The following is a 54,865-nucleotide window of genomic DNA, read 5'->3' on the forward strand; positions in this document are numbered from 1 at the left end:
CTCTACTTCGGCGGCCTGCAGTTCTCGGCCTCCACCTGGAACGGGTTCGGCGGCACCGCCTACGCGGCCCGCGCCGACCTCGCCACCAAGAAGGAGCAGATCCTCATCGCCGAGAAGGTCCTCAAGGTCCAGGGCGAGGGAGCATGGCCGACCTGCGGGCCCGCCGCCGGCCTGGGCGCCGACCACGCGGACCCGTACCCCGACCCCGTACCGCCGGTCTCCCGGGTCGTCGGCCCGTCCTCGGGCACGGTGGCCACCGGCACGATCACCCTCACGGCCTCCGTGACCGACGCCGTCGGCACCCCGACCAAGGCGACCTTCTACGTCGACGGCGTCGCGGTCGGCACCGACACCGGCGCGGGCCCCGCCTACTCCGTCTCCCTCGACACGACGACCCTGGCCGACGGCTCGCACACGGTGACCGTACGCGCCGCCAACGACGCCGGGCAGACCGGCCCGCTGTCGGACGGGGTCGCCTTCCTCACCGCGAACCGCGCGACCACCACACAGAGCACCGGCGACTTCAACGGCGACGGCAAGGACGACATCGCCGTCTTCTACGACAACGGCCAGGCCACGGACGGTACGGGCTACCGCTCCGCCCTGTGGACCTTCACCTCCACCGGGTCCGGCTTCGGCGCCCCCGTCAAGAAGTGGGACAACGTCTCCACCGGCTCCGGCTCCTGGAACTGGGACCGCTCGAAGGTCACGACGGGCGACTACAACGGGGACGGCAAGGACGACGTCGCCGTCCTGTACGACCAGGGGATCTCGCAGACCGGCGGTCGCTGGACCGCGCTGTGGAGCTTCACCAGCACCGGCACCGACTTCGCCGACCCCGCCAAGAAGTGGGACAGCCTGGAGTCGGCCGACTCCTGGGACTGGTCCCGGTCGAAGGTCACCTCGGGCGACTTCGACGGCGACGGCAAGGACGACGTCGGCGTCCTCTACGACAACGGCCAGAACACGGGCGGCGAGTTCGTCTCGGCCCTGTGGTCCTTCCGCAGCACGGGCACGGACTTCGCGAAGCCGGTCAAGAAGTGGGACAACGTCTCCACCGGCTCCGGCTCCTGGAACGCGGACCGCGCGAAGCTGCTCGCCGGCGACTTCGGCGGCGACGGCAAGGACGACGTCGGCATCCTCTACAACAACGGGCAGCAGGCGGACGGCACCAACGTCACCGCGCTGTGGACGATGACCAGCACCGGCACCGACTTCACCAACCCCTCCAAGAAGTGGGACAACGTCTCGACGGGCTCCGGCTCCTGGAACTGGAACCGGTCGAAGGCGACGTCCGGCGACTTCAACGGCGACGGCAAGACCGACGTCGGCGTCCTCTACGACAACGGCGAGGCCTCGGACGGCCGCAACCAGGCGGCGCTGTGGACCCTCACCAGCACCGGCACCGACTTCACCAACCCCTCCAAGAAGTGGGACTCGGGCACGGGCAGCTGGAACGCCGCCGCGAGCAAGGTGACGGCCGGCGACTTCAACGGCGACGGCAAGACCGACGTCGGCGTCCTCTACAACTACGGCCGGCAGACGGACGGCACCAACCGCACCGGCCTGTGGAAGTTCACCAGCACGGGCACCGGCTTCGCCGACCCGGTGAAGCCGTGGGACAGCACGGGCTTCGGCAGCTGGAACTGGTTCGCCAGCGACCTCGTCTGAGCGTCGACCGCACGCGTGAGGCCCGCCACCCCGGGGTGGCGGGCCTCACAGCCGTGTACGGCTCCCCCCTGTAGATCAGAATGAGGTTAGGCTAACCTATCTTTGATTTGCCCGGGCCGACCCAGGCCCGCACGGAGGCGACGTCGCCGTGCCCCGAAACGCCCGAGCCACCCAGAAGGTGTCCTGACCCATGACGAACGCCGAGAAGGCCCCCTTCCAGTTCTTCGCCCTCCAAGTCGACCGGACGCGACGGCTCGGCCCGTCCCTGGTCCGCGTCACCTTCACCGGGGACGACCTGAAGGAATTCGCCGCCGGGGGCCGCGACCAGTCGCTCTCCCTCTTCCTGCCGCACCCCGGCCAGGAGGCGCCCGTCCTGCCGCCGCTGGACAACCCGGACATGTACGCGATCCTCGGCGCCTGGCGCGCGATGCCCGACGACGAGCGGGCCGTGATGCGCTCGTACACCGTCCGGGAGCAGCGCACCGAACCCCGCGAGATCGACATCGACTTCGCGATCCACGAGGACGGCGGGCCCGCCTGCCGCTGGGCCGGCCGCGCGAAGGCCGGCGACCAGGTGGTCGTCCTGGGTCCGGCGGTCGCCGACAACACGGGCGTCCGCTTCCGGCTGCCCGAGGACGCCGACTCGGTGCTGATCTGGGCGGACGAGACGGCCCTTCCCGCGGCCTCGGCGATCCTGGAGTGGCTGCCGGCCGAGACCCGCGCCCATGTCTTCCTGGAGGTGCCGTTCTCCGGCGACCGCACGGAGCTCGCGACCGAGGCGGACGCGACGGTCACCTGGCTCGTACGGGAGGAGGGCGCGCCGTCCGCCGTGGACGCGGTGCGCGGGGCGGAGCTGCCCGGCGCGTCCCCGTACGTCTGGATCGCGGGCGAGTCCGGGGCGGTCAAGGCGCTGCGCCGGCACTTCGTGCGGGAGCGCGAACTCGACCGCCGCCGGGTGACGTTCGTCGGCTACTGGCGCAAGGGGCTGTCCGAGGACGCGCTGCGCGAGGTCCCGGACGAGACGCAGGAAGAGGTCTGACCTCCCCTCCCCCGATGACCCTCCATCCCTTCGGGGCTGGGGGGTCATTGCGTTGCAAAATTAGGTTAGGCTAACCTAACTACTGCTGATCGCCCGGCGGTCCGGCATTCCCGGCGTTCCCTCCCGAAAGGGCCCTCCATGCGCTCCCACCTGCTCAACGACACCACGGCGGAGAGCTACCGACGCTCCGTCACCGAAGGAGTCGAGCGGGTGGCGAGCAAACTCGCCGCGACGCGAGGCCCCTTCACCGGTGTGACGCCCGCCGAGCTCGCGCCCGTCATCGACGCCGTCGACCTCGACCGGCCGCTCGGCGACTCCTCCGCCGCGCTCGACGAGCTGGAGAGCGTCTACCTGCGGGACGCCGTCTACTTCCACCACCCCCGCTACCTGGGCCACCTCAACTGCCCGGTCGTCATCCCCGCCGTCCTCGGCGAGGCGGTCCTCTCGGCCGTCAACTCCTCGCTCGACACCTGGGACCAGAGCGCCGGCGGCACCCTCATCGAGCGCAAGCTGATCGACTGGACCACCGGCCGGATCGGCCTCGGACCGGCCGCCGACGGCGTCTTCACCAGCGGCGGCACGCAGTCCAACCTCCAGGCCCTGCTCCTCGCCCGCGAGGAGGCCAAGACCGCGGACCTGGCCAAGCTCCGGATCTTCTCCTCCGAGTGCAGCCACTTCAGCGTCCAGAAGTCGGCCCAGCTGCTCGGCCTCGGCCGCGACGCCGTCGTCCCCGTCCCGGTCGACGGGAACAAGCGGATGCAGTCCGTCGTCCTCGCCGCCGAACTGGAGGCCTGCCGCGCCGAGGGCCTCGTCCCGATGGCGATCGTCGCCACCGCCGGCACCACCGACTTCGGCTCCATCGACCCGCTGCCCGAGATCGCCGCCCTGGCCGAGGAGTACGGCGCCTGGATGCACGTGGACGCGGCCTACGGCTGCGGCCTGCTCGCCTCCCGGACCCGCCGCCACCTCCTCGACGGCATCGAGCGGGCCGACTCGGTCACCGTCGACTACCACAAGTCCTTCTTCCAGCCGGTGAGTTCCTCCGCCGTCCTGGTCCGCGACGGCGCCACCCTGCGCCACGCGACCTACCACGCGGACTACCTGAACCCGCGCCTCCCCCAAGTCCTCGACTCCGCTCGAACAGGGGGGACCCCCATGGTCGCCGAGCAGATACCGAACCAGGTCGACAAGTCCCTCCAGACCACCCGCCGCTTCGACGCGCTCAAGCTGTGGATGACGCTGCGCGTGATGGGCGCCGACGGCGTCGGCGAGCTCTTCGACGAGGTGTGCGACCTGGCCCGGGAGGGCTTCGACCTGCTCACCGCCGACCCGCGCTACGACGTGGTGGTCGCACCGCAGCTCTCCACCCTCGTCTACCGGTACGTCCCGGAGGGAGACGTCCCGCCCGCCGAGGTCGACCGGGCCAACCTCCACGCCCGCAAGGCCCTCTTCGCCTCGGGCGAGGCCGTCGTCGCCGGAACCAAGGTCGACGGCCGCCAGTACCTGAAGTTCACCCTGCTCAACCCCGAGACCACCGCGGCCGACATCGCCGCCGTCCTCGATCTGATCGCCGGCCACGCCGAGCAGTACCTGGGAGAGAACCTTGTCCACGCCTGAGACGCCCGAGATCCACGACTTCATCGGCATCGGGCTCGGTCCGTTCAACCTCGGACTCGCCTGCCTGGCCGAGCCGATCGACGAGCTGAACGGCCTCTTCCTGGAGTCCAAGCCGGACTTCGAGTGGCACTCGGGGATGTTCCTCGAAGGCGCCCACCTCCAGACCCCGTTCATGTCGGACCTGGTCACGATGGCCGACCCGACCTCGCCGTACTCCTTCCTCAACTACCTGAAGGAGAAGGGCCGGCTGTACTCGTTCTACATCCGCGAGAACTTCTACCCGCTGCGGACCGAGTACAACGACTACTGCCGCTGGGCCGCCGGGAAGCTCTCCTCGATCCGCTTCTCGACCACCGTCGCGACGGTGTCCTTCGACGAGGCCGACCAGGTGTACGTGGTCGCCACCGAGGCCGGTGAAACGTTCCGCTCGCGCCGGATCGTCCTCGGCACCGGCACCCCCGCCTACGTCCCCGAGACCTGCCGGGACCTCGGCGGCGACCTGATCCACAACTCGCGCTACCTCCCGAACAAGGAGGAGCTCCAGAAGAAGAAGTCCATCACCCTGGTCGGCAGCGGCCAGAGCGCCGCCGAGATCTACTACGACCTCCTCTCGGAGATCGACGTCCACGGCTACCGCCTCAACTGGGTGACCCGCTCCCCGCGCTTCTTCCCGCTCGAATACACCAAGCTCACCCTGGAGATGACCTCCCCGGAGTACGTGGACTACTTCCACGCGCTGCCCGAGCGGACCCGCTACCGCCTGGAGACCGAGCAGAAGGGCCTCTTCAAGGGCATCGACGGCGAGCTGATCGACGCCATCTTCGACCTGCTCTACCAGAAGAACCTGAACGGCCCCGTCCCCACCCGGCTCCTCACCAACTCCGCGCTGCGCAACGCCGCGTACGACGAGGCGGCCGGCACGTACACGCTCGGCTTCCGCCAGGAGGAGCAGGAGAAGGACTTCGAGCTGGAGACCGAGGGCCTGATCCTCGCCACCGGCTACAAGTACGCCGTCCCCGCCTTCCTGGAGCCGGTCCGCGACCGCCTCAACTGGGACGGCCAGGGCCGCTTCGACGTGGCCCGCAACTACGCGATCGACACCACCGGCCGCGGGGTCTTCCTCCAGAACGCCGGCGTGCACACCCACTCGATCACCTCGCCCGACCTCGGCATGGGGGCCTACCGCAACGCGTACATCATCGGCGCGATGCTGGGCTACGAGCACTACCCCGTCGAGAAGACCATCGCCTTCCAGGAGTTCGCCGCATGACCGTCCAGATACGTCCCTTCGACCCGTCGAAGGACGCCCGGCTGATCCACCCCTGGGTCACCCACCCGAAAGCCGCCTTCTGGATGATGCAGGGCGCGACCCTCCAGGACGTCGAGCGCGAGTACGCGGCGTTCAGCGCCCACCCGCACCACCACGTCTTCATCGGCCTGGTCGACGGCGAGCCGGCCTTCCTGATGGAGCGGTACGACCCGGCGCACCTGGAGCTGGTCGGGCTGTACGACGCGCTCCCCGGCGACGTCGGCATGCACTTCCTCGTCGCACCCACCGACACCCCCGTGCACGGCTTCACCCGCCGGGTGATCACCGCCGTGATGGCCGAGCTGTTCGCCGACCCGGCGACCGAGCGGGTCGTCGTCGAGCCCGACGTCTCCAACAAGGCCGTCCACGCGCTCAACGCGGCCGTCGGCTTCGTGCCCGAGCGCGAGATCCAGAAGCCCGAGAAGAAGGCCCTGCTGAGCTTCTGCACCCGCGCGCAGTTCGAGGCCGCCGTGGCGGTGGCGGCATGACCCTCACCGACCCCGTCGCCCACCTCACCCCCGAGCGCTGGGCCGACGCCAACCGAGCCCTGATCCGCAAGGGCCTCGCCGAGTTCGCCCACGAGCGGCTGCTGCACCCGCAGGAGCTCGGCGAGAGCCGCTACCAGGTCCGCAGCGACGACGGCACGACCGAGTACCGCTTCACCGCCGACCGGTTCGCCCTCGACCACTGGCAGGTCTACCCCGATTCGATCAGCCGCCACCGCGGCGACGAGCAGCTCCCGCTCGACGCGCTCGTCTTCATCACCGACCTCCGCGGCTCCCTCGGCCTCAGCGACGAGATCCTCCCGGTCTACCTGGAGGAGATCTCCTCCACCCTCGCCGGCACGGCCTACAAGGCGACCAAGCCGCCCGTCACCGCCGCCGAGCTCGCCCACGCCGGCTTCCAGGCGATCGAGACCGGCATGACCGAGGGCCACCCCTGCTTCGTCGCCAACAACGGCCGGCTCGGCTTCGGCGTCGACGAGTTCCGCGCGTACGCCCCCGAGGCCGCGAGCCCCCTCCACCTGATCTGGCTGGCCGCCCGCCGCGACCGCGCCACCTTCACCGCCGGCGCGGACATCGAGTACGACGCCTTCGTCCGTGCCGAGCTCGGCGACGCGGCGGTGGACGGCTTCGCCGCGACCCTCACCGGCCGCGGGCTCGACCCGGCCGACTACCTCCTCATGCCCTGCCACCCGTGGCAGTGGTGGAACAAGCTGTCCGTCACCTTCGCCGCCGAGGTCGCCCAGCAGCGCCTGGTGTACCTGGGCGAGGGCGACGACAGCTACCTGGCCCAGCAGTCCATCCGTACCTTCTTCAACACCTCGGACCCGGCCAAGCACTACGTCAAGACGGCCCTGTCCGTCCTGAACATGGGCTTCATGCGCGGCCTCTCGGCCGCCTACATGGAGGCCACCCCGGCCATCAACGACTGGCTGCACCAGCTGATCGAGGCCGACTCCGTCTTCGCCGCGGCCCGCTTCTCGATCATCCGCGAGCGCGCCGCCGTCGGCTACCGGCACCTCGAGTACGAGGCCGCCACCGACCGCTACTCCCCGTACCGCAAGATGCTCGCCGCCCTCTGGCGCGAGTCGCCGGTCCCGTCCCTCGCCGAGGGCGAGCGCCTCGCCACGATGGCCTCGCTCCTCCACGTGGACCACGCGGGCGCGTCCTTCGCGGGCGCCCTGATCAAGGAGTCGGGCCTGGAGGCGGCCGTCTGGCTGCGCCGCTACCTGGACGCCTACCTCCTGCCGGTCCTGCACAGCTTCTACGCCTACGACCTGGCCTTCATGCCGCACGGCGAGAACGTCATCCTCGTCCTCGACGAGAACGGCACGGTCTCCCGCGCGATCTTCAAGGACATCGCCGAGGAGATCGTCGTCATGGACCCGGCGGCGGTGCTGCCGCCGGCCGTCGAGCGCGTCCGTGCCGAGATCCCCGAGGACATGAAGCTCCTCTCGGTCTTCACCGACGTCTTCGACTGCTTCTTCCGCTTCCTGGGCGCGACCCTGGCCGCGGAGGGCGTCCTCGACGAGGACTCGTTCTGGCGCACCGTCGCGGACTGCGTGCACGCCTACCAGGCCTCCGAGCCGGAGCTCTCGGACCGCTTCGCGCAGTACGACATGTTCGCGGAGACCTTCGCCCTCTCCGCGCTCAACCGCCTCCAGCTGCGCAACAACAAGCAGATGGTCGACCTGGCGGACCCGTCGGCGGCCCTCCAGCTCGTCGGCGACCTGGTGAACCCGATCGCCCGCTTCGCCTGACCTCCCCAGGCCCGAAGACCGATGCGAGCCCCGCCGGAGTACGGTCCTCCGCCGGGGCTCGCATCTGTTCCACGCCCGCCCGACGCGGGTGGGCGCGTTCCCGCTCGTACAACCTTCCGGCAGGTCGTTGGTCTCACCTGACGAAAGGGGAACACATGCGCACGATGATCAAGCGCGGTCTGGCGTCACTGCTGGGCCTCGCGACCCTGGGCGGCGTCGCCGTCGGCACCGCGGCGCCGGCCCAGGCCGCCGTGTCCGACTGCCCGGCGGGCTACTTCTGCGCCTGGACGCAGGAGGACGCGAAGGGGTCGATGCTCAAGACGAAGACGAACATGGCCACGATGGGTTCGTGGGGCACCCGGTTCGGCTCGTACATCAACCGGACGTCGCTGTACACCTGTCTGTACGAGTCCCCGGAGTACAGGTGGTACGACGGCTACTGGTCGGAGGATCCGGCGGTCAACGGCTCCTGGACCACGGGACCGATGACCACGATCGCCTCGCTGAAGTTCGTCCGGACGGAACGCGAGTGCTCCCGGCCCGCGTACCCCTCGTGGAACGCGGCGTCCTCCCCCACGACGGCCGGCTTCGGCGACCTGAACCGTGACCGCAGGGCCGATGTCCTCGCCCGGGACCTGGTGGGGCGGCTGTGGTTCCTGCCCGGCGACGGCTCGGGCCGACTGGTCGGCTCCGGCGGCTGGAACGCCATGAACGCCTTCGTGCGCCACGGTGACTTCACCGGCGACGGCCGCGAGGACGTCCTCGCCCGCGAGGGCTCGACCGGCAGGCTGTGGCTGTACGCCGGCGCGGGGACGGGCGGGCTCGGCACGCGCAAGCTCATCGGGTCGGGCGGCTGGAACGCCATGGGCCGGATCGCCGGCGTCGGGGACCTGTCCCGGGACGGCCGCCCCGACGTGCTGACCGTCGAGAAGTCCACGGGCAGGCTCTGGCTCTACCCCGGCACCGCCTCCGGTGGCCTCGGGGCCCGCAAGCTGCTCGGAACCGGCGGCTGGAACGCCATGGACGCCCTGGTCGGCCCCGGTGACACGAACGGCGACGGCCGCGTGGACGTGATCGCCCGGGAGAGGTCCACGGGCAGGCTCTGGTCCTACCCGGGGACCGCTTCGGGTGGCCTCGGGGCCCGCAAGCTGATCGGAACCGGCGGCTGGAACGCGATGGACACGTTCCTCGCGGTCGGTGACACCACCGGCGACGGCCGCCCCGATCTCTCGACCGTCACCAACAGCGACTACGTCCTCGGCGGTTCCCGGGGGAACCCGGGGTGGCTGGTCACCTACCGCGGCCTCGGCACCGGCGCCTTCGCGGCCGGTGAGACGACCGACGGCGAGTGGTGGGGCCTCAACGGCGCCTTCTGACCCACCGGCGGGGGACGGCCCCGTCCGACCGCCGCACCGAAGCGGAACGCCCGGCCGGGTCTCCCCCGGCCGGGCGTTCCGCTTCGGTGGGCGTGCTACTCCGCCGGCCAGGGCACCTGCGGTGACCTGTAGTAGGTGATGCCGAGGGCGTCGAAGCGGGGGGCCTGTTCGGCGAGGCGGAGCTTGTAGGTGTCCCAGTCGTGGGTGGAGGCCGGGGACCAGCCGAGTTCGGCGATGCCGGGGAGGCGGGGGAAGGCCATGACGTCGAGGTCGGCCGTGGTGGCGAGGGTCTCGGTCCAGAGGGGGGCCTCCACGCCGCGGACCGCGGTCCCGGGGACGCCGAGGTAGGCCGCCGGGTCCCAGTCGTACGACCGCCGGACCTCCACCGTCCCGGCCCAGGCGAGGCCGAGGGGGGTGTCCTTCGTGTACTTCATGTCGAGGTAGGAGCGGTCGGCCGGGGAGAGGATCAGCCCGGTCCCGTTCCGCGCGGCCTCGGCGACCCGGTCCTTCTCGGCGGCGGGGGTGCGGTCGGTGCCCCAGTACTGGACGAGGGCGCCGGGGGCGGGGGTGGCGCCGGTGAGCTGGTGCCAGCCGATGACGGTCTTGCCGTACTTGGCGACGACGGGCTGGACCCGGTCCATGAAGGCGACGTAGTCGTCGTGGCTGGTGGAGCGGGCCTCGTCGCCGCCGATGTGGACGTAGCGGCCGGGGGTGAGGGCGGCGATCTCGCGGATCACGTCGTCGACGAAGTCGTACGTGACGGGCTTGGGCGCGCAGAGGGAGCTGAAGCCGACCTTGGTGCCGGTGTAGAGGGGCGGGGCGACGCCGTCGCAGTTGAGTTCGGGGTAGGAGGCGAGGGCCGCGTTGGTGTGGCCCGGCATGTCGATCTCCGGGACGACCTCCTGGTAGCGGGAGGCGGCGTACCGGACGATCTCCCGGTACTGCGCCTTGGTGTAGAAACCGCCGGGGCCGCCGCCGACCTGGGTGGAGCCGCCGTGCGTGGTGAGGCGGGGCCAGGAGTCGACGGCGATGCGCCAGCCCTGGTCGTCGGAGAGGTGCAGGTGGAGGGTGTTGACCTTGTAGAGGGCGAGCTGGTCGATGTACCGCTTCACCTCGTCGACGGTGAAGAAGTGGCGGGAGACGTCGAGCATCGCGCCCCGGTAGGCGTAGCGCGGGGTGTCGGTGACGGTGCCGCCCGCGATCTTCCAGGGGCCGTTCTGGACGGTCTTGCGTTCGACGGCGGCGGGCAGCTGCTGGCGCAGGGTCTGGACGCCGCGGAAGAGGCCGGCGGGCTCGCGGGCGGTGAGGGTGAGGCCGTCGGGTCCCGAGACGAGCCGGTAGCCCTCGGCGCCGAGGGCGGTGGCTCCGGGGTCGACCCGGAGCCGGATGCCGCCCGGGGCGGCGGCCTCCTCGACGACGGGGAGCGGGAAGCCGGTGGCGGGGCGGAGGAGCCCGGCGAGGTAGTGGCCGAGGGCCCTGGACTCGCGGGAGGTGCCGTCCACGCCGATGCGGGTGTCGCCGGTGAGGGTGTACGGCTCGCCCTCGGGGGTGACGGAGGCGGGGGCGGGCACGATCCGGCCGAGCGGGCGGACCTCGGGTTCGGCGGCCGCGGCGGTCCCGGTGCCCGCGGCGGCCTCGCCGCAGGCGGCACCGGCGGCCGCGACCAGGAGCAGCGAACCGATCAGGCGTGGAATCCTTCGGCGCGGTGTCACGGGCGGCTCCCCTTCGGTCGTTGGACGCGTCTGACGTGTTCTATATCCGTACGGTCACCTTGCGTACCGCCCTGACTCCGATCGGTTGAGGTCTGGACCAATTTCGCCGATCGGAGGCTGGACCGGGACCCTCCTGCCCGATTTCGGGCAGGATTCTTGCGAAAATGGGCCCGGCGCCTCACTATTCATGGGTGCTCGAACGCCGCCCGTCGCACGACGACCTCATCGACCATCTGGTCCGCAGCACCGCGCTCCAGCGCGGTGAGGCCGCCCGGGTGGTGCTCGACGTGCTGGCGTACTTCGACGAGACGACCGAGGAGTTCGTCCGCCGCCGCCACCGCGAGCTGCAGTCCGGCGGGGCCGTGAACGCCGAGATCTTCGAACGGATCTCGGGCGAACTGCCGCACCGGGCCGTGGCGCCGCAGGAGCTCTCGCTCCGGCAGCTGCGCCGCATCGTCTACGGCTGAGTCGGCCGGGCACACTCACCGATCTGGAGGGGTAACACCTTTATGTGCGGAATTGTCGGTTACATCGGTAAGCGTGACGTCGCCCCGCTGCTGCTGGAGGGCCTGGCCCGGCTGGAGTACCGGGGTTACGACTCCGCCGGCATGGTCATCACCAGCCCGAAGGCCGCCGGCCTGAAGATGGTGAAGGCCAAGGGCCGCGTGCGCGACCTGGAGGCCAAGGTCCCCAAGCGCTTCACCGGCACCACCGGCATCGCCCACACCCGCTGGGCCACCCACGGCGCGCCGAGCGACATCAACTCGCACCCGCACCTGGACCCCGAGAACAAGGTCGCCGTCGTCCACAACGGCATCGTCGACAACGCCCAGGAGCTCCGCGCCAAGCTGGAGGCCGACGGCGTCGTCTTCGCCTCCGAGACGGACACCGAGGTCATCACCCACCTCATCGCCCGCTCCCAGGCCGACACCCTCGAGGAGAAGGTCCGCGAGGCGCTCAAGGTCATCGAGGGCACCTACGGCATCGCCGTGATGCACGCCGACTTCAACGACCGCATCGTGGTGGCCCGCAACGGCTCCCCGGTCATCCTCGGCATCGGCGAGAAGGAGATGCTCGTCGCCTCCGACGTCGCCGCCCTGATCGCCCACACCCGCCAGGTCGTCACCCTCGACGACGGCGAGATGGCCACCCTCAAGGCCGACGACTTCCGCACCTACACGACCTCGGGCGCGTCCACCACCGCGACCCCCGAGACCGTCGAGTGGGAGGCCGCCTCCTACGACATGGGCGGCCACGACACGTTCATGCACAAGGAGATCTCCGAGCAGCCCGACGCGGTCGACCGCGTGCTGCGCGGCCGGATCGACGACCGCTTCTCCACCGTGCACCTCGGCGGCCTGAACCTGGACGCCCGCGAGGCCCGCACCATCCGCCGCATCAAGATCCTCGGCTGCGGCACCTCGTACCACGCCGGCCTCATCGGCGCCGGGCTCATCGAGTCCCTGGCCCGCATCCCCGCCGACGCCGAGCCGGCCTCGGAGTTCCGCTACCGCAACCCGGTCGTGGACCCCGACACCCTCTACATCGCCGTCTCCCAGTCCGGTGAGACCTACGACGTGCTCGCCGCCGTCCAGGAGCTCAAGCGGAAGGGCGCCCGCGTCCTCGGCGTCGTGAACGTCGTCGGCTCGGCCATCGCCCGCGAGGCCGACGGCGGCGTGTACGTCCACGCCGGCCCCGAGGTCTGCGTCGTCTCCACCAAGTGCTTCACCAACACGGTGACCGCCTTCGCCCTGCTCGCCCTGCACCTGGGCCGCATCCGCGACCTGTCCGTCACCGACGGCAAGCGGATCATCGAGGGCCTGCGCAAGCTCCCCGCGCAGATCGAGGAGATCCTCAAGACCGAGGACGAGATCAAGGAGATCGCCGCGGAGTACGCGGGCGCCCAGTCGATGATGTTCATCGGCCGTGTGCGGGGCTACCCCGTCGCCCTGGAGGCCTCCCTCAAGCTGAAGGAGATCTCCTACATCCACGCCGAGGCCTACCCGGCCTCCGAGCTGAAGCACGGCCCGCTCGCCCTCATCGAGCCGGCCCTGCCGACGGTCGCCATCGTCCCCGACGACGACCTGCTGGAGAAGAACCGCGCCGCCCTGGAGGAGATCAAGGCCCGCAGCGGCCGCATCCTCGCGGTCGCGCACCAGCCGCAGGCGAAGGCCGACCACACCATCGTCGTGCCGAAGAACGAGGACGAGCTGGACCCCATCCTGATGGGCATCCCGCTCCAGCTCCTCGCCTACCACACGGCGCTCGCCATGGGCCGCGACATCGACAAGCCGCGCAACCTGGCCAAGTCCGTCACGGTCGAGTAGCAGCGACCTCGGGGCCTGTCCCCCCGAGCCGCGCCGCCGGGCCTGTCCCCCGGCGGATCTCGGCCTGACACGCAGCGGTCCCCGTGCACACCCAGGTGCACGGGGACCGCTGTCCTTTGCGGTGGAGCGCGGTGGAGCGGGGTGGATCAGCCGGCGGCCGGAGCGCTCGCCGTGCGCCGGAGGGACGTCGGCCAGCCCGCCACCGCCGCCGTGGCGCCGTACCAGGCGACGAGGCCGGCGACGGCGGCGACCCAGCCGCCCGCCTTCCCGAGGCCGCCGTTGTCGACGAGGGCGCCGACGCCGAGCAGCAGCAGCGCGACGAACAGCAGGCCGTACACGCCCTGTCCGAAGAGCCCGCTGCCCGAGGAGGCCATGGTCAGCGTGAGCGCGAGGAGCGCCCACAGGAGGAGGAACAGGCCCGCCGCGTCGGCCGAGCCGGTGCCGCCGACGCCGGTCCCCCAGGTGAACCAGAAGGCGCCGAGCGCCGTGTACGCCGTGCCCTCTCCCTTGTCGCCCGCCCTGAGCGCGAGCAGGCCGACGAGGAAGAGCGTGACCCCGCCGACCCAGGTGGCGAGGCCTGCGGCATCCGCTGCCGCGACGTTGTCGACGATCCCCGTGCCGCCCAGGCCGAAGGCCAGCAGGGTCAGTCCGAGGGCGAGGTGTCCGAGAGTGGAGGCGGTGTTTCCCGCGGCGACTTCGTTGTTCACGGCGGGCTCCCTTCAGGTGTGCAGTCGTGCTGCGTGAGCTGCGTGATCCGGTGACCTTTATGTACCCTTCACAAGCGCACAATTCACCTGCGGAAGGCCGAATTTATGGCCGAATGACGGTAGTTGGCGAAGAGACCTGACGCACCGTGAGCGAAGGCGCCGGACCGGGCGGCCGCACGGGTCCCCGGGAGGGCCCGGAGAAGTCCCCCGGAAGGGTGACGCGGAGGGTTTACGGGATGACGATGACGGGCCGCTGGGCGCGGCGCGCGAGGCGGCCGGCCACCGAGCCGAAGATCCGCCCGACGATCCCGTGCGTGGAGCCGACCACGATGGCGTCGGCCGAGTACTCGCGGCCGACCTCCTCCAGCTCGTGGCAGATGTCCCCGCCGCGCTCGACGAGGATCCACGGCACCTCGGAGAGGTGCTCGGCGCAGGCCAGCTCCAGACCGAGGACCTCGGTGCGGTGGTCGGGCACGTCGACGAAGACGGGCGGCTCGCAGCCGGCCCACACCGTGGTGGGCAGCCGGTTGGCCACGTGCACGATGATCAGGCCCGATCCGGAGCGCCTGGCCATGCCGATGGCGTACGCGAGGGCTCGCTCACTGGACGTGGAGCCGTCGAAGCCGACGACGACGCCGTGCCGGAAGGCCGGGTCGCAGGCGTGACGTGGCTGTTCCACCGCGAGGGGGTCGACCGTGGAGTCGGCGACGCGCTTGCGGTCCGCGGGTTCGGGGAATTCGTGACCGGCCATCGGTGTCTCGGCGAAGAGGGTCCTCGTGCGAAGGGACGGGGAAAAGAGGGGACGAACGACGGGTGGCGGCGGAGCTGTGTCCGGGAATCATCTTCCCAACCCCATACCCCCAAGGGTACGGCGCCACTCCTCTCCTGCCCAGAGCCCGCCGTCTCACGCCCGGCGTGCCCGCCGCCCGCGGGCGGCGCTCCAGGGAGCATGCACGAGCGGCTCGCGATCTGGCAATGCCGGTTGTGCCCTACAGGCGTCCGTACGGGGGCCAAACGGACGTCGCCCAGAGTGACCGGAACGTTCCACTCCTCGTTGCCACAGGTCCAGCCCACCGTCGCAGGGAGACCGCCCGTGCCCGCACCACCGACCGCCGTCGGCCAGACCTCCGCCACCCCCTCCTCCTCCGCCCTCGGGGCCCCCCGCGGCCGCCGCCGGGCGCCCGCTCCCGCACCGACCGTCGCCGTCGTCGTCGCGGAGTCGGAGCCGGGGCCGGCGGCGGGAGCGGGAGGGGGAGCGAGGGGTCCGGCCGACGACGTCGTCCGCTGGGCGGCCTTCTGCTGCGTCCTGGTCCCGGTGGTGCTCGTCGTCTACGGCACCTCGCTCGGCGGGGCCGCCGGGGCGGCGCTCGGACTCGTCTCGGTGACGGCGGCCTGCCGGGTGCTGCTGCGCCGCTCGGAGCGCGGACTGCGGACCGAGGGCGGCCGCTGCGGGCGTCGCGATCAGGCCTGAGCGGGGCACCGAGCCACCCCCGCACCCCTTCGAGTTGACAGGTTCGTACACCCGAACCCATATGATTTCAGCCAAGTTCCATGCGTCGGCGAGTCCTTGGCGGAACGATTGGCCAGCCCCGGCAAGGAGACCGGCGAAAGCCCGGCTCCCAGGCCCCGCACCCCCCATGTACGGGGTCGTTGGCGGTCGCGACCCCTTCCCCCCGCCACCCGGCGGGGACAGTTCGCGATCGATCGCTTCACGCCAAGTTGCCTTGTCGACAATCCACCGGATGGAGAACTTGTCACGCCGGCGCCACGGGACACAGTAGATTCGATCATGGGTACCGAAGACTGGGGTCTCGTGCAAAACCGAGGGGAAACGTGCAGGAGCGACACGACCAGGGAGACGCGAACACCGAGGGGGGCTTAGCGTCATGAGCCAGGACTCCGCCGCACCGGAGGTCGCACGGAAGCTGTCCGGGCGCCGCCGTCGCGAAGTCGTCGCGGTGCTGCTGTTCAGCGGCGGCCCCATCTTCGAGAGCTCCATCCCGCTCTCCGTGTTCGGCATCGACCGGCAGGACGCCGGAGTGCCCCGATACCGGCTGCTCGTCTGCGCCGGCGAGGAGGGACCGCTCAGGACCACGGGCGGCCTCGAACTCACCGCGCCGTACGGCCTGGAGGCGATCAGCCGCGCGGGGACCGTCGTCGTCCCGGCCTGGCGGTCGATCACCTCGCCGCCGCCGCCGGAGGCACTCGAAGCGCTGCGCCGCGCGCACGAGGAGGGGGCCAGGATCGTCGGCCTCTGCACCGGGGCGTTCGTCCTCGCCGCGGCCGGCCTGCTCGACGGCCGCCCGGCGACCACGCACTGGATGTACGCGCCGACGCTCGCCAAGCGCTACCCGTCGGTCCACGTGGACCCGCGGGAGCTCTTCGTCGACGACGGGGACGTGCTGACCTCCGCCGGCACCGCGGCCGGAATCGATCTGTGCCTGCACATCGTGCGGACCGACCACGGCACCGAGGCCGCGGGCGCGCTGGCGCGCCGGCTGGTCGTCCCGCCGCGGCGCAGCGGCGGTCAGGAGCGCTACCTCGACAGGTCTTTACCGGAGGAGATCGGCGCCGACCCGCTGGCCGAGGTCGTCGCCTGGGCGCTGGAGCACCTCCACGAGCAGTTCGACGTGGAGACGCTCGCCGCTCGCGCGTACATGTCACGGCGGACCTTCGACCGCCGGTTCCGCTCGCTGACGGGCTCGGCCCCCCTCCAGTGGCTGATCACCCAGCGGGTGCTCCAGGCGCAGCGGCTGCTCGAGACCTCCGACTACTCGGTCGACGAGGTCGCGGGCCGGTGCGGCTTCCGCTCCCCGGTGGCGCTCCGCGGCCACTTCCGGCGGCAGCTCGGCTCCTCGCCGGCCGCCTACCGGGCGGCGTACCGCGCCCGGCGGCCGCAGGGTGAGGCCGGCACGGTCGTGCTCGACCCGATCGTGCCCTCCCAGGTCCCGGTGGGCATGCGACGCCCGTCACTCGACCCGGGCAAGCCGCAGTCCGACGCCTACGCCCCCGGCCGCGCCTCGCTGCCGGGCCAGCGCAGCGCGCCGTAGCCACGACCCGCACGGCCACAAGCCGCGCACCGCAGGAACCACGGGCGCCCGGGGACACCTCCCCCGGGCGCCCGTCGGCCTGCCACGAGCCCGGCCCGATCGGCACGGCACCCCCTAAGGTGGACACATGAACGATCGCATGGTGTGGATCGACTGCGAGATGACCGGGCTCTCGCTGACGGACGACGCACTCATCGAGGTGGCCGCACTGGTCACCGACTCGGAACTGAACGTGCTCGGCGAAGGGGTGGACATCGTGATCCGCCCGCCGGACGCGGCCCTGGAGACCATGCCCGAGATCGTGCGCCAGATGCACACGTCCTCGGGGCTGCTCGACGCGCTCGCCGAAGGGACCACGCTCGCCGACGCCGAGGCCCAGGTGCTCGCCTACATCCGCGAGCACGTCAAGGAGCCGGGCAAGGCGCCGCTGTGCGGGAACTCGGTCTCCACGGACCGCGGCTTCCTCGCCCGCGACATGCCGGCCCTGGAGGGCCACCTGCACTACCGGATCGTCGATGTGTCCTCGGTCAAGGAGCTGGCCCGCCGCTGGTACCCGAGGGCGTACTTCAACAGTCCGGAGAAGAACGGCAACCACCGGGCGCTCGCCGACATCCGCGAGTCCATCGCCGAGCTGCGCTACTACCGCGAGGCGGTCTTCGTCCCGCAGCCCGGACCCGACTCGGAGACCGCGAAGCAGATCGCGGCCCGCCACGTCCTGCCCGCCGAATGACCACCCGCTCGCGCCCTCGGAACCCCCTCGGGAAAACGCGGGCGCGAGCACCCTCCGGGACCCTGTAGACTTCTTCTCGGCCGGTCAGGGAAACCTTCGGGAAAACCGCCGGTCATGGTGGGTATAGCTCAGCTGGTAGAGCACCTGGTTGTGGTCCAGGATGTCGCGGGTTCGAGTCCCGTTACTCACCCTGAAGGCTCAGGCCCCGGTTCGAAAGAACCGGGGCCTGAGTCGTTTCCGCGCGCCTCACCCGCAGGTGAGGGCCGCCGGGGCCGGGTTGGTGCCCGTCCAGGCGCCGTTGAAGCCGAAGGCGGTCGAGCCGCCCGGGGCGACCGTCGCGTTGTACGGGAGGTGGGTGGCCGTCACCTCCGCACCGGTCTGGGCGACCGCGGCGTTCCAGGCCTGGGTGACCCGCTGCCCGGCGGGCAGGCTCCAGCGGACGGTCCAGCCGTTCAGCGGGGCCGTACCGGTGTTGCGGACGGTGACCTGGGCCGTGAAGCCGCCCTGCCACTGGCTGACGACCTGGTAAGCGGCCTCGCAGGCGCCGGTGGGCGGGGTGCCGGGGTCGGTTCCGCCGCCGTCTCCGCCGCCGGTCCCGGCGGTGTCGCCGTAGAGGATGCCGCGCCCGTTGGTGGAGACGTACACGCGGCCGTAGACCCGGGGGTCGCCGGTGATCGCGGCGCCGGTCCAGCCCCACTGGTGGGCGTCGTCGTTGACGCGGACCCAGCTCGCGCCGGCGTCGGTGGAGCGGAAGATCCCGCGGACGCCGCCGATCTTCGCGCTGCTGTAGAGGGCGGGGTAGGAGGCTCCCGGGGCGGCCTTGCCGAAGCCGACGGTGTCGGCCTGGTCGACGCCGGCGACCCGGGTGAAGGCGGCGCCGCCGTCGGTGGAGTGCCAGAGGCCGTACGTGGAACCGGTGGACCCGCCGGCGAGCCAGATGTCGCCCTTCCGGCCGGGGACGGCCTTGAAGCGGACGGGGCCCGTGACGGGGAGGCCGGTGGCCTCGGCGGTGAAGCTCGCGCCGCCGTCGGTGCTGACGTAGAAGGTGCCGGCCGCGAAGCCGTAGAAGGTCCGCGGGTCGACGCGGTCGGACTCGACGGTCGCGCCGGCCGGGATGCCGGTGGAGGCGGTCCAGGTGCCCCCGGTGCCGGTGTGGACGCCGGTGCCGTCCGGGCTCCAGACGAAGCGGGTGCCGTCGGCGGACGCGGCGACCGTGCCGCCGCCGGTGACGCCCGGCGGCTCCTGTCCCCCGCGCCAGGTGGCGCCGTTGTCGGCGGAGAAGGCGACGCGGGGTCCGCCGTCGAGGTGGCCGGCCCGTACGACGGTGTCCGGCGCGGTCTCGGCGAAGTCGACGCTGGTGGTGGAGGTGAAGTTCGGGCCGGTGAACATCATGGAGGGGACCTCGGCGAGGTCCGTGTGCCGGAAGCCGCCGATGTCGCCGAGGGCGCTGAGGAGCGGGGCGCCGGAGGGCGGCGAGGCCAGGTCGAGGACGGCGGTCTCCTCCAGGCCCCGGACCATGGGCCTGATGGTGAAGGTGGCCCCGGTGTCCCACTTGCCGAGGTCGGTGGTGCCGTAGAGCGTGGCGCCGGTGCCGTACATCATGCGGTTCGAGTCGAAGGGGTCGATCTCCAGGGCCTCGGTCATCCAGCCGAGCTTCGGCGACTGCTCGGGCGGGGCGGGGCTGGCGCCCCAGGTCAGCCAGGGCGAGGAGGAGACGTCCAGGGTGTAGCGGTCGGCGCGGTTCGGGTACGAGGTGTGGTCCCAGGCCCTGGTCCAGGTGGCGCCGCCGTCGGTGGTGCGGAAGATCTGGGTGTCGGGGTACCAGGAGCTGTAGCCGGAGACCATGACGGTGCCGGGGCGCTGCCGGTCGACGGTGAGGCCGCTGAAGCCGTAGGAGGTGTCGGCCTCGGCGACGGGGCTGATGTCCTTCCACGCGCCGGTGGCGGTGGCGTACCGCCAGACCTGGCCCCTGCCGCCGTCGTACGGGCCCGCCCTGTCGCTGTAGGCGAGGTAGAGGTGGCCGTTCGCCGCGTCGAGGACGCCCTTGTGGGCGAGGTACCCGGTGGGCTGGCCGGGGAGCCGGGACCAGGTGGCGCCGGCGTCGGTGGAGCGGTAGACGGCGTTGTCCTTGTCGCCGACGCCGGCGTAGATCGTGCGGGTGGCGGTGCCGGCGGTGCCGGTGGACTCGTCGAAGGTGACCCAGACGACGCCCTGCTGGTCGGAGTTGTAGCCGCTGGTGTCGGCCGGGTCCTGCCGGTAGCTCCCCGGGTTGGTGAAGGAGGTGACCTTCGCCCAGGTGGCGCCGGAGTCGGTGGAGCGCCAGAGGCCGTTGCCGCTGGGCGCGCCGAGGTAGAGGACGCTGTTCTTGTGCGGGTCGACCGCGAGGCGTTCGCCCATGCCGCGGCCCGGCATGTTGCCGCCGAGCTTGAAGGGGAGGTCGGCGCGCTGCCAGGTGGCACCGCGGTCGGCGGAGCGGAGGACGGCGCCGTTGCCGGGGTCCCAGTCGTTGGTGTAGGTGCCGACGGCCGCGTACACCCGGTTCGGGTCGACGGCGTCGGAGGCGAGGCCGACGACGCCGGTGTGGCCCCAGTGGTCCCAGTCGACGGAGTCGAGGAGCGGGGTCCAGGTGGCGGAGGACTGGTTCCAGCGGTAGGCGCCGCCGATGTCGGTGCGGGCGTAGACGAGGTTCTTCTCGGTCCGGTTGAAGACGATGCCGGGGACGAAGCCGCCGCCGTCGATCCGGACGTTCTTCCAGCTGTACGAGGTGCTCGTGGCGGCCGTTTCGAGGGGTGCCGGTGCCGCTGCGACGTCGGGTGCGGCTCCGGCGAGGAGGCCGGCGGTGAGGGCGAGCCCCGCCAGGAGGTGGCGTGTTCTGTGCATGGGTGTCCTGTCGAAGATTGAATGGGAGCGCTCCCACTATTGAGTCGCCGTCAGAACACGGTCAAGGTCCGTACGTCGTCGAAGACGTTCGACGGTCCTCGGCCGAACGGGTGAGCGGGAGCGTCGAGTTCCGCCTTCCCGGCGAGCTGCCCCCGGCCGCGCGGAAGGCGCCGCACTACGGTCGGGCGCCATGGGGTGGAGACGGAGCCGGGACCGGAGGCGGACGGGCGGCGGGGCGTACGGACTCGCCCTAGCCCTGCTGCTCGGCCTGGCACCCGCCGCCGGCTGCGCGACCGACCCCGCAGAGCCGCGCCCGGCGGGCGCCCTCGCCCCGGTCGACGGCCGCGGGCGGCCGGTCACCCTCACCGTCGGCGTGTTCGGCACCTTCGGCTTCCAGGAAGCCGGCCTCTACGACGCGTACATGCGGCTCCACCCAGACGTCGCCGTCCGGCAGACCTCGCTCACCCGCAACGACGTCTACTACCCGCAGCTGCTCACCCATCTCACCGCCGGCTCCGGCCTCGCCGACGTCCAGGCCGTCGAGGTCGGCAACATCGCCGAGGTCCTCGACACTCAGGCGGACCGGCTCGACGAGCTGGGCACCGCCCCCGGCGTCGACCGGCGGGCGTTCCTGCCGTGGAAGTGGGCGCAGGGCACCACCCGCGACGGCCGCACCCTCGCGCTCGGCACCGACATCGGGCCGCAGGCCGTCTGCTACCGCAAGGACCTCTTCGCCCGGGCCGGACTGCCCACCGAGCGGAACGCCGTCGGGCGGCTGTGGGCCGGGGACTGGCGCAAGTACCTGTCCGCGGGCGTCCGTTACCGCGAGCGGGCGCCGCGGGGCACGGCCTTCACCGACTCCGCGTCCGGGGTCCTCGCGGCGGTCACGGGCGGGGTGTCCCCGCGCTTCTACGACGAGCGGGGCGAACTGATCGTGGCGGAGAACCCCGCCGTACGCGCGGCCTGGGACCTCGCCGCCGCGTTCGCCCGGCAGGGACTGACCGCCCGGCTCCAGCAGTTCACCCCCGGCTGGGACCAGGCCTTCGCGAACGGGGCGTTCGCCACGATCGCCTGCCCCGCCTGGATGCTCGGCTACATCCAGGACAAGGCGGGCCCGGCCGGGCGCGGCCGGTGGGACGTGGCCCCCGCGCCCCGGCCGGGCAGCTGGGGCGGCTCCTTCCTCGTCGTGCCGTCCGCCGGGCGGCAGCGCGCCGAGGCGGCCCGGCTCGCCGCCTGGCTGACCGCGCCCGCCCAGCAGGCGACGCTCTTCGCACGGCGCGGCAGCTTCCCGAGCGCCTCGGCCGCGTACACGCTGCCGGCCGTCGCGGGCGCCCGCCACCCGTACTTCGGCGACGCCCCGGTCGGCGCGATCTTCGCCAAGGCGGCCCTGGGTGTCCCCCGGGCCCCCGTCGGCCCGAAGGACGCCCTGGTCTGGCAGGCCCTGGCCGACGTCGGGATGCTCCAGGTCGACCAGACGGGCCGGTCGCCCGACTCCGCGTGGCGGGCGGCGATGAAGGCCATCGACAACGCGCTGGACCGGTGAGCGGGATGCCGGTGACGAGGACCGCGACGGGCCCCGCGCACGGGCCCGGCCCGCACGGCCGGGCCGCCGGCGCCCGCCGTTCCGCGCCCCGGCGCACGCGGACGGGCTCGCGGTGGGCCCCGTACGTGCTCGTCGCGCCGTTCTTCGTGTTCTTCGCCGCCTTCGGGGTGTTCCCGCTGGCCGCGACCGCCTGGGCGTCGCTGTACCGGATGGAGCTGACCGCGCCGGACGAGCGGGAGTGGGCGGGGCTGCACAACTACGCGCGGCTGGCCGGCGACGAGTTCTTCTGGAACGCGCTGGTGAACACGGTGACCATCGGGGTGCTCGCCACCGTCCCGCAGCTGCTGCTCGCCCTCGGCGTGGCGCACCTGCTCGACGTGCGGCTGCGGGGCCGGGGCGTGTTCCGGGTGGTGGCGCTCGCCCCGTACGCGACGTCGGTGGCGGCGGCGACCCTGGTGTTCGCGCTGTTCTTCGGCCGGGACCACGGGATGGCCAACTGGGCGCTCGGGCTCGTCGGCCTCGACCCGGTCGACTGGCAGAACGGCCCGTGGGCGTCGAAGTTCGCGGTGGCGTCGATCGTCATCTGGCGCTGGACCGGCTACAACGCGCTCATCTACCTGGCGGCGATGCAGACGGTCCCGCACGAGCTGTACGAGGCGGCGGCGCTGGACGGGGCCTCGCGGTGGCGCCAGTTCCTGCACGTGACGCTGCCGGGGCTGCGGCCGGCGCTCGCCTTCACGGTGCTGGTGTCGACGATCGGCGCGACGCAGCTCTTCGGCGAGCCGCTGCTGTTCGGCAGCGGGGGCGGGGCGACGGGCGGCGCGGACCACCAGTTCCAGACGCTGGGCCTCTACCTGTACGAGCAGGGCTGGGTGAACCTCCATCTGGGGCGGGCCGCCGCCATCGCCTGGACCATGCTGCTCATCCTGGTCGTGCTGTTCGGCGCGGTCCGGCTGCTGCGGGCGGGCCTCGCGCGCCGGGAGCCCGGTCGCCGGGGGTCCGCGAGCCGGGGGTCCGCGAGTCGGGAGTCCGCGAGTCGGGAGTCCGGTGACCGCGAGCCCGGTCGCCGGGGGTCCGCGCGCCGGTGGTCCGGTCGCCGGAGGTGGTCGAGGTGAGGACGGTGCGGGCCGGCTGGGGTACGTACACCCTCCTCGCGCTGTTCACGGCCGTCTCCCTCTTCCCGCTGGTGTGGACGGCGGTCGCGGCCTCGCGGACCAACACCCGGCTCGCGGCCACCCCGCCACCCTTCCGGTTCGGGCGGAACCTGCCGCGGAACGTGGAGATCGCCTGGACCGACGCCCGGCTCGGCGAGGCGCTGGCGAACACCGCCGTGGTGGCCGGGGCGGTCGCGGCCGGCACCGTGCTCTTCTCCACCCTCGCCGGCTTCGCCTTCGCCAAGCTGCGGTTCCGTCTCCGGGGCACGCTCCTCCTGCTCGTGGGCGCGACGATGCTGATCCCGCCCCAGCTGGGGGTGGTCCCGCTCTACCTGCTGATCGCGCGGCTCCGCTGGACGGACGAGCTCCAGGCGGTGGTCCTGCCGTCGCTCGTGTCGGCCTTCGGCGTCTTCTTCATGCGCCAGCACCTGCTGCGGGCGCTGCCGTCGGAGCTCCTGGAGGCGGCGCGGACGGACGGCGCGGGGACGGTCCGGACGGTGTGGCACGTGGTGCTGCCGGCGGCGCGCCCGGCGATGGCCGTGCTCGGCATGCTGTCGTTCGTGGCGGCCTGGAACGACTTCTTCTGGCCGGTGCTCGCGCTGACGCAGACCGGTGACCCGACGGTGCAGGTGGCGCTCACCGGACTGGGCCGGGGTTCGGTCCCCGACCAGTCGGTGGTGATGGCGGGGGCGCTGCTCGGGACGCTGCCGCTGCTCGTGGTCCTCGCGCTGTTCGGGCGGCACATCGTGGGCGGGGTGATGCGGGGCGCGGTGAAGGGCTGAGCCGCGCGCCCGCCTCCGATCGGCCCCGTCCGCGGTCGTCCACCCGTACGGCGCGGCGGTGGTCCGCCACGGTCGGCGCGCCCTGTTAGCTTCCCCCCATGTCCATGATCTTCACATCTCATACCCTTCGGGTCGAGTGAGGGCGGATGGGAGTTCCGCGCGACCACCCCGAACCGGCTCACGAAGGACCCGTCGTGCCCGAGACCACGTTCACCCGTGAGGAGATCCGGTCCTTCGCACGGCTCTCGCCGTTCGAGCTGAAGGACAGGTTCATCCGGATCGCGCAGGCCGGCGAGCCCGGCCGGAAGGGGGCGTCGCAGACGCAGATGCTCAACGCGGGCCGCGGCAACCCGAACTGGGTCGCCACCGGCCCCCGCGAGGCCTTCCTCGCGCTCGGCCACTTCGCGCTCTCCGAGTCGCGCCGGGTGTGGACCGCCGACGACCTCGGCGGCATGCCCGAGCTCGCCGGCTCCGGCGCCCGCTTCGCCGCCTTCGTGCGGCGGCACCCGGGCCTGCCCGGCATCGAACTCCTGCGGGACTCCGTCGCGTACGCGATCCGGCGCTTCGGCTTCGACGAGGACGCCTTCGTGCACGAGCTGACCGACGGCTCGATCGGCGACAACTACCCGGTGCCGAACCGGATCCTGGCGCACACCGAGCAGATCGTGCGCGGCTACGTCCACGACGAGTTGTTCGACAAGCGCCCGCCGGCCGACCGGCTGTCGCTCTTCGCGACCGAGGGCGGCACGGCCGCCATGTGCTACGTCTTCGACTCCCTGGTCGAGAACGGGATCCTGAGGAAGGGCGACAGGATCGCCCTGATGGTGCCGGTGTGCACCCCGTACATCGAGATCCCCGAGCTCGACACGTACGGGTTCGACGTCGTCACCGTCACCGCGAGCCTCTTCGCGGAGACGGGCGTGCGCGAGTGGCGCTACCCGGCCGAGGAGGTCGACAAGCTGGCCGACCCCTCGGTCAAGCTGGTCTGCGTCGTCAACCCGTCCAACCCGCCGTCGCTCGCGCTCAGCCGCCGGGTCACCGAACGGATCAAGGACGTCGTCGCCGGCCCGAACCCGAACCTGCTGATCGTCACGGACGACGTCTACGGCACCTTCGTGGAGGGCTTCCGCTCGCTCGCGGCCGAGCTGCCGCGCAACACGCTGCTGGTGTACTCGTACTCCAAGCACTACGGCTGCACCGGCCACCGGCTCGGTGTCGTCGGCCTCCACGACGACAACGTGGTCGACGGGATGCTCGCCGACCTGCCGCAGGCCGAGAAGGACCGGCTGAACGGGCGGTACGGGTCCCTCAGCCTGGAGCCGGAGAAGATCCGTTTCATCGACCGCATGGTGGCCGACTCCCGGCAGGTCGCCCTCCGCCACACCGCCGGGCTCTCGCTGCCCCAGCAGGTGACGATGGCGCTCTTCTCCCTCTTCGGCATGCTGGAGGAGGGCCGGGCCTACAAGGAGAGGATCCGGGAGACCGTGCGCCGGCGCCTCGACCTGCTCCTCGAAGGCGCCCGGATGAAGATCGCCGAGGACCCGGAGCGGGCCGGGTACTACGTCGAGCTCGACCTGCTCGCGGAGGCCGAGCGGGTGCACGGGAAGGACTTCGCGGACTTCCTGGAGGAGCACTACGAGCCCGTCGACCCGCTGTTCCGGCTGGCCGGGCAGACCGGCGTCGTCCTGCTCGACGGCGGCGGCTTCGACGGCCCCGAGTGGTCGGTGCGCGTCTCGCTCGCCAACCTGGACGACCTCGACTACCTGAGGATCGGCCACCACCTGCGGGTGATCCTCCAGGAGTACGCCGAGGAGTGGGCGTCCTCGCGCACCTCCTGACGGAGGGAGGGAAGGGGTGCGCGCCCCGGTCGGCGGTGGGGTGGTACCGACCGGGGCGCGCGGTGTGGGGGGGTGGGGGTGTGGGGGCTCGGGAGGGGTTACTTGTAGGCGGCGAAGGCCTTGGTGAAGGCCAGGGGCTGCTGGAGGATCGAGGAGCAGGTGGCGTCGGCGTGGTTCACGGCGCCGGCCGCGCACTGCTTGTCGCGGGTCGAGGACCACATCGACAGCCAGCCGATGCCCTTGGACTTCGCGAAGTCGACGAGCTGGGTGGCGTCGTCGACCTTGAAGACCTCGCTGACGACGTCGTTGACGCCGATCATCGGGGTGACGGCGACGGCCTTCCAGGCGGCCGCGTCGGAGAGCCCGAGGACGCCCTTGATCTGGGCCTGGGTCGCGGTCGCGGCCTGGATCGCGTACGTGCCCATGTCGGCGCTGTACGCCGGCCCGTAGTCCATCGCCATGATGTTGACGGCGTCGACGCGGACGCCGTTGCGCTTCGCGTCGGCGAGCAGGTCCACGCCCGGCTGGGTGAGGCCCTCGGGCATGACCGGCAGCGTGAAGGAGACGTTCAGACCCGGGTGCGTCTTCTGGAGCTGGGCGATCGCCTGGGAGCGGCGGGTGTTGGCGGCGGTGTCGGGCAGGGCCGCGCCCTCGATGTCGAAGTCGACCTTGGTCAGCTTGTACTGGTCGACGACCTTGCCGTACGCGGCGGCGAGCGCCGAGCTGGTCGAGCAGTTCAGGGCCAGCTCGTGGCCGGCGGCGCCGCCGAAGGAGACGCGGACGTCACCGCCCTTGGCGCGCAGGGCGCCGATCTGGGCCGCGACCTTGTCGTTCGCCAGGTCGGTGACCCCGCCCCACAGCGGGGCGCAGGCGCCGCCGGAGGTGATGAAGGCGAGGTTGAACTCCTTCACGCCGGTGGCGTCGGCGGTCGCGAGCAGGTCGTACGCCGGGTAGAGCGAGGTGTCGACGTACGGGGCGTACTTCGCGGCTGCCGCGGGAGCGCCCGTCGAGGTCGCGGTGGGCGTGGGGGTGGGGGTCGCCGTGGCGGTCGCGGTGGGCTTCGGGCTCGCGGTGGCGGTGGGCGTGGGCTTCGCGGTGGCGGTCGCCGAGGGGGTGGCGGTCGCGGTGGGCTGTTCGGTGGGGCGGCCGCTGGGGGTGGGGGCCGGGCCGCCGGCCGAGCAGGCGGCCTTGTCGATGAGGCAGTTCGCCGGGTCGCCGGCCTCGCCCGCGGCGGCCGTGACGAAGCCGACGGTGACGGACTGGCCGGGCGCCAGCTGCCGGTTCCAGCTCGCGGGCGTCACGGTGACGTGCCGGCCGGAGACGGTGTGCTCGCCGTTCCAGAGGGAGCCGATGGTCGTGCCTGCGGGGAGGTCGAACTCCAGGGTCCAGCCGGTCCGGGCGGCGGAGGTCTCGTTGGTGATGACGTACTGGCCGGTGTAGCCGCCGGTCCAGGAGCTGGTCCTGGTGTACGCGGCGCCGACGGCCGAGGCCTGGGCGGTGCCGGTGAGGGCGAGGACCGTGCCGCCGACGACGGCCGCCGCGACGATCGCGCCGACGACCTTGGTCCTGGTGGTCGCCCTGCGCCGGTGCGAACTCGTACCCATCGCGTGCCTGCCTCTGCGTGCCGGGGGTGGTGGTGGGGTGCGGCAGCACGCTAGCGACTGGAAACCGGACAAAAGGGCTTCGGGGGGCGCCGGTTGGGATTCTTACGCTCCGCTTAAGGAAGGCATCGGGGCCAGGAAAGGTTCGGCGCCGGGAACACCGTCCCGGTCAGCCGTCGACGGCCCGCCGGGTCCCCGTGCCGCCGCGCCTGCGCCGGGCCGGGCGGTGGCCGCGCCGGCCGGCCGCGGCGCCGCGGCGGCCGTCGAGCCCGATCCAGACGCGGACCTCGGTGCCGCCGAGCACCGAGTGCCCGATGCGGACGTCGCCGCCGGTGGCCTCGGCCATCCGCCGCACGATGTCGAGGCCGAGGCCCGTGGAGCCGGCCCGGGCGCCGCTGTTGCCGCGGGCCAGGGCGGCGGCCGGGTCGGCGATGCCGGGGCCGGCGTCGGAGACCAGGACGATGACGGCGTCCTCGCCGTTGTGGACGTCGATGGAGAAGGCGGTGGCCTCGGGGGTGTGGCGGAAGACGTTGCCGAGCAGGGCGTCGAGCGCGGCGACGAGTTCGGGGCGGGCGACCGGGATGCGAACCGGGCGCTCGACGCCCGCGACCCGCACCCGGCGGCCCTCGTCCTCGGCCAGCGCCGACCAGAAGTCCATCCGCTCGCGGACCACTTCGGCGGCGTCGCAGCCTGCGCCGGGCCCGGTCGCCTGGGTCTGCGGCTTCGCCTCCCGGGCGGTGCGGATGATGATGTCGACCTCCCGCTCCAGCTGCTCGACGGCGGCGCGGGTCTGCTCGGCGGCCGGACCCGAGCCGAGCGAGGCGGCGTTGAGGCGGAGCACGGTCAGCGGGGTGCGGAGCCGGTGGGAGAGGTCGGCGGCCAGTTCGCGCTCGTTGGCGAGGAGCTGGACGACCTGGTCGGCCATCGAGTTGAAGGCGACGGCCGCCGACTTGAGCTCCGGCGGCCCCTCCTCGGGCACCCGGGCGCCGAGCCGGCCCTCGCCCAGGTCGTGGGCGGCGCCCGCGAGCCGCTGGGCGGGCTGGACCATGCGGACGCCGAGGCGGTCGGCGACGGCGACGGAGCCCACGATCAGGGCGATGCCGACCCCCGCCAGGACCAGCCAGGCGGTGGCGACCCCGTTGGTCACCTCGCCCTCGGGGACGAAGAGTTCGACGACGGCGACCTGGCCGCTGCTGAGCGCGGTGGGCTGGAGCAGCGCGAAGCCGCCCGGCACTTCGGCGATGGAGGCCCGGCCGAGGCTGCGGGTCGCGTCGAGCTCCTCCGCGCCGACCCGGCGGGTGCCGATCTCCACGGCCGTCCCGCCGGGTTCGGCGGCGGGCACGTGGATGGCGAGCCGTCCGGTGGAGCCGTCCTCGGTGGTCGCGACGGCCTTGTCGAGCTCGTCGCGGTCGGTGGTGATCGCGAGGACGGGGGCGAGCCCGGCGGCCCGCCGCTCGGCGTTGGAGAACGCCCGGTCCCGGGCCATCTCCTTCACGACGAGCCCGAGGGGTACGGCGAAGGCGACGACGACCATCACGGTGACGGCCAGGGACACCTTGACGAGCGCCCATCTCACGGCTGCGGCTCCCGGGGCGGCTCCAGCTTCACGCCCACCCCGCGCAGGGTGTGCAGATAGCGGGGCCGGGCGGCCGTCTCACCCAATTTCCGCCGCAGCCATGACAAATGCACGTCGATGGTCTGGTCGTCCCCGTACGACTGCTGCCACACCTCGGCGAGCAGCTCCTTGCGCGGCACGACCACACCGGGCCGCCCCGCGAGGAAGGCCAGCAGGTCGAACTCGCGGCGGGTCAGGTCCAACGGGACGCCGTCCAGCTCCGCCTGACGGCGCAGCGGGTCGACGCTGAGACCGCCGACGCGGATCGCCCGCGACGGCGGGAGGTCCCCCGCCGAGGACCGCGCCCGGCGCAGGACGGCCGCCATCCGGGCGGACAGGTGGTCGACCGAGAAGGGCTTCACCAGGTAGTCGTCCGCGCCGGCGTGGAGGAGCCGTACGATCTCCGCCTCGTCGTCCCGGGCCGTCGCGATGATCACCGGCACGTCGGTGATCCCGCGCAGCATCTTGAGCGCCTCGGACCCGTCGAGATCGGGCAGACCGAGGTCCAGGATCACGACGTCGAAGCGGAAATGGGCGACCTCGCGCAGCGCCTCAAGGGCCGTGCCGACGCTCCGTACCGTGTGGGAGGCCTCGGTCAGCTGCCGAATGAGGGCGGAGCGCACGAACTGGTCGTCCTCGACCACGAGCACACTTGCCATGGGGCGCACCGTACGCCATTCGGGGGAACCCGCACGCAATCTCCACCCTCCGGAACGGTCCCCGGCCGGGTGGTGCACTATGGCCCGGTGCGAAGAGGACTCGTTCACGCCCTGGCCTGGTCGCTCGCCACCGGCGCGGCGGTCACCCTGTCCTGGTGGGGAGTGCACACCGTGCTGTCCGGCACCGTCTACGACCCCCCGCGCGCCCTGCCCCTGCCGGCCGGCGCCAGCGTCGGAGTCGCCGCCTCCGGCAGCGACCCGCTGGCCTCGTCGACCCGCGGCCCCGAGTCGGCCGAGCCCTCCGCCACGACGGTCCCCGAGGCCACCCCGAGCGCGAGCCGCACGACCGCCGCCACCCCGTCCTCGCGCCCGCCCCGCGACCCGCGGCCCAGCTCGGCGGCGGCTCCCACCACGTCCGCCCCCGGCACCGGATCCGACTTCGGGTCAGGGGTGAAGAGCTATCCGGTCGACGGCGGCCGGGTCACCTTCGACCTCGGTGCGACCTCGGCCGAGCTGGTCTCGGCGACGCCCGCCTCCGGCTGGCAGATGCAGGTGTGGAAGCAGCCGACGTGGATCCGGGTCACCTTCACCAAGGACGGCCGCGAACTGTCGGTCTTCTGCCTCTGGCACGACAGCGCGCCCCGCGTCGAGATCGAGGACCGGGCCACCTGAGGCCCGGCCGGCTCAGCGGAAGACGGACGCCGGCGGTACGGGCGAGGGCTTGGCGCTCGCGTCGGTGACCGGCACCGCTCCCCCGGCGAAGTCGGCGAGCGCCCGCCCGTGCTCCACCCGGCCCGGGTGCGGATCGGTGGCGACCCGGCGGGTCAGCTCGGCCACCGGGAGCGGACCGTCCGAGGCGAGCAGCACCGCGTTGCCGAAGCGGCGGCCGCGCAGCACCGTCGGGTCGGCGGTCAGCGCCAGTTCGGGGAAGACGGCGGCGGCCGTGGCGATCTGGCCGCGCAGATGGGTCAGCGGCGGGCCGTCCGCCAGGTTCGCCGCGTAGAAGCCGCCGGGCCGCAGCACCCGCCGCACCTCGCCGAGGAACTCCGTGCTGGTCAGATGGGCCGGGGTGCGGGCCCCGCTGAACACGTCGGCGATGACGAGGTCGGCCCAGCCGTCCTGGACCTTCGCGAGGCCGGCCCGGGCGTCGGTCGAGCGGACGCGGATGCGGGCCCCCGCGTCGAGCGGCAGCTCCCGGCGGACCAGCTGGACCAGGAGCCCGTCGAGCTCCACGATCTGCTGCGTGGAGCGGGGCCGGGTCGCGGCGACGTACCGGGCGAGGGTGAAGGCGCCGCCGCCGAGGTGCACGACCTGGAGCGGCCGGTTCGGCGGGGCGGCGAGGTCGGCGATGTGGCCGAGGCGCCGCTGGTACTCGAAGGAGAGGTGGGCCGGGTCGTCCAGGTCGACGTGCGACTGCGGGGCGCCGTCGATGAGCAGCGTCCAGCCGCGCGGACGCTCCCGGTCGGGTATGAGTTCGGCGAGTCCGCCGTCGACGGTCTCGACGACGGAGACGGCCGCCGCCGCCCGGTCACGCTGCTTGTTCCTGGCCACGGCCCCATTATCGGCGCACTCGGGACGGGCCCGCCCGAGATGGGCCGGGGGACGGGCCGGTCAGCGGCAGCCGTCGGCCGCCTCGATCAGCCGGGCCGCCTCGCCGAGCGCCTCGCGCAGGACGACCGGGTCGGTGACCGGGTCGGTGTCGCCCGGGGGCAGCAGCCAGCCGGCCGGCCGGGGCGTGTCACCGGCGGGCTCGGGCAGCTCCGGCAGCTCGGGAAGGCGCAGGCCCCGTCCCGAGGTCCGCGTACAGGCGCTGCCCGGCATGTCCCAGGCGGCGGCGGTGCCGGGCGGCACCAGGAAGCCCAGGGTGTCGCAGGTCCCGTCGTGCACGACGGGGCCGACGGCGGGGGCGCCTCCGCGCCGCAGGATGTCGACGGCCTCCAGGCCCTGCCGGACCGGCACGGTGACCAGGTCCCAGGGTTCGGCGGCGGACGGGGAGGCGTCGCCGTCCGGGGCGGACACGTGCCGCGTGGCCGACTGCGAACCGATCTCCGACATGGGACTCCTCCTCGCTCCTGAGGAGACACGCGCCGTCTCTCCTTTACGGTTCAACGCCCGTCCGCGTCAACGGCTACGGCGCCGTGCCGCCGCAAAGGATGGCAGTTCATGGCAGATCGCAGGCGAGATATCCGATTTGTAGCCAAACTCAGCGTAGGCATCCGGTCACAGCAGGTACGTTCTTGCCGCCGGACACCCGGCAGCACCAGGAGAGGGCTCGCCATGGCGACGTCACGGGCAGTTCCCAATCTCGCCTTCCGCCGGCTTCGCGGACAGCACTCGCCGGCGGAGTTCGCGGCGGCGGTCCGCCGGGCGGCGCGGGAGATCGGCGAACAGGTCGCGTGCGACGCCCGTTACATCGGGCGCGTGGAAGCGGGGGAGATCCGCTGCCCCAACTACGCGTACGAGCGGGTCTTCCTGCACATGTTCCCCGGACTCGGCCTGGCCGACCTGGGGTTCTCCGCGCGGGAGACGGTGCGCGGCCGGCGGCAGGCCGTCCCGGCCGGGGCAGCGCCTCCCGCCACCATCACCACCCGGAACGATGAGGAGAGCGACGTGCTGCGTCGCGCATTCATGACGAGCGGCTCCGCCACCCTGGTGGCCGCCTCGCTGGGACTCGGCGGCCCCGCCGTCGCGATCCCCGCCCCCCGCGGCACCCACCGGATCGGCGAGACCGAGGTGCGGGCCGTCGAGGACGCCGTACGGCGCATCCGCCTGCTCGACGACCGGCACGGCGCCGACGGGCTCTACAGGGTCGCCGCCCAGCCGCTGCGCACCGCGTACGCGCTGCTCGACACCGGCACCATGACCCGCCGCTCCACCGAGGACCGGCTGCACGCGGGCGCGGGAGAGCTCTCCCTCTCGGTCGGCTGGCTGGCCCACGACTCGGGCCGGCACGAGGACGCGCGCTCGCACTACGCCGAGGCGCTGGCCACCGCGCGCGTGTCGGGGAACGCGGCCCTGGAGGCGCACGCCTTCTGCAACACGTCGTTCCTGGCCCGGGACACGGGCCGCCACCGCGAGGCGGTACGGGCGGCGCAGGCCGGGCTGCGGGCGGCCCGACCGCTCGACTCGGCCCGGCTGCTGTCGCTGCTGTCGCTGCGCGAGGCCGGCGCGTGGGCCGGGCTCGGCGACCGCTCGGCCTGCGAGCAGGCCCTCGGCCGCGCCCACGACCACTTCGACCGGGGCCCGGCCGACGGCGACCCCGAGTGGATGTCCTTCTTCGGCGAGCCGGAGCGCGAGGCGCTGGAGGCGCAGTGCTGGTCGGCGCTCGGCGAGTGGGGCCGGGCGGCCCGCCACGCCCACCGGGCCACCGTCCTGCAGAACCCGCACTTCGCCCGCAACCTCGCGCTCTACCGCGCCCACCTCGCCAACGACCTGGCGCACGCCGGGCGCCTGGACGAGGCCGCCGTGGAGGCGAGGCGGGTGGCGGACTCCCTCGAAGGCATCGCCTCGGCCCGCATCCGCGGCCTGCTCGCCGACACCGACCGGCTCCTCGGGTCGCGCTGAGGCCCCGTACCGGTGCCCGGTCCGCCCGGTGCGGCGGCCCGCTCCGGGACGGCAACCCGCTCCGGGCCGCGGGCCCGGCCGGCCCCGGCTACTCCAGGTGCCCGGTGTCGTTCCAGCGCTCGATCGCGGGGGCGCCGTACGCCCAGCCGAGGACCGAGAGGCTCGTCGGGTCGAGGCGGATGCGGGCCGCGAACGACACGTCCTCGCCGAGCCAGCGGGCCCCGATCGAGCGCAGGATGTGGCCGTGCGCGAAGACCAGCACGTCCCGGTCGGCCGAGCGGGCCCAGTTCACGATCTCGTCGGCGCGGTCCGAGAGCTGCGCGAGGGTCTCGCCCTCGGGGACGCCGTCGCGCCAGATGAACCAACCGGGCTGAACGGCCTGGATCTCGGGCGGGGTCATCCCCTCGTACGCCCCGTAGTCCCACTCCATGAGCGCGTCCCACGGCTCGGCCCGCTCGCCGAAGCCGGCGAGCTCGCAGGTCTCGGCGGCCCGCACCAGCGGGCTGGTGCGGATCTCCACGCCGGGCAGCCCCTGCCAGGGCCCGTGGTGCAGGCGCTCGCCGAGCAGCTTCGCGCCGCGCCGCCCCTCGTCGAGCAGCGGGATGTCGGTCCTGCCGGTGTGCCGGCCGAGAAGTGACCACTCGGTCTGGCCGTGCCGGGCGAGCAGGATGCGCGGTGCCATGGGAAGGACTCTCCAGGGGTTCACGGTGCGGGGACGTGCCTCTCCCATCATCGCCCAACCGAATTCCCGGTGACGTCCGGGCAACCCCCCGGCGGCGCCCGGCGTCCCTCCCCCGGGGCGGACACCAGCTGGGGGGACTGAAATCCATGCGCAAGCCACGGTGGTGGGCCGAGCTGTCGCTGTTGGCCGTCGTGTACGCGGCGTACACGGGCGGGCGGCTCCTCGTGCGCGGCGACGAGGCGACGGCCGTGGAGCACGGGCTCGCGATCCTGAGGACGGAGCAGGCGCTCGGGATCGACGCCGAGCACCCGCTGAACCGGCTGTTCACGGACGTCCCGGCGCTGGGGATCCCGGCGGACTTCGCGTACGCCTCCCTGCACTACCTGGTGACCCCGGCGATCCTCGTGTGGCTGTTCCGGCGCCGCCCCGCGCACTACCGAGCCGCCCGCACCTGGCTGATGGCCTCCACCCTGCTCGGCCTGGTCGGCTTCACCCTGCTGCCGACCTGCCCGCCCCGGCTGCTCGACCCGGCGTACGGCTTCACCGACACGATGGCGCACTTCAGCGCCTACGGCTGGTGGGGCGGCGAGGCCAGCGCGCCGCGCGGACTCGGCGGGATGACGAACCAGTACGCGGCGATGCCCAGCCTGCACGTGGGATGGGCGCTGTGGTGCGGGGTGATGCTCTGGCGGTACGGGCGGACACCGCTGGCGAAGGCCCTCGGCATCGCGTATCCGCTGGTCACCACGCTCGTCGTGCTGGGGACCGCCAACCACTACCTGCTGGACGCGGTCGCCGGGGCGGCCGTCATGGGCGCCGGGCTGCTCCTCTCCTCCCAGCTGCCGCGGGTCGCCGCGCGGCGGCGCCGGGAACCGGAAGCCCCCCCGGTTGTCAGTGGCGGATGGGAGACTTCCGCGGGTGAGCGCATCCCCGGACAGCGGTCCGTCCCTACCGCCGCAGACGACACGCGCGCTGCTCGCTGAGCTGCGCGGACCGACCGTCGTCCCGCGCCCGCTGGACGCGCGGGCCCTCGCGGCGCTGGCCGCCAACCCCGGCTGCCGGCGGCGGGCCCTGCTCGACGGCGCCGGGGTCGACAAGTCCGCCCTGGCCGCGAAGCTCGGTTCGCCGGCCCCCTTCGGGCAGTCGCAGTTCGCGATCGTGCGCGGCAACTCCTTCGAGGCGAAGGTCAAGGCGGACGGCGGCCGCGAGCTGCTGCGCCTGGTCGGCTCCGACGAGCCTGACGAGGTCTCCGTGCCCGATCTGGCGGCGGCGGGACCGGAGGGCCGGACGGCCCGCACCGCGCTGGCGCTGCGGGAGGCGACCGAGTCCGGCGGCTGGACGCTGCTCGACCACCCGCTGCTCGCCCTGGAGGTGGCCGGCTCGCCGGTGTACCTGGAGCCGGACGCCGTGGTGGTCCGCCCCGACGGCGGGTGGACGGTCGTGGAGATCAAGTCGTTCCCGATGATCGACGGTTCCGCCGACGCCGCGAAGGTGGGCGCGGCGGCCCGGCAGGCCGCGGTCTACGTGCTCGCGCTCGAACGGGTGGCGGCGCGGACCGAGGGCGCGCGGGTCGCGCACTCGGTGGTCCTCGTCTGCCCGAAGGACTTCTCGAACGTGCCGACGGCCTCGGTGGTCGACGTGCGCAAGCAGCGGTCGGTCACCCGGCGCCAGCTGGACCGGCTGACCCGGATCGACGAGATCGCCGGCGCCCTCCCCGAGGGCGTCAGCTTCGACGTGGTGGAACGCTCGCCCGAGGAGCTCGCGCGGTCCGTGGAGTGCGTGCCCCACCAGTACGCGCCGGAGTGCCTGGCCGCCTGCGAGCTGGCCTTCCACTGCCGCTCCCGGGCCCGGGAGGCCGACGCGGTGGAGACCCTGGGCCGTTCGGTACGGGCCGAGCTCGGCGGCCTGACGACGATCGGCGCGGTCCTCGCGGCGGCGCGCGGCGAGGAGGGCGACCCGCGCGACCCGGCGGTCGCGGCGCTGCGCCGGGCGCGGGCGCTGCGCGAGGAGGCGCTCGGTTCGGCACCCGCCCGCGTCACCCGGGAGACCCCCGCATGCCCCTGCTGACCCCGCCGCGCCCCGCCGCGCCCCTGGAGGCCCTGCCATGTCGCTGATCTCCATGCTGGCCCGGATGGAGGCCGTCGAGTCGGGCCGGGCGCAGCCGCTGGCGACCGTACGGCACCGGCGGCTCGTGGAGCGGCCGCTCGTGCTCGTGCCGCTGACCACGGCCGGCGAGGCGGGCGCGCCGCTGGGGGCGCTGGTCGGCACCGATCCCGAGGAGCCGCGGCTCCTGGTGGTGCCCCAGCCCCGGGACCGGGACCTGCGGTTCGCGTTCCTCGCCGATCTGGCGGAGGAGGTCCTGCCGTACGTCGACTCGTTCACGGGCGCCGTCGAGGCGGTGGAGCGCAGCGAGGTGGACGCGGAGACCGGCAGGAAGGTGAAGGTCGAGGTCGAGCTGTGCGCGGACGCACCGCAGCTGATCGTGCCGAGCCGGGCGGGTGTGGAGTACGTACGCCTGCTGGGCCGGTCGACGCGGTTCCGGCGGACGGCCGAGCAGGACCCGGAGACGCCGTTCCCCGCGCCGCCGCGGGTGCCGCTGCTCGGACGCTGGCTGACGCACTTCGGCGAGCGGGCCCGGGTTCCCGGCTCCTCGCTGCTGCTCGCGGCGACCGACCTGCTCAACCGGCACTGGGCGACCGGTCAGTCGTCGCTGGAGGACCAGCACCTGGGCGCGCTGCTCGCTTGGATCGATCCGTACGACGGGGAGCCGGGCGCCGAGGCGGCGCTGCGGGCCGAGGTGGGCCGGGACTCCCAGGGGCAGCTGCTGTGCCCGCCGGCCGGTCCCGCCACCGACCCTGCCTTCGACAACCGGCTGCTGGCGCCCGCGATCGAGCGGTACGACCGGGCCCGGCAGGCGGTGGGCGCGGCCGAGGACGGCGAGGCCGCCGACGCGGGTCTGGGCGAACTGCACGCGGCCGAGCGGGAGCTGCGCCGTCTCGTCGTCTCGCAGCTGAAGCCGACCTGGGACGCCGTGTGGCGGGCGATCGGGCTGCTGCGGGAGCTGCCGGAGGGGGCCAGGGTCGAGGACCGCTGGACCCGGGACCGCTGGTCGTTCACCGCCCACCGCGACCGGCTCGCCGCGGGCGAGCCGCCGCAGCCTCGCCGGGACGACGCGGTGACGGCGGCCTCGAAGCTGGCCGCCCGCGAGCAGGCGCAGGGCCAGTTGGAGGCCCAGGAGGCGCTGGACGACCCGCTGGTGCTGGCCGGACGGCGGCTCGCGGGCGAGGCGTTCACCGCCGAGGTGGTCGAGGTGACGATGGCCTGGACGGAGTCGAAGCGGCCCGCGCCGCGCCCGCTCGTCACGGTCCGCACGGACGACCGGCCGCACCTGGGCGAGGGGACGAGGGTGTTCCGCTCGCTCGGCGGGAAGCCGCAGGCGGCGGAGTTCGTGGGGTACGAGGAGGACGGCTCGCTGCTGCTCCGGGTGCTGGACCGGATGGGCCGGTCGAGGGAGCCGGCGGAGGGTTCGGTTCCGGAGAAGGGCGAGCGGATCGCCTGGACGCTGTTCGAGCACGAGCAGCGGGTCGGTCCGAAGCTGCCCGACCCGGAGGAGACCCCCTGGACGCACGGCGGTCCGCCCCGGACGGACGCCGTGGAACTGCCCGACGCCGTGACCCCGGAGGACGTGCTGTGAGCGTGACCGTGTTCGATCCCTCCGCCGAGGCCGGCCGGGCGACGGCCGGCATCCTCGCGGACACCCTGCACGGCTCGTCGCGCGGTGTCGTCGTCGACTCCCCGCCGGGCGCGGGGAAGTCGACGCTGGTGGTGCGCGCGGCCCTCGAACTGGCCGCCGCGGGGCGCCCCCTGATGGTGGTGGCGCAGACGAACGCGCAGGTGGACGACCTGGTGCTGCGGCTCGCCGCGAAGGAGCCCGACCTGGAGGTGGGCCGGCTGCACTCCAGCGACAGCGACCCGTACGACAAGGCGCTCGACGCCCTGGACAACGTACGGAAGGCGGCGAAGGCGAGTGAGCTGGCCGGGCTGCCGGTGGTCCTGTCCACGTCCGCCAAGTGGGCGCACGTGAAGAACGTCGAGCCGTGGGCGCACGCGATCGTCGACGAGGCGTACCAGATGCGCTCGGACGCGCTGCTGGCGGTGGCGGGGCTGTTCGAGCGGGCGCTGTTCGTCGGCGACCCGGGGCAGCTCGACCCGTTCTCGGTGGTGGGCGCGGAGCAGTGGGCGGGGCTTTCGTACGACCCTTCGGCGAGCGCGGTCTCCACGCTCCTGGCGCACAATCCGGAGCTGCCGCAGCACCGGCTGCCGGTGTCGTGGCGGCTGCCGGCCTCGGCGGCGCCGCTGGTCTCGGACGCCTTCTACCCGTTCACGCCGTTCCGCAGCGGCACCGGGCCCGGGGACCGCTCGCTCTCGTTCGCGGTGCCGTCGGACGGCTCGGGTCCCGACCGGGTCCTCGACGAGGCGGCCGGGTCGGGCTGGGGCCTGCTCGAACTGCCGGCCCGGCACACCCCGCGGACCGACCCCGAGGCGGTCGGCGCGGTCGCGCTCGTGGTGCGCCGGCTGCTCGACCGGGGCGGGGCCGCGGTGTCGGAGCAGTCGGAGCAGCCGGTTCCGCTGACGGCGGACCGGGTCGCGGTCGGGACCGCCCACCGCGACCAGGCGGCGGCGGTCCGGGCCGCGCTCGCGGAGCTCGGCGTCACCGGGGTGACGGTGGACACCGCGAACCGGCTCCAGGGGCGCGAGTACGACGTGACGGTCGTCCTCCATCCGCTGTCCGGCCGGCCGGACGCGACCGCCTTCCACCTGGAGACGGGCCGGCTGTGCGTCCTGGCCTCCCGGCACCGGCACGCCTGCGTGGTGGTCTGCCGGGCGGGCGTGGCGGAGCTCCTCGACGAGCACCCGTCGACGGAGCCGGTCCAGCTGGGCGCGGCGGTGTCGTTCCCCGACGGCTGGGAGGCGAACCACGCGGTCCTCTCCCACCTTGCGGAGCACCGGGTGACCTGGACGCCCTGAGCCCGGTCCCACCGGCGGGGCCGCCCGCGTCCGCAAACCGGGGCTCGGGAGGACGGCGGGGGCGTGGGGGACGGGGTTCGCGCCCTTGCGGCGCGCGGGACAATGAAAAGCGGCCCGGGTTTCCGGGCCGTGCCTGCGCGAGGAGGAGAAGAACGATGGCGGAACCCGCGGAGCGGAGCGGACAGCGGCGGCTTCGGCCGGCCCCGCTGGTCTTCGAGCCTGCCGAGGCGACCGCCGATCCGGAGCATTTCTTCGACCTGGAGTCGATGGAGGATCCTCGGGAGCTCCTCGCCCGCGCGACCGAGCTGACGCTGGCGTTCCGGGCGGCCACGGACCGGGCGACCGAGTTCCAGGCCATCGCCGCCGCCCAGCTCGCGGACCCGCGCCGGTTCGACCGGCTGACGGCCGCGGCCGTCGCCGAGCGGGCCCAGTGGACCGAGGACTACGCGGTGAAGATGATCGAGTTCGGTCGCGACCTGATCCGGACGAACGGCCGGCCGGCGGAGGAGCAGGCCTAGGAAAGCCGGGTCTTTGGGGGCCCGTGCGGGCGGCAGGGCGCCCGACTACGGGGCGACAGGGCCCCGGGCTCCGAAGCCGCAGGGCGCCCGGCGCGGGCCCGCGCGCCTGCCCGGAGCATCTGCGCCCCGCGTGCGCCCCCTGGCATATGCGGGGCGCACGATACTCCTCACCGGACCCTCCTGTCCGGGAATCCGTGAACCCTCGGAAACCGGTCGGTTACGGCGGGTAGACCTGACGCATGACGACCTGGCTGCGCGACGAGACCCCGCACGACATCTTCCGGTTCCTCCGGGAAGGTGACGAGGGACGGCACCAGACGGCCCGGGTGACCGCCGACGGGGCCGCGTGGCTCGCCTCGGCCGCCGGCGGGCACGGGACCGCGCTCACCCGCTGGGAGGCCCGGCCGGCCTCGCCCGCGGCGCTGCCCTGCGGGACGGTCTTCGACGTCGTCAACGTGGACCCGGTCTTCGGGCGCCGGATGCTGGACCGCCTGTGGGAGGAGGGCCCCGGCTCGGGGCCGGTCGCGATGCACCGGGGCCGGATGATGCTGTTCGCCGCGCCGGGTACGGCCCAGCGGCTGCCGGCCCTGCTCGACTGGGAGGAGTGGGGGGAAGCCGTCCCCCGGCCGCTCTGCCACGGCGTCGGGGACGCGGTGACCGTGCCGCCGCTCGCACCCTCCGCCGACGCCGCCGGGCCCCGCTGGCTGGTCGCCCCCGACACCCGGCACCCGTGGCTGCCGGGCCCCGAGGTCGTGCTGTGGGCCTGCGTGCGGGCCGTCCGGGCGGCTTCCGCCGTCGACGTGCGGGTATCGATTTTTCCTCCCGCCGATCCGGATGCTAATGTCTACGACGTCAGCAGGCGCCGCTAGCTCAGTTGGTTAGAGCAGCTGACTCTTAATCAGCGGGTCCGGGGTTCGAGTCCCTGGCGGCGCACCGACGGAAGAAGCCCCTCGCGGAAGCGGGGGGCTTCTTCGTGTTCCGGTCCTCGGGGACCGGCACCCGGTCCGTGGGCCCGGCACGTGGCCCCGCGGGCCCGTCGCACGGGCTCGCGGGCGGGGGCTCAGTCGACGGCCGGCGGGGTGACGCGTACCGTCCAGCCGCCCGTCGAGGTCCGGTCCGTGACCTCGACGCGGACGCCGGTCCCGGGCACGGTGAGGGTCTCGCCCTCCTCTAGCGGGGCGTCCGCGAGCGGCGGGTAGACCGAGCGGTCCCAGCAGGCCTCGGTGCGCGGGTGCGCGTCGACGACCTCGACGGGGCCGTCACCGGAGGCCGCGCCGGCCCGTACCCGGTAGACGAGGACGCCCTCGGTGCACGTCTCGGCGTCGTTGCCCCGGGCACTGCGGGCCTCGATCGCGAGGACGCTGTCGGGGCCGGTGCGGACGACGGCGAGCCGGGTGCCGAGGGTGCCGCCGACCGAGGGCGGGGCGTCGCTCGGCTCCAGGCTGACCACCCGGGTGCCGGCGCCCTGGACGCAGCTCACCTGGGCCCGGGACAGCCAGCCGAGCTTCCACTTGTGCCAGCCGAACATGTCGGGGGCGAGCCCGAACTGGCTGCCCATGACGTCCCAGTCCCCGACGTGGGTGTCCCAGTCGCCCTTGCCGTCCGCCGGCCGGTGGTAGAGGTCGGGCAGGTCGAAGACGTGGCCGGTCTCGTGGGCGAGGACGTTGCGGTCGGGCGGGTGCCGCTCGAAGACCGTGACGACCCGCTTGATCTCGGCGCCGTCGGCCTCCAGGGGCCGCTCCAGGTTGACGACCTTGGTGGCGTCCGAGTCCACACCGGGCGCGTCCGGGTCGGCGACCAGGTAGACGATGTCGTACGCGGAGAAGTCGACGTCCGGGTCGGCGGCGGCGATGGCGTCGCGGAGGTACGCGGTGCGCTTCCCCGCGTCCCAGTCCCGCCGTATGTCGTACGCCCCCGACTCCTTCGGCATCGGGGTCCAGGTGCTCCGGGGGTGCGGGCGGAGGGCGAAGCGCCCGTAGGAGGCGCGGTCGAAGAACTCGCTGGTGGCGGGGAAGTGGTCGGCGGCGAGCTCGGCCGGCTCGGTGAGCGGCTCGGAGTCCGGGAACGACAGGAAGACCATGACCGCGTCGAGGGAGCTGGTCGGGCGCGGGTAGGAGCCGTTCCAGGTGTCGAGGCCGAGTGAGTGGTGGGCGGCGGTACGGGGCAGGGCGCAGGGACCCGCGGACGGCGCGCCGACGGCGGGGCCCGCGACGAGGCCGGTGGCGGCCAGGGCGACGAGCGAGGTGAAGGCGGCCGCTCCCGCGCGCAGCCGCGAGCGTTCCACTCCCCCGAGTGGCTGCTGACCCCTCACGTGGACCTCCGGATCGCGAATGCGGGACACCCCACCCACATTGTGACGTTTTGCGAGGTTTCGCACGTTTCCGCTGCCCCGGTCGGGTGAGGGCACGCCACGAGGTCGACGCGAGACGGACGCACTTCAGCTCACGGAAAGTCACATTCGGTCATGCCGTCGTCGACCCGTGTCACACCCGCGCAGAATCGATCGGGCGACGCACGGGGGTGGCCATCGCCACACGGGTGGGCGCCCCTCGCACGCGTCCCGAAGCTGGAACGCTCCCCCGCACGGGCTCTATGATCGGCTCACTCTTCCTTGGCCGACCGTCCCGACCACATGCGACCGGCCCGACTGCACTACGGGAGCGAGCGGTGAGCGGAACCCCCGAAGGACCGGTGCACCCAGAACCGCCGGAGAAGCGCGCACTCACGGAGCGTCACGCCGAGCGTCCGAGCCCCGCGGGCCGGCCTGGCGAGCGCTCCGACTCCGAACTCCGCGACTACCGCGCCGCCTTCCGGGTCTCCCGGCTCGCCATGGCCGTCGTCGACCAGGACGGCACCGTCGTCACCGCCAACGACTCCTTCGGCGCGCTCCTCGGCACCGACGCCGGCGCGCTCCGCGAGCAGGCCGCCGCCGACCTCGTCGACCTCTCCTCCGACGGCCGCACCTGGCACGCGTACCGCGAGGTGCTGCGCGGCCGCCGCTCCCGCTTCCGCTGCACCCGGCGCCTCAAGCACCCCGACGGGCACTCCCTGTGGGCGGAGATCACCGTCGCCCCCGTGCCCGACAGCCCGCGCGTCCTGCTGTCGGTCGCCGACATCAGCGACCGGCGCGAGCTCCAGGCGCGGCTGCGCCACCTCCAGATGCACGACCCGGTGACCCGGCTGCCCAACCGGGCGCTGTTCTTCGAGCGCCTGTCGGCGGCCCTGGAGACCGCCGTGCCGGACGCCGCGGAGGAGGAGGTGCCGGTCGGCCCCGCACACCGGCCCGACCGTTCATACGAGTCGTACGGGTATGGCAGAACAGGGCGGATCGGTCTCTGCTACCTCGACCTCGACGGCTTCAAGGCGGTCAACGACACCCTCGGCCACCGGGTCGGCGACCGGCTCCTCGCCGCCGTCGCCGCCCGTCTGACGGAGTGCGCGGACAGCGACGGCTACACGCGCAGCGGCGGGCACCTGGTGGCGCGGCTCGGCGGCGACGAGTTCGCGATCCTGGTCGAGGACTCCACCGGCACCGAGCAACTCGCGGACCTGGCGCGCTCGGTGCTGTGCGCGCTCCAGCACCCCTTCGACCTGGCCGGCCAGCGACTCTCGGTCTCCGCGTCGATCGGCGTGGTCGAGCGCTCCGCGCGCGGGACGACGGCGACCGCCCTGATGCAGGCCGCGGACACCACGCTGTACTGGGCCAAGGCCGACGGCAAGGCCCGCTGGACCCTCTTCGACCCGGAGCGCAACGCGCACCGGATGACCCGGCAGGCGCTCTCCTCGACGCTGCGGCCCGCCGTGGACCTCGGCGAGTTCACCCTGGAGTACCAGCCGCTGGTGAACCTGTCGGACGGCGGGGTGCGCGGGGTGGAGGCGCTGGTGCGCTGGAACCACCCGCAGTTCGGCTCCCTCGCGCCGAATCGGTTCATCGGGATCGCCGAGGAGGACGGCTCCATCGTGGAGCTCGGGCGGTGGGTCCTGAACACCGCCTGCCGGCAGGCCCGGCAGTGGCAGAAGGACCATCCGCGGGAGCGCCCGATCTTCGTGAGCGTCAACGTGGCGGTGCGCCAGGTCTGGGACTCCGACCTGGTCGCGGACGTCGCCGGCATCCTCGCCGAGACCGGGCTCGCCCCGCACCTGCTCCAGCTGGAACTGACCGAGTCCGCCGTGATGGGCTCGGCCGGCCGGCCGCTCCAGGCACTCCAGGCGCTGAGCGACATGGGGGTGCGGATCGCCATCGACGACTTCGGCACCGGCTACTCGAACCTGGCCTATCTCAGCCGGCTCCCCGTCTCCGTGCTCAAGCTCGACGGCTCCTTCGTCCGGGGGTTCCAGGACGAGGAGCACGCCAACCCGGCGGACGAGCTGATCGTCGAGGCGCTCGTGCACCTCGCGCACCGGCTCGGCCTCACCGTCACCGCCGAGTGCGTCGAGACCTCCGGTCAGGCCGACCGGCTGCGGCGCATCGGCTGCGACACGGGCCAGGGCTGGCTGTACTCGCGGGCGGTGGCCCCGGACCGGATCGCCGAGCTGATCGGCTCGGAGCCCCTGCCGGTCTGACCGCGCCCGACGACCCGGGCGCCCGGCGCACCCGATGCCCGGACCCGTCCGGCGCGGGGCGGACGAGCAGCCGGGCGGACGAGCAGCCGGGCGGACGGGCGAGCGGGCGAGCGGGCGAGCGAGCGGGCGAGCGGCTCCGGGCATGGAACTGCCCCCGGCCGGAGGGACATTCCGGGCGGGGGCAGTGGTCATGGGGGGTTCAGCGGGTCAGGCACTCAGCAGGCGCCGAGGTCCTGCCAGACGCCCCACTCACCGGTGGTGCCGGGGGTCTCGTTCTGGGTCCACCACTTGGCCTTCCACTTGCGGCCGTTGTGGGAGACCTCGTTGCCCGCGTTGTAGACCGTTCCGGCCACGTACGCCGGGACGGAGCCGCAGCCCGAGGTGGGCGGGGTGGTGGTCGGCGGCGTCGTCGTCGGCGGGGTGGTCGTCGGCGGCGTCGTGGTCGGCGGGGCGGTGGTGCCGCCGAGCGCGGTGTTGATCTGCTTCAGCAGGGTGGCGTTCTCGTCCAGGCCGAGGAGCGAGTACATCATCGCGCCGGCCAGGCCGCGCTGCTTGGCGTAGTCCACGCGGGCCTGGATGGACTTCTGGTTCAGGCCGGTGAAGAACTCGCCGTCCTTGTAGAAGTACGAGGACTTCGACTGGTCGTCCCAGAAGGTCGTCGACGCGTTGTCGACGATGCCGCCGAGCTCCTTGTAGTGCGCGATGCCGGCCTGCTGGCTGAGCGGGCGGGCGTTGGAGCCGCCGGTCGCGGTCTGCGCGAGGCCGTTGGTGGTCCCGGCGGGGACGCCCTTCCAGCCGCGGTAGTAGAACTCGTAGCCCAGGGTCAGCTTGTTGGCGGGGAAGCCGCCGGCGATGCCGTAGGTCGGGTTGCCGTCGATCCAGGAGTCGATGGCCGAGTCGATGCTGTACTTCTCCGTGCCCGGCGCGATGACGTCGGTCGGGTCGTTCGGCGAGGGGTACAGCGGGGACTGGTGGTACGTCGGCCCGTCGCCGTCCCAGGCGCCGTGCATGTCGTACGTCATGATGTTGGCGTAGTCGAGGTACTGACCGATCTTGTCGGTCTCGATGTACTTGATCTTGTCCTGGCCGGCCGGGAGGGCCGAGGTCAGCAGGTACTTCTTGCCGCCGTTGGCGGCGCCGTACTCGTCGAGCTGCTTGCGGAACTCGGCGAGGAGCAGCGTGAAGTTCTGCTTGTCCTCGGGGCCGTAGTGGTTGCCGAGGTGGCCGCCGGAGGAGCCCGGGTACTCCCAGTCGATGTCGATGCCGTCGAAGATGCCGGCGGCCGTGCCCGCGCCGCCGTAACCGCCCTCGACGGGCAGGTTGCCCTTGATGTACTGGTCGATGCAGGAGGCGACGAACTTCTTACGGCTCGCGTCCGTCAGGGCCGCGTCGTGGAAGTACTTCGAGTAGGTCCAGCCGCCGAGCGAGATGTTGATCTTCAGGTGGGGGTACTTCGCCTTCAGTTCCTTGAACTGGTTGAAGACGCCCACGATCGGCTGGTCCCACTTGTCGGCGACGCCGTCGACGGAGTCGGCCGCACTGAAGGACTTCTGGTAGTCGGCGTACGAGTCGCCCGCACCGTCACCCGCGTTGGGGTTGTTGTCGTCACCCGCGGCCTTGTTGGCCTCGAAACAGGTGAGGTTGGTGGGGTGGATGTTGCCGAACGAGTAGTTGATGACGTCCAGCTGGCTCGCGATACCCCGGGTGTCGAGGTGCTTGGGGTAGAACGCGTTGCCGTAGATGCTCCACTGGTCGTAGTACGCGATGCGCACGTTGCCCGTAGAGGCGGTGGTCGTCGTGTCGGCCGCCTGGGCGGAGCCGAGGCCGACGGTCGCGGCGAGCGTACCGGCGGCGAGGGCCGAGCTCAGGAGCGCGGCGATCAAGGGCTTACGGGGGTGCACGTGCGGCCTCCGATGGGGGGAGTACTGGGTGGTGCCGTACAGGAGCTGAGGAAGTGATAGCCGCCGCGTGAACGGCGCGTCAATGGTCTGAACCAGATTGAGGACTAGACCAATTTGACGGTGAAAGCCCTTGTCAGAGGCGTGCAGCACAAAACGGAACCGCCCGCCACCATCGGTGACGAGCGGTTTAAGGTTCACTTAGGACAGATCCGGGGTTCGTTCGGGAGTGAACCAACCGGTCTCCGGAACTCCGGTTCTCACCCGGCCGAACCGTCCTCGGGGTCCGGCAGCACGGGGAGTTCGTACGCGTCGGCGATCAACTCGTAGCTCCGCACCCGCGCTTCTCCGCCGTGCCCGTTGGCCGTGATCATCAGCTCGTCGGCGCCCGTCCGCTTGCGCAGGTCGTCGAGGCCGGCCCGGACCTCGTCCGGCGTGCCGTACACGACGTTCGCCAGCCAGCCGTCCACGAACTCCCGCTCCGCGGGGCTGAATCCGTACGCCTCCGCCTCCTCGGGCGTCGGCACCAGGCCGGGCCGGCCCGTGCGCAGCCGCAGCATCGCGAGGGCGCCGGCCAGGACCTCGCGGCGGGCCCGCGCGGCCTCGTCGGCGGCGAGCGCCGAGACGCCGATCATCGCGTAAGGGGCGTCGAGGACCGCCGACGGCCGGAACGAGTCCCGGTAGAGGTCGAGCGCCGGGATCGTGTTCCGCGCCGAGAAGTGGTGGGCGAAGGCGAAGGGCAGGCCGAGCAGCCCGGCGAGGCGGGCGCTGAAGCCGGAGGAGCCGAGCAGCCAGATCGGCGGGCGCCCCTTCGGACCCTGCACCGGGCCCGGCACGGCGTGGATCCGGGCGTACGGGTGCCCGTCCGGGAAGTCGTCGTCCAGGAACCGGGTCAGCTCGGCCAGCTGCTCGGGGAAGTCGTCGGCCCCCTCGTTCAGCGAGTCCGTGCGCCGCAGGGCGGCCGCCGTGGCCCCGTCGGTGCCCGGCGCACGCCCGAGCCCGAGGTCGATCCGGCCCGGGGCGAGCGCCTCCAGGGTGCCGAACTGCTCGGCGATGACGAGCGGGGCGTGGTTGGGGAGCATGACGCCGCCCGAACCGAGCCGGATGCGCCGGGTGTGGGCGGCGAGGTGGGCGAGGATCACCGCCGGGGACGAGGAGGCGACTCCCGGCATGGAGTGGTGCTCGGCCACCCAGTGGCGGTGGAAGCCGCGCCGCTCGGCGAGCCGGCTCAGCTCGACGCTGGTGGCGAGCGCCTGGGTCGCGGTCCGCCCGCTGCCGACGGTCACCAGGTCCAGTACGGACAGCGGTACGGGCGCGCTGCCCCGCGCCTCTCCTCGAATAGCGTCGGTCACCGTCGAGACCCTCCTCGGCACACGTGCGGATCCATCTCCGGAGGCTTCTCCGGGTGCGCGGCCGGACGCTCGCCCGGACACATCAGGGCTACAACAGGAGGGTGTCTCCGTTTATTCCGCCGGGAAAGGAGGGTTCTCGGCCACCGGGAGAGCGTCGGCCGGGTCCGCTCCCCCGGAGAAAATCTCCCGTTAGCCGCCGGCCGAACGCACCCGGGAGCGCCGTCGCGCACCGCCCTGACCTCAGGCTCTCCGCACCACTCATGACTTGGGCATATGCCAGAAGGGTGCACCCCAGCTTAGGGGCCGGATCGTCCGCATCATTCTCGCCAACAGCCGCCCCGCAAAAGGCCCTTGGCGGTTATCGTGGTACGAAAGCTTGCGGTCACAACCTGGTAGGGGGAAACCGTGGCGCTGAAGCCCGAGCCCACCGCGCCGTTCCACTCGGTGCAATACGCCCTGCGCGTCCTCGAGACGGTGTCACGGCACGGGGGCGGAGTGACGGACGTCCAGATCGCGCGCGAGACCGGCCTGCCCGTGGCCCACCTGTCCTCACTGCTCCTCATGCTCCGGCGCGAGGGGTACGTCGAGCAGGTGGCCGACGGCGCGTACGTGATCGGGGACTCCCTCGTCCTCCTCGGCTCCGGCCTGACCCGCCGCGAAGCCCTGGAGGCGAAGCTCCAGGAGACCCTGACCGAGCTGCGCGACTCCGTCGGCGCCGCGGTCTACATCAGCCGGTACATCGACGGCGAAGTGAAGATCACCCAGTTCGCCGACGGCCCTCGCACGCCCAAGGTGAACGAGTGGGTCGACTTCCGCTCGGCCGCGCACGCCAGCGCGGTCGGCAAGTGCCTGCTCACACAGCTCGACCAGAACGGCCGGCGGGACCACCTCTCCCGGCACAAGATCGCCCGGCTGACCTCCCGGACGATCACCAGCGAACGCATCCTCTTCTCGAAGCTCGACAGCCAGCCGGCGACCGTCCCCGTCCTCGACCTCCAGGAGTACGCGGTGGGCACGGTCTGCGCCGCCGTCCCGCTCACGGCGGGCTCGGCCGTGGGCTGCCTGGCGCTGTCCCTGCCGATCGAGCACGCCCACCGGCTGCGCGCGGCGGCCGACACGCTCAACCGCAGGGCCGCCCCGGTGGTGCTCTCGCTGGCGATCTGAGGACACGTGGAGACCCGGTCCCGCGGGGTGGTCGGAAGCACCCCTCGGGACCAGGTAGTATTTTCTCTGTCAGCAGGCGCCGCTAGCTCAGTTGGTTAGAGCAGCTGACTCTTAATCAGCGGGTCCGGGGTTCGAGTCCCTGGCGGCGCACCGACAGAGAAAGCCCCTCGCGAGAGCGAGGGGCTTTCTTGTCGTTCCCTCCCGGCGCCGCCCGTCAGGCCCGGAGGTAGGTGAGGACGGCGAGCACCCGGCGGTGGGTGTCCTCCGCCGGCGGCAGGCCGAGCTTCGCCAGGATGTTCCCGATGTGCTTGCCGACGGCGGCCTCGGTCACCACCAGGCGCCGGGCGATCTCCGCGTTCGAGTGGCCCTCCGCGACCAGGCCGAGGACCTCCCGCTCGCGCGGGGTCAGCGCCTCCAGGGGGTCCCGGTGCCGACGCAGCAGCTGCCGCACGACCTCGGAGTCGACGACCGTGCCGCCGTCCGCGACCTGGGCGAGGGCCTCGACGAACTCCCCGACCTGGCCCACCCGGTCCTTCAGGAGGTAGCCGACGCCGGTGCCGTCCCCCGAGTCGAGGAGGTCGGCGGCGTAGCTGCGCTGCACGTACTGGCTGAGGACGAGCACCGGCAGGCCGGGCCGCTCGGCGCGGAGCGCGACCGCGGCACGCAGCCCCTCGTCCTGGAAACCGGGCGGCATCCGGACGTCGGTCACCACGACGTCCGGCGCGTGGGCGGCGACCGCCTCGCGCAGCCCGTCCGCGTCGCCGACGGCGGCGACGACCTCGTGGCCGAAACGGGCCAGGAGCCCTATGAGTCCCTCCCGGAGGAGGACGCCGTCCTCGGCGAGGACGACGCGGAGCTTGCGGGGAGCGGTCGGCACGGGATCTCCACTCGGAGCAGGGTCGGCCCGCCCGGCGGGCTCATGATCGCCAGTGTGCCATCGAGGACGGCGATCCGGTCGGCGAGTCCGGTGAGTCCGCTCCCCCGGGCCGGGTCCGCCGCGCCCCGCCCGTCGTCCTCGACGTCGAGCCGCAGCACGCCGCCGGCGTGCCGGGCGGTGATCGCCGCCCGGGTCGCCCCGCTGTGCTTGCCGATGTTCGCGAGCGCCTCGCAGCCGGCGAAGTAGCCGGCGCTCTCCACGCTCACCGGCAGCCGGGGCAGCTCGATGTCGGTGTCGACGGGCACGGCGGAGCGGTCGGCGGCGTCCGCGAGCGCCGCGCCGAGGCCGTAGTCGGCGAGGACCTGGGGGTGGATGCCGTGGATCAGCTCGCGCAGCTCGGTGAGGACCTGACCGGCCTCCGCGTGCGCCTTCGCCAGCTGTCCGGCGAGCGGGCCCGGCGGGGCGTCGAGCCGCGCCAGACCGAGGGTCATGGTGAGGGCGACCAGGCGCTGCTGGGCCCCGTCGTGGAGATCCCGCTCGATGCGGCGCCGCTCCGCCTCGAAGGCGTCGACGAGCCGGGCCCGTGAGGCGATGACCTCGCCGATCCCGTCCTCCCTCCCGGCCTCCCGGGGGCTGAGCAGGGCGCGGGCGAGGGCCGCGCGGGCCCCGGCGACGGCCGCCAGCGGGTAGGAGAGGACCACCAGGAGCACGGCGCCGAGGAGCGCCGCGGCGAAGGCCTCGGGATAGGAGGTCACCAGGTACGCCTTGACGGCCTTCGTCTCCGCCCCGTCCACCGCGTACCGGACCGGGGTGGCGAGCAGCACGGCGGGCAGCCCGACGCCGACCGCGAGCACGAGCAGGTCGAGCGGCCACAGCACGGTCGCGAGCAGGAGGGCGTACGCGAGCTCCCGCCAGGTGGCCTGCTCCCCCGCCCGCAGCCGGAGCCAGGCGCCGAGCCCGGGGGCGGTGGGGACCCGGTGCGGGCCGGGCGCCGGGTCCCGGTCCACGAGCCGCAGCCGCCACCGCTCGATCCCACCGACCGCCGGCCCGGAGAGCAGCAGCAGCGGCAGCCCCACCAGGAACAGCGAGAACACCCCGAGGACCAGGAACACCAGGCCGACGGCGGCGCCGGTCACCGCGCCGGTCGCGAGGTACCCGGCGGCCCGCCACGGCCAGACGCCGAGCGGGAAGCGGGGCCGGGTCAGTGCCTGCCAGGGGTTACGGGGTTCCATGTCCGCCCACGCTAGGCGGGACGCCCCGGTCGGGGCCATGGGCCTGGAGGGTGCGGCGGGGTGGGGCGGGCCCTACCCCCGCCGCCGTACGGGCCGGGCGGGGACCTTCCGGACGGGCCCTACGGGTTGAGGAGGGCGTCCAGGACGCGGGTCAGGCCGGTGCCGTCGGACTCCGTGCCCGGCGGGACCAGGTCGAGGGTGCGGCCGAGGAAGGCGGAGACCGTGGCGGCCCGGGTGCGCAGGAAGGCGTCACCGTCGGGCGACCGCAGCAGGATGTTCAGCTCGTGCTCGGCGCCCGTCGCCGTCGGCCACACGCGGACGTCTCCTTCGCCGGCCGCCCGGAAGAGTCCTTCGAGGAGCAGTTCGCGGGCGAAGGTCCACACGACCGGGGCGGCCGCGTCGGCGTGGAAGACGATCCGCACGGCGAAGGGGTCGTCCGCCCTGTACAGCAGGCGGGTCAGGACCGGGACGCCGTGCCCGGGCGACAGCAGCAGGTCCATCACGAGGTCGCGTTCCACCACGGCGCCGTCCATGACGTGATCACTCCGTTCGTACTCTCAGCGGTGTCCGGAGAAACGAGACGGGCGGGATGCGGCAACCGGCCCGGCGCGGATGCTGTCGCCGCGAACAGGCGGGCCCCTCCGGTTTTGTCGGCCGGGACAAACGGAGCCGCGACGTCCCCGCGTCACCACCGCGGGACCCCCTCACCCCGCGAACGCACGCACGACGACCGCCGTATCCGGCCACAGCACCGTCCCCCGGGCCGCCCCGGCCGCCCTCCGGCCCCCGCGCACCGCGCCCCGGCCCGCCTACGGTGACGGCATGGGGGCACTGCTCAGCGAGGAATCCACCGGCCGGCCGACCGGCACGCCGCAGGCGACGGCGACGGCGACGGCGACGGCGACGGCGACGAAGGCACCGGCCGGCTCGACATCCGTCGGTACGGCACAGGCCGACGCGGTCTCCGTCGGCTCGGTGTCCGCCGGCTCGGTGTCCGCCGGCTCGGTGTCCGTCGACGCGGCGAGGAGGCTGGCCACGGCGCTCCTGGTCCGGCTGCCGGAGCTGGCCGAGGCGACGACCCGGCACATCCGCGAGGAGCTGTCGGTCTACCAGGCCTCGGCGCCGACGGGACACGACGACCTGTACCTGTCGGTGCGGGACAACATCGAGTTCACGCTGCGCCGGCTGGCCCGCGAGGAGGACGTCTCCCTGGCCGCCCCCCGCGCCACCGGCCGGCTGCGCGCCGAGCAGGGGGTGCCGCTGGCTTCGGTGCAGTCCGCGTTCCGGATCGGCTACCGGACCTTCTGGGGGTCCATGGTCGCCGAGGCCGCCCGCACCGGCATCGTGACCGACTCCGAGCTGGTGGCGATGGCCGGCGACGTGTGGCGGTTCAACGACGAGTCCACCACCGCGGTCGTCAACGCCTACAACGAGCGGGCCGTCGCCCTCATGGTCCAGCGCGACCAGCAGCGGTCGGCCCTCGTCGACGTCGTGCTGCGCGGCGGGATGGGCAACCCCGGTTCCGTCCTGGAGGCGGCGGACCTGCTCACCCTCCCGTACGACGGGACGTTCGTGGTCGTGGTCGCCCAGGTGCCCGGGCTCGCCCGGCAGGCGCTGCCGGACATCGAACCGGCGCTGCGCGACCAGGACATGGGGTCGGCGTGGCGGCTCACCCCCGACGCGCAGATCGGGGTCGTGTCGATGCGCGGCGACGACGGCGCGATGGGCCGGCTCGTCGAGACGCTGCGGGTGCTGACCGTGCACCGGGCCGGCGTCAGTCCCCGCTACACGCGCCTCGACCAGACGCCGCAGGCGCTCCACCTCGCGCAGGTCGCCCTCGCGGGGGCCGCGCCCCACGACGAGACGGTCTCGCTGTTCGACGACGCCCCGCTGCCGATGCTGGTGGTGAGCGCCCCGTCCACCGCCTCGCGGATCGGCCACCAGGTGCTCGGCGAGCTGATGGACCTGCCCGAGGCGCAGCGGGACCAGCTGCTGACCACGATGTCCACGTACTTCCGGGTGGACGGGTCGGCGGAGAAGGCGGCGAAGCTGCTGTTCTGCCACGCCAACACCGTGCGCTACCGGCTGCGCCGCATCGAGCAGCTCTCCGGGCGGTCCTTCGAGCGGCGCCTCGACTCGGCCGAGCTGTACATCGCGCTCCAGGCCCTGCTGCACCTGCCCGGCGTGGTCCGCGACCCGCTGGAATGACCCCGGGGGGCCACCCCTACGGGTGGGCCTGGGCGCGGGTCCCTACGGGTAGGCCTGGGGGCGGCCCTGCCGCGTGTAGCGGGCGCGGAGGGCGTCAAGCGCGGCCCCGGTCAGGGGCTCGTAGGGGGCGTCGGGGGCCGGGCGCCACCAGACGGGGTCCGGGCAGAGGAAGGAGGCCCGGCGCAGGCCCACGCGGTGGATCTTGTTGGTCGCGGTGAGGGGCAGTTCGGGCAGGACGCGGACGAAGCGCGGCGGCATCTTCGTGCCCAGGTCCGGCTGGGCGGCGAGGAAGTCGGCGAAGGCCGCGGGGTCGAAGTCCGCGCCCTCGCGCAGGGCGAGCGCCGCCATGACCTGGTCGCCCGCGACCGGGTCCGGTACCGCGTAGACGGCGACCCCGGCGGCCCGGTCCCAGCGGGCGAGGACGTGCTCGATCATCGCCGCCGCCAGGTTCTCGCTGTCGACCCGCAGCCGGTCGTCCGTACGGCCCGCGAAGTAGAGGAAGCCGTCGGCGTCCCGGTAGAAGAGGTCGCCCGTCCAGTACCAGCCGTCGCGCAGCCGGGCGGCCTCGGCCTCGGGGTTGCGCCAGTAGCCCTCGAAGGGCGAGCGGCCGCGGTTGACGAGTTCCCCGACGGCCTCGGAGGTGTTGAGGAGCAGGCCTGTGGGAGAGAAGCGGGCCGGTGCGCAGACCTCGCCGGTCTCGGCGTCGATCACCGCCAGGTCGTCGCCCGGCGCGGCCCGACCGATCGCCCCGGGCGGGGTGTCGGGGGTCCGCTGGATCGCCGCGCCGCCCTCGGAGGAGCCGTACCCCTCCACGAGCGGGACCCCGAAGCGCTCGCGGAAGCGGGCCGCGTCGACCGCCCCCGCCTCGGTGCCGAAGCCGAGGCGGAGCGGGTGCGCGCGGTCGTCGGGGGCGGGCGGGGTGGCGAGCAGGTACTGGACGGCCCGGCCCACGTAGGTGAAGTAGGTGGCGCCGAAGCGGCGCACGTCGGGCAGGAAGCGGGAGGCCGAGAAGCGGGCCCGCAGGGCGACCCCTGCTCCGGCGGCGAGTGCGGGCGCCCAGTCGGCGATCACGGCGTTGCCGTGGAACATCGGCATGCAGACGTAGTGGACGTCGTCCCGGCCGACCCCGAAGTGGGAGACGAGGGAGGCCCCGGCGGCCGCGAGCCGCCCCTGGCTGCACAGCGCGGCCTTGGGCGCGCCCGTGGAACCGGAGGTGAAGGAGAGCAGGAAGCGGCTGTCGGGGCGTACGGGACCGAGGGCCGCGTCTCCCGGGCGGGCGCCGGCGTAGGGCGCGAGGAGGGCCCGGTAGGCGTCGGTGTCCGTGACCAGGATGCGCACGCCCGGCAGCGGGAGCCCGTCGAGGAGGGGCAGGTGGGCGCGCTGGGTCACCAGGACCCGGCAGGCGGTGTGCCGGATGTCCCGGGCGAGTTCGGCGCCTCGCCGGGTCGGGTTGATCCCGGCGACGGCGGCCCCCGCGAGGGCCGCCGCGCTGAGCCAGAGCGGGTACTCCGGCGTGTTGTCGAGCAGGATGCCGAGGTGCGGCTCGCCCCCCGGCACGGGTGGCATCAGGTCCACGAGCAGTGCGGCCCGCGCGGCGGCGCCGGCGGCGACCTGGTGGTGGGTGAGGGTGTGCTGCTCGTCCCTCAGGCCGATCCGGTGGTCGCCCCATTGGCGTCGTACGAGCTCCGCGACGGTGTCCGCACCCCTCATGGGCCGGACTGTAACTGACATATCGTCAGAACTGAACGGCCGCGACCTGACGACCGGCCCGCCGACTGCCCCGCCGGGCGGGGGGGGGGCCCCCCGGGGGGGGGGGGCGGCCCCGGGGGGGGGGGGGGGGGCCGGCGGCGGGGGGGGCGGGGGCGGGGGGGCCGGAGGGGGCCCCCCCCCCCGCCGCGGGGGCCGC

At 73.2% G+C, this 54,865-nt stretch carries 44 protein-coding genes and 3 tRNA genes; 30 read left to right on the top strand and 17 right to left on the bottom strand.

Annotated elements, in window-relative coordinates; all coding sequences use genetic code 11:
• The 7 genes from ACIQFX_RS31720 to ACIQFX_RS31750 all read left to right on the top strand — a co-directional run.
• Positions 1-1,671 (top strand): transglycosylase family protein (locus ACIQFX_RS31720; RefSeq protein WP_402470346.1); only part of this gene is annotated, 1,671 nt, incomplete at its 5' end.
• A 190-nt stretch (positions 1,672-1,861) separates the two neighbouring features.
• Positions 1,862-2,710: a siderophore-interacting protein gene (locus ACIQFX_RS31725; RefSeq protein WP_402470347.1), complete on the top strand. Its 849-nt coding sequence runs from the start codon at positions 1,862-1,864 to the stop codon at positions 2,708-2,710.
• Positions 2,711-2,848: 138 nt separating this feature from the next.
• Positions 2,849-4,327, top strand: coding sequence for a pyridoxal phosphate-dependent decarboxylase family protein (locus ACIQFX_RS31730; RefSeq protein ID WP_402470349.1), 1,479 nt, complete (start codon positions 2,849-2,851; stop codon positions 4,325-4,327).
• Positions 4,314-5,597: a lysine N(6)-hydroxylase/L-ornithine N(5)-oxygenase family protein gene (locus ACIQFX_RS31735; protein ID WP_402470350.1), complete on the top strand. Its 1,284-nt coding sequence runs from the start codon at positions 4,314-4,316 to the stop codon at positions 5,595-5,597. The genes ACIQFX_RS31730 and ACIQFX_RS31735 overlap by 14 nt, the downstream gene beginning before the upstream one ends.
• On the top strand, positions 5,594-6,124 hold the full coding sequence (locus ACIQFX_RS31740; protein ID WP_402470351.1) for a GNAT family N-acetyltransferase: 531 nt from the start codon (positions 5,594-5,596) through the stop codon (positions 6,122-6,124). The genes ACIQFX_RS31735 and ACIQFX_RS31740 overlap by 4 nt, the downstream gene beginning before the upstream one ends.
• The gene (locus ACIQFX_RS31745) at positions 6,121-7,899 is read left to right on the top strand and encodes an IucA/IucC family protein (RefSeq protein WP_402470353.1); all 1,779 of its coding nucleotides are present in this window, start codon (positions 6,121-6,123) and stop codon (positions 7,897-7,899) included. Before ACIQFX_RS31740 ends, ACIQFX_RS31745 begins: the two co-directional genes overlap by 4 nt.
• 155 nt (positions 7,900-8,054) lie before the next feature.
• On the top strand, positions 8,055-9,275 hold the full coding sequence (locus ACIQFX_RS31750) for an FG-GAP-like repeat-containing protein (RefSeq protein WP_402470355.1): 1,221 nt from the start codon (positions 8,055-8,057) through the stop codon (positions 9,273-9,275).
• 95 nt (positions 9,276-9,370) lie between these two features.
• On the opposite strand, the gene ACIQFX_RS31755 is transcribed toward ACIQFX_RS31750, so the two are convergent.
• Complete coding sequence (locus tag ACIQFX_RS31755; protein ID WP_402470357.1) at positions 9,371-10,987, bottom strand: beta-N-acetylhexosaminidase; 1,617 nt, start codon at positions 10,985-10,987, stop codon at positions 9,371-9,373.
• Between the two features lie 191 nt (positions 10,988-11,178).
• On the opposite strand from ACIQFX_RS31755, the gene ACIQFX_RS31760 reads away from it, so the two are divergent.
• Both ACIQFX_RS31760 and glmS read left to right on the top strand, forming a co-directional pair.
• Positions 11,179-11,454, top strand: coding sequence for a hypothetical protein (locus tag ACIQFX_RS31760; RefSeq protein ID WP_026057838.1), 276 nt, complete (start codon positions 11,179-11,181; stop codon positions 11,452-11,454).
• Between the two features lie 42 nt (positions 11,455-11,496).
• Positions 11,497-13,314, top strand: coding sequence for a glutamine--fructose-6-phosphate transaminase (isomerizing) (gene glmS, locus ACIQFX_RS31765; protein WP_402470359.1), 1,818 nt, complete (start codon positions 11,497-11,499; stop codon positions 13,312-13,314).
• Positions 13,315-13,460: 146 nt separating this feature from the next.
• Here the strand turns inward: glmS and ACIQFX_RS31770 are convergent, their stop codons facing one another.
• Complete coding sequence (locus ACIQFX_RS31770; RefSeq protein ID WP_402470361.1) at positions 13,461-14,021, bottom strand: GPR1/FUN34/YaaH family transporter; 561 nt, start codon at positions 14,019-14,021, stop codon at positions 13,461-13,463.
• Between the two features lie 229 nt (positions 14,022-14,250).
• Entirely contained in the window at positions 14,251-14,772 is a 522-nt protein-coding gene (locus tag ACIQFX_RS31775) for a universal stress protein (RefSeq protein WP_015033782.1), read from the bottom strand.
• A 342-nt stretch (positions 14,773-15,114) separates the two neighbouring features.
• Between ACIQFX_RS31775 and ACIQFX_RS31780 the strand changes: the two genes are divergently transcribed.
• The 4 genes from ACIQFX_RS31780 to ACIQFX_RS31795 all read left to right on the top strand — a co-directional run bounded on the left by ACIQFX_RS31780 (position 15,115) and on the right by ACIQFX_RS31795 (position 17,991).
• Positions 15,115-15,492: a hypothetical protein gene (locus tag ACIQFX_RS31780; RefSeq protein WP_402470362.1), complete on the top strand. Its 378-nt coding sequence runs from the start codon at positions 15,115-15,117 to the stop codon at positions 15,490-15,492.
• Between the two features lie 415 nt (positions 15,493-15,907).
• Complete coding sequence (locus ACIQFX_RS31785; protein WP_402470363.1) at positions 15,908-17,071, top strand: helix-turn-helix domain-containing protein; 1,164 nt, start codon at positions 15,908-15,910, stop codon at positions 17,069-17,071.
• Positions 17,072-17,198: 127 nt separating this feature from the next.
• Positions 17,199-17,801: an oligoribonuclease gene (gene orn / locus ACIQFX_RS31790; protein ID WP_402470364.1), complete on the top strand. Its 603-nt coding sequence runs from the start codon at positions 17,199-17,201 to the stop codon at positions 17,799-17,801.
• A gap of 117 nt (positions 17,802-17,918) precedes the next feature.
• Positions 17,919-17,991: transfer RNA gene (locus ACIQFX_RS31795), tRNA-His, on the top strand.
• Between the two features lie 56 nt (positions 17,992-18,047).
• On the opposite strand, the gene ACIQFX_RS31800 is transcribed toward ACIQFX_RS31795, so the two are convergent.
• Positions 18,048-20,681 carry a cellulose binding domain-containing protein gene (locus ACIQFX_RS31800; protein WP_402470366.1) on the bottom strand — a complete coding sequence of 878 codons (2,634 nt, stop codon included), beginning with the start codon at positions 20,679-20,681 and terminating at the stop codon, positions 18,048-18,050.
• 190 nt (positions 20,682-20,871) lie between these two features.
• Between ACIQFX_RS31800 and ACIQFX_RS31805 the strand changes: the two genes are divergently transcribed.
• From ACIQFX_RS31805 to ACIQFX_RS31820, 4 genes are all read left to right on the top strand, one after another.
• A complete protein-coding gene (locus ACIQFX_RS31805; protein WP_402470367.1) occupies positions 20,872-22,224 on the top strand; it encodes an extracellular solute-binding protein in 1,353 nt (450 codons plus the stop codon).
• 5 nt (positions 22,225-22,229) lie between these two features.
• The gene (locus ACIQFX_RS31810; RefSeq protein WP_402470713.1) at positions 22,230-23,339 is read left to right on the top strand and encodes a carbohydrate ABC transporter permease; all 1,110 of its coding nucleotides are present in this window, start codon (positions 22,230-22,232) and stop codon (positions 23,337-23,339) included.
• The gene (locus tag ACIQFX_RS31815) at positions 23,336-24,160 is read left to right on the top strand and encodes a carbohydrate ABC transporter permease (protein WP_402470368.1); all 825 of its coding nucleotides are present in this window, start codon (positions 23,336-23,338) and stop codon (positions 24,158-24,160) included. The genes ACIQFX_RS31810 and ACIQFX_RS31815 overlap by 4 nt, the downstream gene beginning before the upstream one ends.
• A gap of 146 nt (positions 24,161-24,306) precedes the next feature.
• Entirely contained in the window at positions 24,307-25,998 is a 1,692-nt protein-coding gene (locus tag ACIQFX_RS31820; RefSeq protein ID WP_402470369.1) for a bifunctional aspartate transaminase/aspartate 4-decarboxylase, read from the top strand.
• A gap of 98 nt (positions 25,999-26,096) precedes the next feature.
• Here ACIQFX_RS31820 and ACIQFX_RS31825 read toward each other — a convergent pair whose 3' ends face one another.
• The 3 genes from ACIQFX_RS31825 to ACIQFX_RS31835 form a co-directional block, all read right to left on the bottom strand.
• Positions 26,097-27,602, bottom strand: a complete 1,506-nt coding sequence (locus tag ACIQFX_RS31825; RefSeq protein WP_402470371.1) for a cellulose binding domain-containing protein — start codon at positions 27,600-27,602, stop codon at positions 26,097-26,099.
• Between the two features lie 166 nt (positions 27,603-27,768).
• Complete coding sequence (locus ACIQFX_RS31830; RefSeq protein WP_402470373.1) at positions 27,769-29,175, bottom strand: ATP-binding protein; 1,407 nt, start codon at positions 29,173-29,175, stop codon at positions 27,769-27,771.
• Positions 29,172-29,873 (bottom strand): response regulator transcription factor, encoded by a 702-nt coding sequence (locus tag ACIQFX_RS31835; protein WP_402470375.1) that lies wholly within the window; start codon positions 29,871-29,873, stop codon positions 29,172-29,174. The genes ACIQFX_RS31830 and ACIQFX_RS31835 overlap by 4 nt, the downstream gene beginning before the upstream one ends.
• An 87-nt stretch (positions 29,874-29,960) precedes the next feature.
• Here ACIQFX_RS31835 and ACIQFX_RS31840 point away from each other — a divergent pair, with 87 nt between their 5' ends.
• Entirely contained in the window at positions 29,961-30,545 is a 585-nt protein-coding gene (locus ACIQFX_RS31840; RefSeq protein ID WP_402470376.1) for a hypothetical protein, read from the top strand.
• A gap of 12 nt (positions 30,546-30,557) precedes the next feature.
• Here ACIQFX_RS31840 and ACIQFX_RS31845 read toward each other — a convergent pair whose 3' ends face one another.
• Together ACIQFX_RS31845 and ACIQFX_RS31850 are read right to left on the bottom strand one after the other, a co-directional pair.
• A complete protein-coding gene (locus ACIQFX_RS31845) occupies positions 30,558-31,424 on the bottom strand; it encodes a spermidine synthase (RefSeq protein ID WP_402470379.1) in 867 nt (288 codons plus the stop codon).
• A 60-nt stretch (positions 31,425-31,484) separates the two neighbouring features.
• Positions 31,485-31,928 (bottom strand): hypothetical protein, encoded by a 444-nt coding sequence (locus tag ACIQFX_RS31850; protein ID WP_402470380.1) that lies wholly within the window; start codon positions 31,926-31,928, stop codon positions 31,485-31,487.
• 222 nt (positions 31,929-32,150) lie between these two features.
• On the opposite strand from ACIQFX_RS31850, the gene ACIQFX_RS31855 reads away from it, so the two are divergent.
• Positions 32,151-33,437: a tetratricopeptide repeat protein gene (locus ACIQFX_RS31855; RefSeq protein WP_402470382.1), complete on the top strand. Its 1,287-nt coding sequence runs from the start codon at positions 32,151-32,153 to the stop codon at positions 33,435-33,437.
• Between the two features lie 88 nt (positions 33,438-33,525).
• Here ACIQFX_RS31855 and ACIQFX_RS31860 read toward each other — a convergent pair whose 3' ends face one another.
• Positions 33,526-34,119 (bottom strand): histidine phosphatase family protein, encoded by a 594-nt coding sequence (locus tag ACIQFX_RS31860; protein ID WP_402470384.1) that lies wholly within the window; start codon positions 34,117-34,119, stop codon positions 33,526-33,528.
• Between the two features lie 146 nt (positions 34,120-34,265).
• Between ACIQFX_RS31860 and ACIQFX_RS31865 the strand changes: the two genes are divergently transcribed.
• The 7 genes from ACIQFX_RS31865 (at position 34,266) to ACIQFX_RS31895 (ending at position 40,598) form a co-directional block, all read left to right on the top strand.
• Positions 34,266-35,102, top strand: a complete 837-nt coding sequence (locus tag ACIQFX_RS31865) for a phosphatase PAP2 family protein (protein ID WP_402470385.1) — start codon at positions 34,266-34,268, stop codon at positions 35,100-35,102.
• Positions 35,038-36,186: a hypothetical protein gene (locus tag ACIQFX_RS31870; RefSeq protein WP_402470387.1), complete on the top strand. Its 1,149-nt coding sequence runs from the start codon at positions 35,038-35,040 to the stop codon at positions 36,184-36,186. The genes ACIQFX_RS31865 and ACIQFX_RS31870 overlap by 65 nt, the downstream gene beginning before the upstream one ends.
• A 37-nt stretch (positions 36,187-36,223) precedes the next feature.
• Positions 36,224-37,813 (top strand): hypothetical protein, encoded by a 1,590-nt coding sequence (locus tag ACIQFX_RS31875; RefSeq protein WP_402470388.1) that lies wholly within the window; start codon positions 36,224-36,226, stop codon positions 37,811-37,813.
• Positions 37,810-39,147 (top strand): AAA family ATPase, encoded by a 1,338-nt coding sequence (locus ACIQFX_RS31880; protein ID WP_402470389.1) that lies wholly within the window; start codon positions 37,810-37,812, stop codon positions 39,145-39,147. The genes ACIQFX_RS31875 and ACIQFX_RS31880 overlap by 4 nt, the downstream gene beginning before the upstream one ends.
• Before the next feature lie 155 nt (positions 39,148-39,302).
• Positions 39,303-39,665 (top strand): hypothetical protein, encoded by a 363-nt coding sequence (locus ACIQFX_RS31885; protein ID WP_402470392.1) that lies wholly within the window; start codon positions 39,303-39,305, stop codon positions 39,663-39,665.
• A gap of 239 nt (positions 39,666-39,904) precedes the next feature.
• Entirely contained in the window at positions 39,905-40,534 is a 630-nt protein-coding gene (locus tag ACIQFX_RS31890) for a hypothetical protein (protein ID WP_402470394.1), read from the top strand.
• Positions 40,525-40,598: transfer RNA gene (locus ACIQFX_RS31895), tRNA-Lys, on the top strand. Before ACIQFX_RS31890 ends, ACIQFX_RS31895 begins: the two co-directional genes overlap by 10 nt.
• Positions 40,599-40,725: 127 nt before the next feature.
• Here ACIQFX_RS31895 and ACIQFX_RS31900 read toward each other — a convergent pair.
• A complete protein-coding gene (locus ACIQFX_RS31900; RefSeq protein ID WP_402470397.1) occupies positions 40,726-41,976 on the bottom strand; it encodes a M6 family metalloprotease domain-containing protein in 1,251 nt (416 codons plus the stop codon).
• A 356-nt stretch (positions 41,977-42,332) separates the two neighbouring features.
• Between ACIQFX_RS31900 and ACIQFX_RS31905 the strand changes: the two genes are divergently transcribed.
• A complete protein-coding gene (locus tag ACIQFX_RS31905) occupies positions 42,333-44,228 on the top strand; it encodes a putative bifunctional diguanylate cyclase/phosphodiesterase (RefSeq protein ID WP_402470400.1) in 1,896 nt (631 codons plus the stop codon).
• A 215-nt stretch (positions 44,229-44,443) separates the two neighbouring features.
• Here the strand turns inward: ACIQFX_RS31905 and ACIQFX_RS31910 are convergent, their stop codons facing one another.
• Positions 44,444-46,129 carry a glycosyl hydrolase family 18 protein gene (locus ACIQFX_RS31910; protein ID WP_402470402.1) on the bottom strand — a complete coding sequence of 562 codons (1,686 nt, stop codon included), beginning with the start codon at positions 46,127-46,129 and terminating at the stop codon, positions 44,444-44,446.
• 257 nt (positions 46,130-46,386) lie between these two features.
• The gene (locus tag ACIQFX_RS31915) at positions 46,387-47,478 is read right to left on the bottom strand and encodes an LLM class flavin-dependent oxidoreductase (protein WP_402470405.1); all 1,092 of its coding nucleotides are present in this window, start codon (positions 47,476-47,478) and stop codon (positions 46,387-46,389) included.
• Positions 47,479-47,883: 405 nt separating this feature from the next.
• Here ACIQFX_RS31915 and ACIQFX_RS31920 point away from each other — a divergent pair, with 405 nt between their 5' ends.
• Complete coding sequence (locus ACIQFX_RS31920; RefSeq protein WP_017237127.1) at positions 47,884-48,642, top strand: IclR family transcriptional regulator; 759 nt, start codon at positions 47,884-47,886, stop codon at positions 48,640-48,642.
• Positions 48,643-48,718: 76 nt separating this feature from the next.
• Positions 48,719-48,792: transfer RNA gene (locus ACIQFX_RS31925), tRNA-Lys, on the top strand.
• Between the two features lie 64 nt (positions 48,793-48,856).
• Here ACIQFX_RS31925 and ACIQFX_RS31930 read toward each other — a convergent pair.
• The 3 genes from ACIQFX_RS31930 to ACIQFX_RS31940 form a co-directional block, all read right to left on the bottom strand.
• Positions 48,857-49,519 carry a LuxR C-terminal-related transcriptional regulator gene (locus ACIQFX_RS31930; RefSeq protein ID WP_402470409.1) on the bottom strand — a complete coding sequence of 221 codons (663 nt, stop codon included), beginning with the start codon at positions 49,517-49,519 and terminating at the stop codon, positions 48,857-48,859.
• Positions 49,447-50,751, bottom strand: a complete 1,305-nt coding sequence (locus ACIQFX_RS31935; RefSeq protein WP_402470412.1) for a sensor histidine kinase — start codon at positions 50,749-50,751, stop codon at positions 49,447-49,449. Before ACIQFX_RS31935 ends, ACIQFX_RS31930 begins: the two co-directional genes overlap by 73 nt.
• 119 nt (positions 50,752-50,870) lie before the next feature.
• On the bottom strand, positions 50,871-51,284 hold the full coding sequence (locus tag ACIQFX_RS31940) for an SsgA family sporulation/cell division regulator (RefSeq protein WP_402470413.1): 414 nt from the start codon (positions 51,282-51,284) through the stop codon (positions 50,871-50,873).
• 289 nt (positions 51,285-51,573) lie between these two features.
• Between ACIQFX_RS31940 and ACIQFX_RS31945 the strand changes: the two genes are divergently transcribed.
• On the top strand, positions 51,574-52,959 hold the full coding sequence (locus ACIQFX_RS31945) for a PucR family transcriptional regulator (RefSeq protein WP_402470416.1): 1,386 nt from the start codon (positions 51,574-51,576) through the stop codon (positions 52,957-52,959).
• A 42-nt stretch (positions 52,960-53,001) separates the two neighbouring features.
• Here the strand turns inward: ACIQFX_RS31945 and ACIQFX_RS31950 are convergent, their stop codons facing one another.
• Complete coding sequence (locus ACIQFX_RS31950) at positions 53,002-54,669, bottom strand: AMP-binding protein (protein ID WP_402470418.1); 1,668 nt, start codon at positions 54,667-54,669, stop codon at positions 53,002-53,004.
• Between the last annotated feature and the right edge of the window lie 196 nt (positions 54,670-54,865).

The sequence above is a fragment of the Streptomyces sp. NPDC093089 genome (assembly GCF_044754405.1).
Lineage (GTDB): Bacteria > Actinomycetota > Actinomycetes > Streptomycetales > Streptomycetaceae > Streptomyces.

What these genes read in the sequence shown, in the direction of transcription:
- ACIQFX_RS31725 (WP_402470347.1), top strand. Translation starts at nt 1,862, where the DNA reads ATGACGAACGCCGAGAAGGCCCCCTTCCAGTTCTTCGCCCTCCAAGTC.
- ACIQFX_RS31730 (WP_402470349.1), top strand. Translation starts at nt 2,849, where the DNA reads ATGCGCTCCCACCTGCTCAACGACACCACGGCGGAGAGCTACCGACGC.
- ACIQFX_RS31740 (WP_402470351.1), top strand. Translation starts at nt 5,594, where the DNA reads ATGACCGTCCAGATACGTCCCTTCGACCCGTCGAAGGACGCCCGGCTG.
- ACIQFX_RS31745 (WP_402470353.1), top strand. Translation starts at nt 6,121, where the DNA reads ATGACCCTCACCGACCCCGTCGCCCACCTCACCCCCGAGCGCTGGGCC.
- ACIQFX_RS31750 (WP_402470355.1), top strand. Translation starts at nt 8,055, where the DNA reads ATGCGCACGATGATCAAGCGCGGTCTGGCGTCACTGCTGGGCCTCGCG.
- glmS (WP_402470359.1), top strand. Translation starts at nt 11,497, where the DNA reads ATGTGCGGAATTGTCGGTTACATCGGTAAGCGTGACGTCGCCCCGCTG.
- ACIQFX_RS31775 (WP_015033782.1), bottom strand. Translation starts at nt 14,772, where the DNA reads ATGGCCGGTCACGAATTCCCCGAACCCGCGGACCGCAAGCGCGTCGCC.
- ACIQFX_RS31785 (WP_402470363.1), top strand. Translation starts at nt 15,908, where the DNA reads ATGAGCCAGGACTCCGCCGCACCGGAGGTCGCACGGAAGCTGTCCGGG.
- orn (WP_402470364.1), top strand. Translation starts at nt 17,199, where the DNA reads ATGAACGATCGCATGGTGTGGATCGACTGCGAGATGACCGGGCTCTCG.
- ACIQFX_RS31800 (WP_402470366.1), bottom strand. Translation starts at nt 20,681, where the DNA reads ATGCACAGAACACGCCACCTCCTGGCGGGGCTCGCCCTCACCGCCGGC.
- ACIQFX_RS31805 (WP_402470367.1), top strand. Translation starts at nt 20,872, where the DNA reads ATGGGGTGGAGACGGAGCCGGGACCGGAGGCGGACGGGCGGCGGGGCG.
- ACIQFX_RS31810 (WP_402470713.1), top strand. Translation starts at nt 22,230, where the DNA reads ATGCCGGTGACGAGGACCGCGACGGGCCCCGCGCACGGGCCCGGCCCG.
- ACIQFX_RS31820 (WP_402470369.1), top strand. Translation starts at nt 24,307, where the DNA reads ATGGGAGTTCCGCGCGACCACCCCGAACCGGCTCACGAAGGACCCGTC.
- ACIQFX_RS31825 (WP_402470371.1), bottom strand. Translation starts at nt 27,602, where the DNA reads ATGGGTACGAGTTCGCACCGGCGCAGGGCGACCACCAGGACCAAGGTC.
- ACIQFX_RS31835 (WP_402470375.1), bottom strand. Translation starts at nt 29,873, where the DNA reads ATGGCAAGTGTGCTCGTGGTCGAGGACGACCAGTTCGTGCGCTCCGCC.
- ACIQFX_RS31850 (WP_402470380.1), bottom strand. Translation starts at nt 31,928, where the DNA reads ATGTCGGAGATCGGTTCGCAGTCGGCCACGCGGCACGTGTCCGCCCCG.
- ACIQFX_RS31855 (WP_402470382.1), top strand. Translation starts at nt 32,151, where the DNA reads ATGGCGACGTCACGGGCAGTTCCCAATCTCGCCTTCCGCCGGCTTCGC.
- ACIQFX_RS31860 (WP_402470384.1), bottom strand. Translation starts at nt 34,119, where the DNA reads ATGGCACCGCGCATCCTGCTCGCCCGGCACGGCCAGACCGAGTGGTCA.
- ACIQFX_RS31865 (WP_402470385.1), top strand. Translation starts at nt 34,266, where the DNA reads ATGCGCAAGCCACGGTGGTGGGCCGAGCTGTCGCTGTTGGCCGTCGTG.
- ACIQFX_RS31875 (WP_402470388.1), top strand. Translation starts at nt 36,224, where the DNA reads ATGTCGCTGATCTCCATGCTGGCCCGGATGGAGGCCGTCGAGTCGGGC.
- ACIQFX_RS31885 (WP_402470392.1), top strand. Translation starts at nt 39,303, where the DNA reads ATGGCGGAACCCGCGGAGCGGAGCGGACAGCGGCGGCTTCGGCCGGCC.
- ACIQFX_RS31890 (WP_402470394.1), top strand. Translation starts at nt 39,905, where the DNA reads ATGACGACCTGGCTGCGCGACGAGACCCCGCACGACATCTTCCGGTTC.
- ACIQFX_RS31935 (WP_402470412.1), bottom strand. Translation starts at nt 50,751, where the DNA reads ATGGAACCCCGTAACCCCTGGCAGGCACTGACCCGGCCCCGCTTCCCG.
- ACIQFX_RS31940 (WP_402470413.1), bottom strand. Translation starts at nt 51,284, where the DNA reads ATGGACGGCGCCGTGGTGGAACGCGACCTCGTGATGGACCTGCTGCTG.
- ACIQFX_RS31945 (WP_402470416.1), top strand. Translation starts at nt 51,574, where the DNA reads ATGGGGGCACTGCTCAGCGAGGAATCCACCGGCCGGCCGACCGGCACG.
- ACIQFX_RS31950 (WP_402470418.1), bottom strand. Translation starts at nt 54,669, where the DNA reads ATGAGGGGTGCGGACACCGTCGCGGAGCTCGTACGACGCCAATGGGGC.